The organism is Streptoverticillium reticulum, assembly GCF_047456005.1.
Lineage (GTDB): Bacteria > Actinomycetota > Actinomycetes > Streptomycetales > Streptomycetaceae > Streptomyces > Streptomyces reticulum.
The window spans coordinates 7,588,925-7,646,595 of sequence record NZ_CP179755.1 but is presented as its reverse complement, the minus strand read 5'-3'; the positions used below and the strand labels follow the sequence as shown (position 1 = coordinate 7,646,595).

The 57,671-nt window shown below is 71.2% G+C and carries 48 protein-coding genes and 2 pseudogenes (2 of these 50 running past the window's edge); 38 read left to right on the top strand and 12 right to left on the bottom strand.

Annotation, left to right across the window (positions count from 1 at the left end; all coding sequences use genetic code 11):
• Both ACMATS_RS34775 and ACMATS_RS34770 read right to left on the bottom strand, forming a co-directional pair.
• Positions 1-627: the 5' portion of a hypothetical protein gene (locus ACMATS_RS34775; RefSeq protein ID WP_414170226.1), read on the bottom strand. 168 nt of this gene lie to the left of the window's left edge; 627 of the gene's 795 nt are visible here — the first part of the coding sequence; its start codon is at positions 625-627; its stop codon lies beyond the left edge, outside the window.
• 211 nt (positions 628-838) lie between these two features.
• On the bottom strand, positions 839-991 hold the full coding sequence (locus tag ACMATS_RS34770) for a recombinase family protein (protein WP_414170225.1): 153 nt from the start codon (positions 989-991) through the stop codon (positions 839-841).
• Positions 992-1,411: 420 nt separating this feature from the next.
• Here ACMATS_RS34770 and ACMATS_RS34765 point away from each other — a divergent pair, with 420 nt between their 5' ends.
• Positions 1,412-1,831: a hypothetical protein gene (locus ACMATS_RS34765; RefSeq protein ID WP_414170224.1), complete on the top strand. Its 420-nt coding sequence runs from the start codon at positions 1,412-1,414 to the stop codon at positions 1,829-1,831.
• Positions 1,832-1,841: 10 nt separating this feature from the next.
• Positions 1,842-2,450, top strand: coding sequence for a hypothetical protein (locus ACMATS_RS34760; protein ID WP_414170223.1), 609 nt, complete (start codon positions 1,842-1,844; stop codon positions 2,448-2,450).
• A gap of 133 nt (positions 2,451-2,583) precedes the next feature.
• Here the strand turns inward: ACMATS_RS34760 and ACMATS_RS34755 are convergent, their stop codons facing one another.
• The gene (locus ACMATS_RS34755; RefSeq protein WP_414170222.1) at positions 2,584-3,060 is read right to left on the bottom strand and encodes a GNAT family N-acetyltransferase; all 477 of its coding nucleotides are present in this window, start codon (positions 3,058-3,060) and stop codon (positions 2,584-2,586) included.
• Between the two features lie 124 nt (positions 3,061-3,184).
• On the opposite strand from ACMATS_RS34755, the gene ACMATS_RS34750 reads away from it, so the two are divergent.
• Together ACMATS_RS34750 and ACMATS_RS34745 are read left to right on the top strand one after the other, a co-directional pair.
• Positions 3,185-3,970, top strand: a complete 786-nt coding sequence (locus ACMATS_RS34750; RefSeq protein ID WP_414170221.1) for an ArsR/SmtB family transcription factor — start codon at positions 3,185-3,187, stop codon at positions 3,968-3,970.
• A gap of 123 nt (positions 3,971-4,093) precedes the next feature.
• Positions 4,094-4,525 (top strand): transposase family protein, encoded by a 432-nt coding sequence (locus tag ACMATS_RS34745; RefSeq protein WP_414170220.1) that lies wholly within the window; start codon positions 4,094-4,096, stop codon positions 4,523-4,525.
• Between the two features lie 79 nt (positions 4,526-4,604).
• On the opposite strand, the gene ACMATS_RS34740 is transcribed toward ACMATS_RS34745, so the two are convergent.
• Both ACMATS_RS34740 and ACMATS_RS34735 read right to left on the bottom strand, forming a co-directional pair.
• Positions 4,605-5,366, bottom strand: coding sequence for a MerR family transcriptional regulator (locus tag ACMATS_RS34740; RefSeq protein ID WP_414170219.1), 762 nt, complete (start codon positions 5,364-5,366; stop codon positions 4,605-4,607).
• Between the two features lie 93 nt (positions 5,367-5,459).
• Positions 5,460-6,872: an MFS transporter gene (locus tag ACMATS_RS34735; RefSeq protein WP_414170218.1), complete on the bottom strand. Its 1,413-nt coding sequence runs from the start codon at positions 6,870-6,872 to the stop codon at positions 5,460-5,462.
• Between the two features lie 202 nt (positions 6,873-7,074).
• Between ACMATS_RS34735 and ACMATS_RS34730 the strand changes: the two genes are divergently transcribed.
• The 7 genes from ACMATS_RS34730 to ACMATS_RS34700 all read left to right on the top strand — a co-directional run bounded on the left by ACMATS_RS34730 (position 7,075) and on the right by ACMATS_RS34700 (position 16,174).
• Positions 7,075-7,956 carry a helix-turn-helix transcriptional regulator gene (locus tag ACMATS_RS34730; RefSeq protein WP_414170217.1) on the top strand — a complete coding sequence of 294 codons (882 nt, stop codon included), beginning with the start codon at positions 7,075-7,077 and terminating at the stop codon, positions 7,954-7,956.
• A gap of 251 nt (positions 7,957-8,207) precedes the next feature.
• Positions 8,208-9,749 (top strand): MFS transporter, encoded by a 1,542-nt coding sequence (locus ACMATS_RS34725; RefSeq protein ID WP_414170216.1) that lies wholly within the window; start codon positions 8,208-8,210, stop codon positions 9,747-9,749.
• 116 nt (positions 9,750-9,865) lie between these two features.
• Positions 9,866-11,122, top strand: a complete 1,257-nt coding sequence (locus ACMATS_RS34720) for a cytochrome P450 family protein (protein WP_414170215.1) — start codon at positions 9,866-9,868, stop codon at positions 11,120-11,122.
• 94 nt (positions 11,123-11,216) lie between these two features.
• Positions 11,217-12,413, top strand: a complete 1,197-nt coding sequence (locus ACMATS_RS34715; protein WP_414170214.1) for a cytochrome P450 — start codon at positions 11,217-11,219, stop codon at positions 12,411-12,413.
• A gap of 66 nt (positions 12,414-12,479) precedes the next feature.
• Positions 12,480-13,238 carry a maleylpyruvate isomerase family mycothiol-dependent enzyme gene (locus ACMATS_RS34710; protein WP_414170213.1) on the top strand — a complete coding sequence of 253 codons (759 nt, stop codon included), beginning with the start codon at positions 12,480-12,482 and terminating at the stop codon, positions 13,236-13,238.
• Positions 13,239-13,541: 303 nt separating this feature from the next.
• Complete coding sequence (locus ACMATS_RS34705; RefSeq protein WP_414170212.1) at positions 13,542-13,817, top strand: heavy-metal-associated domain-containing protein; 276 nt, start codon at positions 13,542-13,544, stop codon at positions 13,815-13,817.
• Between the two features lie 92 nt (positions 13,818-13,909).
• Entirely contained in the window at positions 13,910-16,174 is a 2,265-nt protein-coding gene (locus tag ACMATS_RS34700) for a heavy metal translocating P-type ATPase (RefSeq protein WP_414170211.1), read from the top strand.
• 34 nt (positions 16,175-16,208) lie between these two features.
• Here the strand turns inward: ACMATS_RS34700 and ACMATS_RS34695 are convergent, their stop codons facing one another.
• The 3 genes from ACMATS_RS34695 to ACMATS_RS34685 all read right to left on the bottom strand — a co-directional run bounded on the left by ACMATS_RS34695 (position 16,209) and on the right by ACMATS_RS34685 (position 20,112).
• Complete coding sequence (locus ACMATS_RS34695) at positions 16,209-16,463, bottom strand: hypothetical protein (protein ID WP_414170210.1); 255 nt, start codon at positions 16,461-16,463, stop codon at positions 16,209-16,211.
• Positions 16,464-16,609: 146 nt separating this feature from the next.
• Positions 16,610-17,794: a hypothetical protein gene (locus tag ACMATS_RS34690; RefSeq protein ID WP_414170209.1), complete on the bottom strand. Its 1,185-nt coding sequence runs from the start codon at positions 17,792-17,794 to the stop codon at positions 16,610-16,612.
• 14 nt (positions 17,795-17,808) lie between these two features.
• Positions 17,809-20,112 (bottom strand): CHAT domain-containing protein, encoded by a 2,304-nt coding sequence (locus ACMATS_RS34685; RefSeq protein WP_414170208.1) that lies wholly within the window; start codon positions 20,110-20,112, stop codon positions 17,809-17,811.
• A gap of 530 nt (positions 20,113-20,642) precedes the next feature.
• Between ACMATS_RS34685 and ACMATS_RS34680 the strand changes: the two genes are divergently transcribed.
• Positions 20,643-21,911, top strand: coding sequence for a hypothetical protein (locus ACMATS_RS34680; RefSeq protein ID WP_414170207.1), 1,269 nt, complete (start codon positions 20,643-20,645; stop codon positions 21,909-21,911).
• A 106-nt stretch (positions 21,912-22,017) separates the two neighbouring features.
• The gene (locus ACMATS_RS34675) at positions 22,018-22,812 is read left to right on the top strand and encodes a hypothetical protein (protein ID WP_414170206.1); all 795 of its coding nucleotides are present in this window, start codon (positions 22,018-22,020) and stop codon (positions 22,810-22,812) included.
• A gap of 346 nt (positions 22,813-23,158) precedes the next feature.
• Here ACMATS_RS34675 and ACMATS_RS34670 read toward each other — a convergent pair whose 3' ends face one another.
• Both ACMATS_RS34670 and ACMATS_RS34665 read right to left on the bottom strand, forming a co-directional pair.
• Positions 23,159-25,009, bottom strand: a complete 1,851-nt coding sequence (locus tag ACMATS_RS34670; RefSeq protein WP_414170205.1) for an FG-GAP-like repeat-containing protein — start codon at positions 25,007-25,009, stop codon at positions 23,159-23,161.
• Between the two features lie 67 nt (positions 25,010-25,076).
• Positions 25,077-25,796 (bottom strand): hypothetical protein, encoded by a 720-nt coding sequence (locus ACMATS_RS34665; protein WP_390775421.1) that lies wholly within the window; start codon positions 25,794-25,796, stop codon positions 25,077-25,079.
• 395 nt (positions 25,797-26,191) lie between these two features.
• Here ACMATS_RS34665 and ACMATS_RS34660 point away from each other — a divergent pair.
• Positions 26,192-27,248, top strand: a pseudogene (locus tag ACMATS_RS34660) (hypothetical protein).
• A 144-nt stretch (positions 27,249-27,392) separates the two neighbouring features.
• Entirely contained in the window at positions 27,393-27,530 is a 138-nt protein-coding gene (locus ACMATS_RS34655; protein WP_414170204.1) for a hypothetical protein, read from the top strand.
• A 125-nt stretch (positions 27,531-27,655) separates the two neighbouring features.
• Here the strand turns inward: ACMATS_RS34655 and ACMATS_RS34650 are convergent, their stop codons facing one another.
• On the bottom strand, positions 27,656-28,459 hold the full coding sequence (locus ACMATS_RS34650; RefSeq protein ID WP_414170203.1) for a hypothetical protein: 804 nt from the start codon (positions 28,457-28,459) through the stop codon (positions 27,656-27,658).
• Positions 28,460-29,076: 617 nt separating this feature from the next.
• On the opposite strand from ACMATS_RS34650, the gene ACMATS_RS34645 reads away from it, so the two are divergent.
• The 8 genes and pseudogenes from ACMATS_RS34645 to ACMATS_RS34610 all read left to right on the top strand — a co-directional run bounded on the left by ACMATS_RS34645 (position 29,077) and on the right by ACMATS_RS34610 (position 35,651).
• A complete protein-coding gene (locus tag ACMATS_RS34645) occupies positions 29,077-29,265 on the top strand; it encodes a ferredoxin (protein WP_414170202.1) in 189 nt (62 codons plus the stop codon).
• A gap of 157 nt (positions 29,266-29,422) precedes the next feature.
• Positions 29,423-30,226, top strand: a pseudogene (locus tag ACMATS_RS34640) (transposase); the annotation flags it as partial.
• 44 nt (positions 30,227-30,270) lie between these two features.
• Positions 30,271-30,966 (top strand): glutamate ligase domain-containing protein, encoded by a 696-nt coding sequence (locus tag ACMATS_RS34635; protein ID WP_414170201.1) that lies wholly within the window; start codon positions 30,271-30,273, stop codon positions 30,964-30,966.
• 261 nt (positions 30,967-31,227) lie between these two features.
• On the top strand, positions 31,228-32,358 hold the full coding sequence (locus tag ACMATS_RS34630; RefSeq protein WP_391154621.1) for a radical SAM protein: 1,131 nt from the start codon (positions 31,228-31,230) through the stop codon (positions 32,356-32,358).
• Complete coding sequence (locus ACMATS_RS34625) at positions 32,358-32,588, top strand: hypothetical protein (protein ID WP_390775433.1); 231 nt, start codon at positions 32,358-32,360, stop codon at positions 32,586-32,588. The genes ACMATS_RS34630 and ACMATS_RS34625 overlap by 1 nt, the downstream gene beginning before the upstream one ends.
• Before the next feature lie 52 nt (positions 32,589-32,640).
• Positions 32,641-32,766, top strand: a complete 126-nt coding sequence (locus ACMATS_RS34620; protein ID WP_390775434.1) for a hypothetical protein — start codon at positions 32,641-32,643, stop codon at positions 32,764-32,766.
• A gap of 491 nt (positions 32,767-33,257) precedes the next feature.
• Complete coding sequence (locus ACMATS_RS34615; RefSeq protein WP_414170200.1) at positions 33,258-33,710, top strand: peptidoglycan-binding domain-containing protein; 453 nt, start codon at positions 33,258-33,260, stop codon at positions 33,708-33,710.
• A 528-nt stretch (positions 33,711-34,238) separates the two neighbouring features.
• Complete coding sequence (locus ACMATS_RS34610) at positions 34,239-35,651, top strand: amidase (protein ID WP_390775436.1); 1,413 nt, start codon at positions 34,239-34,241, stop codon at positions 35,649-35,651.
• Between the two features lie 27 nt (positions 35,652-35,678).
• Here the strand turns inward: ACMATS_RS34610 and ACMATS_RS34605 are convergent, their stop codons facing one another.
• Complete coding sequence (locus ACMATS_RS34605) at positions 35,679-36,962, bottom strand: amidohydrolase family protein (RefSeq protein WP_414170199.1); 1,284 nt, start codon at positions 36,960-36,962, stop codon at positions 35,679-35,681.
• A gap of 195 nt (positions 36,963-37,157) precedes the next feature.
• Between ACMATS_RS34605 and ACMATS_RS34600 the strand changes: the two genes are divergently transcribed.
• The 15 genes from ACMATS_RS34600 to ACMATS_RS34530 all read left to right on the top strand — a co-directional run.
• A complete protein-coding gene (locus tag ACMATS_RS34600; protein WP_414170198.1) occupies positions 37,158-38,591 on the top strand; it encodes a DUF4157 domain-containing protein in 1,434 nt (477 codons plus the stop codon).
• A 455-nt stretch (positions 38,592-39,046) separates the two neighbouring features.
• On the top strand, positions 39,047-40,366 hold the full coding sequence (locus tag ACMATS_RS34595; RefSeq protein WP_414170197.1) for a hypothetical protein: 1,320 nt from the start codon (positions 39,047-39,049) through the stop codon (positions 40,364-40,366).
• 54 nt (positions 40,367-40,420) lie between these two features.
• Positions 40,421-41,989, top strand: coding sequence for a hypothetical protein (locus ACMATS_RS34590; protein WP_414170196.1), 1,569 nt, complete (start codon positions 40,421-40,423; stop codon positions 41,987-41,989).
• Positions 41,990-42,075: 86 nt separating this feature from the next.
• Positions 42,076-42,471 carry a hypothetical protein gene (locus ACMATS_RS34585; RefSeq protein ID WP_390775441.1) on the top strand — a complete coding sequence of 132 codons (396 nt, stop codon included), beginning with the start codon at positions 42,076-42,078 and terminating at the stop codon, positions 42,469-42,471.
• Positions 42,468-42,626, top strand: a complete 159-nt coding sequence (locus ACMATS_RS34580) for a DUF6760 family protein (RefSeq protein ID WP_414170195.1) — start codon at positions 42,468-42,470, stop codon at positions 42,624-42,626. The genes ACMATS_RS34585 and ACMATS_RS34580 overlap by 4 nt, the downstream gene beginning before the upstream one ends.
• Before the next feature lie 1,757 nt (positions 42,627-44,383).
• Positions 44,384-44,815 (top strand): phage tail protein, encoded by a 432-nt coding sequence (locus ACMATS_RS34575; RefSeq protein WP_390775443.1) that lies wholly within the window; start codon positions 44,384-44,386, stop codon positions 44,813-44,815.
• Positions 44,816-44,831: 16 nt separating this feature from the next.
• A complete protein-coding gene (locus tag ACMATS_RS34570) occupies positions 44,832-45,554 on the top strand; it encodes a LysM peptidoglycan-binding domain-containing protein (protein WP_390775444.1) in 723 nt (240 codons plus the stop codon).
• Positions 45,551-47,350 carry a VgrG-related protein gene (locus ACMATS_RS34565; protein ID WP_414170194.1) on the top strand — a complete coding sequence of 600 codons (1,800 nt, stop codon included), beginning with the start codon at positions 45,551-45,553 and terminating at the stop codon, positions 47,348-47,350. The genes ACMATS_RS34570 and ACMATS_RS34565 overlap by 4 nt, the downstream gene beginning before the upstream one ends.
• Positions 47,351-47,374: 24 nt before the next feature.
• Positions 47,375-47,794, top strand: a complete 420-nt coding sequence (locus ACMATS_RS34560; RefSeq protein ID WP_390775446.1) for a GPW/gp25 family protein — start codon at positions 47,375-47,377, stop codon at positions 47,792-47,794.
• Positions 47,787-49,904 carry a hypothetical protein gene (locus ACMATS_RS34555; protein WP_414170193.1) on the top strand — a complete coding sequence of 706 codons (2,118 nt, stop codon included), beginning with the start codon at positions 47,787-47,789 and terminating at the stop codon, positions 49,902-49,904. Before ACMATS_RS34560 ends, ACMATS_RS34555 begins: the two co-directional genes overlap by 8 nt.
• Positions 49,905-49,940: 36 nt before the next feature.
• Complete coding sequence (locus tag ACMATS_RS34550; protein ID WP_414170192.1) at positions 49,941-50,492, top strand: phage tail protein; 552 nt, start codon at positions 49,941-49,943, stop codon at positions 50,490-50,492.
• Positions 50,489-53,734 (top strand): hypothetical protein, encoded by a 3,246-nt coding sequence (locus ACMATS_RS34545; RefSeq protein ID WP_414170191.1) that lies wholly within the window; start codon positions 50,489-50,491, stop codon positions 53,732-53,734. The genes ACMATS_RS34550 and ACMATS_RS34545 overlap by 4 nt, the downstream gene beginning before the upstream one ends.
• The gene (locus tag ACMATS_RS34540) at positions 53,731-56,691 is read left to right on the top strand and encodes a beta-propeller fold lactonase family protein (protein WP_414170190.1); all 2,961 of its coding nucleotides are present in this window, start codon (positions 53,731-53,733) and stop codon (positions 56,689-56,691) included. The genes ACMATS_RS34545 and ACMATS_RS34540 overlap by 4 nt, the downstream gene beginning before the upstream one ends.
• Positions 56,688-57,317 (top strand): DUF4255 domain-containing protein, encoded by a 630-nt coding sequence (locus tag ACMATS_RS34535; RefSeq protein WP_414170189.1) that lies wholly within the window; start codon positions 56,688-56,690, stop codon positions 57,315-57,317. The genes ACMATS_RS34540 and ACMATS_RS34535 overlap by 4 nt, the downstream gene beginning before the upstream one ends.
• Positions 57,314-57,671, top strand: partial view of an AAA family ATPase gene (locus tag ACMATS_RS34530; RefSeq protein WP_414170188.1) — the 5' portion only. It continues 1,763 nt past the right edge of the window; 358 of the gene's 2,121 nt are visible here — the first part of the coding sequence; its start codon is at positions 57,314-57,316; its stop codon lies off the right edge, out of view. Before ACMATS_RS34535 ends, ACMATS_RS34530 begins: the two co-directional genes overlap by 4 nt.

The window sequence follows — 57,671 nt, the reverse complement described above, 5'->3', positions numbered from 1 at the left end:
GGACTCGCCGTCAGCGGTGAGGAACCTTCGCTCCGCGTCCCAGCGCTGCCGCCACTGGCCCTCGGTGAGCTGGGCCTTGTCGAGGTTGTGGCGCACCTTCGCCAGGCGTCGGCCACCCACGACGATGCTCGGCCGACCGGTCTCGATGCGGGTTTCCACGGCCGCGAGCCGGGCGGTGAGGACCTGCAAGCGGCGCTGCTTCTGCCAGCGTTCGGCCTGGCCGGGGTAGCCGCGTACCGTCCCTGCGCGCTGGCCGCACGGGGCGGCGAGCCGCTTGGTGATGGCGTGGATCGCCCGGCGCAGGCCGGCACGCTCATCGAACAGCACACGCACACTGAGCTGGTACTGGTCTTCGCTGGCGCGGGTCATCGTCCCCGCCCAGCGCGAGGACGAGAGGGCGGTGAGCTTCTTCTTCCGCCCGGCGCGCTGATTGTCCTTCGCCTTGACCTTGCCCAGGCTGACGCGCTCGGCCAGGTCGGCCCGCTGCTGGTGGCCAAGGTGGTCACCGACCAGCCGCAGGACCGCCGCTTCTTCAGCAGTGACACGCAGCCGGTCCCGGATGCGCGCGCCTGCCGGGGCAGCAACGGTGAAGGGGGCCACGATCGTCCGCAGTCGGCGCTTCCTCACGCAACGCTTTACCACGATGCATCCCCCCTCCACTGCGCGGCTAATCAACCACGAACATAGTGCAATTGGCCAGCAGTGGCCTGCAAATCACCCTCGTTGGCGGTGGACTTCACCGCCCGCGTCAAGGCGCGGGGCCTTCGCCGACCGGGCACCGTACAACCGGCTCGAGAACGAAGTGACGATCGCGAGCATGTCCCGTACCAGATCGCCGTCACCCCCCCTCCAGCTCCTCGAACCGCGCCAGGCGTTCCTCATGAGTGACCAGCAGCGTGCCCACACTGTCGGTCTGACACGCCCGCAGCGCCCTGCGCAGCCCCTTGCGCTGATCCGACAAGCCGGAAGCCGCATCGGTGAACTCACCCACCACGATCCGCCCCCAGCCGCTTCACGAAGCCGCACCACCTGCCGGTCCAAGTCGCCCTCGGCGCGCTGCCGGTGCGAGGAAACCCGCCCGTACAGCACCACCTCGCCTACCGACGGCAACATCTGCCGCCCCGCCGCCGCGCCAGCGCATCCAAATCCCCCACCTGGAAGACCCGGCGACCATCTGGCGGCCGCCGATCCTCCTACACGCCCTCAAGGGTGTAGCGGCGCGGCATCCGTGTAGCCCCCCGTCGCTTCGCCGCCTTACCTGCAGAGATCCAATCCTCAGTCCCATCACTCACGTGAGAGACCGTATGGCCCACCGTGGCCCACAACCGAATCAACAGTTGGATACCCGGATGCCCCGGGCGCCATCCACAGTGACGGCTCGTTGTCAGTGCCCGCTGGGAGGATCACCGGTATGACACCGACACCGATGCTTCTCACCGACATCGAGCAGGCCGTCCGCAGCAGTTGGAGTGCCGAGACGTGCACGCCCGAGTTCCGATCGCGCTGGAGCCCGGACAATCCGGCCCGGGACCAGTGCGGTGTGACCGCCATGGTGCTCCATGACCTGCTGGGCGGCGAGCTGATCCGCGGGGAGGTCCATGTCGACGGCAGGCGCGTGGACTACCACTGGTGGAACCGCCTCGGCACGGGCATCGAGATCGACCTCACCCGTGAGCAGTTCGGGCCGGAGGAGATCGTCACCGGAGGCGTCGTCGTTCCCCGGCCGCCCGTGACCGAGTGGCGCAGGCTGCGTGCGGAGTACGAGCTGCTCCATGATCGGGTCATGAACCGCATACGGCCGACGGCCACGTCATCGCGGCGCTGTCGGTAGCCTCCCTGCCATGGGGCTGGACATCACGGTGATGACTGCCGACTGTTCGTGGCTGGAAGAGGTTCCGCCACGGGAGCGGGTGCCGCGGCTGAGGAGTGCCTGGTACGCCGACGAGACGGGGCTGTGGGGCCACGATGCGCCGGCGGTCGAGAGCGGCTGGGTGTGGCCGCAGGGGCCCGACAGCGCCCTCTTCGCCGTGTACGAATTCCCGCACACCTGCGGCTCGTTCAAGGCGCACTTCTGGGCCGGGCAGCGGTGGGAAGCCGTCCGCGACCATGTCGATCCACCGATGCGGGCCGCATGGGACACCTTCCTGCGCGGACTCGTCTGGTGCGGGATGGACGGCGAAGCGCAGCACACCGATACGGGCTTCTTCGGCGAGGACGACTACGGCGTGCTGCTCGCACGATCACCGGACAGCGTCCGGGAACTGGCCGCAGTCTGGGACCGGGCACGGCCCTGTCTCGGCCGGATGGAAGGGCCGTTCGGTGAGCATGCCGCCGATCCCGACGGGTGGGTCGGCGACTTCGGCGGGTTCACGGGGCTGCTGGCGCAGTGGGGACAGGTCGTCACCGAAGCCGCCCGACGAGGGTGGGGTGTTGTGGGTCTGAGCGAGTAGCCCGCCGAGCGCGCAGCGCACCTGCGGCACCGAGGCGCCCCGTCAGGGGCGCGGGGAACTGCGCCGCGACTGATCGAGACGACGGCCGGAGGGTCTTGGTCCGGCATGACCGCCCTGGTGCGGCGCGGCGGGTTCAGGGGGCTGTCGGCGGGTCGAGGTCCTTTGTCATGAAGACCCTGCTGGTGCCCGGCGGGTCGCACGGGACTTCGCCCAGGCGTCGCCAGCCGTGTTTCGCGTAGAAGCCGGGAGCCTGGAAGCTGATCGTGTACAGCACAGCCATGCGGCAGCCACGTGCGCGGGCTTCGTTCTCGGCGCGGCGCAGGATCTCGCTGCCCAGACCGCCACCGCGCAGCTCGCGTGGCAGGAAGAACAGATCGAGGAAGAACAGCCCGAGTGAGGTGCGGCCGGTCAGACCGCCGATCACCTGGCGGGTCGGGGAGTCACGCACCAGGACGGCCAGCGGGCGGCGGTCGTCGATGGCTGTCGTGTCGATGTTGAACCGGTCCAGGGCGTCGGAGATGAGCGATACGTCGGTGGGCTTCGGGGCGTCGGTGGCCGTGAGGCCGATGCCGGGCCAGGGGTTCGGTGTCGTGCTGTCGGTGGCAGGCATGAGGTTCCCAGGGCGGTTGACGGAAGGGATGCGGGCGGAGAGCGCGGTGGCCTCGGCTGGTACGGGACGTTAGGGCGCGAACGCTTCGGCCGATCCCGAATCGAGATCGACGACAATCGGAGACATGGATCATCAGCGCGAGAGCCGGGACGTCGGTGTGGACCTGGCCGTCGTGGCCAGGCTGCTGGCCGACGGCACCAGGGCGGACTTCTGCCTGGCCCTGCTGGACGGCCGGGCCTGGACGGCCACAGAACTGGCCCGCCATGCCGGTGTCGCAGCCTCGTCCGCGACCGAGCATCTGAACGTGCTCGTACGCGGCGGACTCCTCGTCGAGGAACGGCACGGACGCCACCGTTACCTGCGGATGGCCGATCCGCGCGTGATGGCCCTGATCGAGAGCCTCGCCGCGCTCGCGCCGCACCACTCCCCCAGACCGCGTTCGCTGTCGGGCTCGGGGCGACAGCGGGCCCTGGCCCGCGCGCGCCTGTGCTATGACCACCTGGCCGGGGAACTGGGCCTGGCTGTCACCGACTCGATGGCCGACCGCGGCCTGCTGGAGTGGGGAAGCGATCCGTCGCTCACCGTCAAGGGGGCAACCTGGCTCAACGACCTGGGCATCGCACTGCCCGAGGCCTCCCGCAGACCGTTGGTACGCGCCTGCCTGGACTGGACCGAACGGCGCCCGCACCTGGGCGGGGCCGTCGGCGCCGCCATCTGCGGGCACGCCCTGGCCGCGGGGTGGCTGACCCGGATCGGCACCACCCGTGCCCTCGCCCTCACGGATCTGGGCAGACACGAACTGCGCGACCACATCGGACTGCCTGCGACCACCGAACTGCCGCCCTGGGACCAAGAAGCGGATCAGCGACCTTGGATGAACGGTCCCGGTGCTGATGGGGCCGTGACGTGAGAAGGCCTGCACGGGGTGGGTGAGCCGTGACGCTTACCTGGCCCGTGCGGCCAGCTCCCATCCCGCCTTGTCCGGGGTCTCTCACGCACATCCCGGCGAGTTACTCGAAGAGTTGTCGCCGCGTTGGCGGCCCGGCGCGAGTCGGCGCTTGACCGGCAGCGGGGTGGCAAGCGGCACCGGTCGAAGGGAGCCGGGCGCAAGCCGAAGCCGGAGTTTGTCGACCGGCTGCTGGTCACCCTCGTCCGCCTGCGGCTGGGCCTGCCGCACGCCGCACTGGCCGAGCTGTACCGGGTGGATCGCTCCACGGTCCCCGTCGCAGTCCGCCAGGTCGGGGCGGCCGGGTCGCAAGGCGGCCGCGTGCATGACCAGACCGCCTTGCGCACCGAGGGCATCGCTGAACAGTTCCAGCACTATCCGGCGGTGAAGGCTGAGGCCGACTCGGGATACCAGGGCCTGGCCACACCAACGCCGAGTACAAGCAGTGGCGGCCCCTGCAGCGGTGCACCGGACGTCGGGAGGCCTGCCCGGAAACCCACCTGGCCATCGCCGGGTTGACCTCCGACCGCTCCGCACGACGCCCGCCCCGGCGCCCGCCCCGGCGGCGGTCCGGTTCCGGCGGCGGCCCGGTTCCGGCTCAGCTCAGCGCGGCCGTTATGTATGCCTCGATCGCGTCCCGCTGGTAGGCGGCCAGGCCCGGCGCGATCGTCTCGTACGCCGCACGCCACGACGCGTTCTCCACGCAGGAACGCCCCATCGCCCGGAACTCCTCGACGGAGACGGCACGCAGGCCGGTCAGCGCCTGGTGCTGAGCCGCGACCTCGGCCCGCACCTCATCGGCATCGGCAGGCAGGCCGGCGGCCATGAGCTCGGCCAACCGGATCATCTGCGCGGTCCGCCGACGGTGTGCCGCTTCGATCTCCTCCTCGGTCATTGCGGCGACGCGCTGCCGGACCACCTCGGCGTGCTCGGGGAAGTCGCGCAGAGTCTCCTCGTACACGGCGGGCCGGACACCTTCGAAAAGGTTCTCCGGTCGGTTGATACTGGTCATGGGTCCACCGTCCTTTCCGGACTGTTCCAGTGCGGCGATCGTGCGGGAGACGGTGCGGGCCAGCGCGTCGAGGCGGTCCCGCTCGGCGAGCAGCCGGCTGCGGTGTCCGCGCAGGGCCTCCAGCTCGTCGACCTGTTCGGCCAGGATCCGGCCGATCTCGGGGAGCCCCACGCCGAGCTCCCGCAGGACGAGGATCTGCTGCAGCCGCAGCAACTGCCGCTCCTCGTAATAGCGGTGCCCGTTGGTGCCGATCCACGCCGGCGGCAGCAACCCGATATCGTCGTAGTGCCGCAGCGTCCGGGCCGTCACGCCCGACATCCGTGCGACCTCCGCGATAGGCCACCCCATCGCCGCCTCCTCGCTCCTCGCTCCTCGCGAACGATCCACCGGCCGGTTTCTCCGGCCCTGTTCAGGACGGTAGAGGCTGCCGCAGCGGCAACTTCAACCCCGGCCAGGCCGCCGCGGCAGCAGCACCGCCGCACCCAGCGCCGTGATCGCCAGCAGGCACGCGGCGAGCAGCATGCTCTCCCCCATGCCCCGCGCGAAGCCCCCGGCGAGGAGCGCGCCGAAGACGGCGATGCTGAGTGCTCCGCCCGTCTGGCGGCTGGTGTTGAGCAGAGCGGCTGCCGTGCCCGCCCGTTCGGCGGCGACGCTGTCGAGGATCAGGGAGGTCAGCGCCGGCATGGCGAGGGAGCCGCCGACGCCCAGCGGAATCATCAGCAGGGCGGTCGCCCACGCGGGCGTTCCGGTGTGGACGGCGAGCAGCCCGGTGCAGGCCAGCACACCGGTCAGCAGTCCGGTGACGACCACCGCCCGCGGGCCGTAGCGGGAAACCGCCCGCGGCGAGAGGTAGTTGAAATTGACGGTGACCGCCGCCATCGGCACGAACATCAGCCCGGCCGACAGCGCCGACTGCCCCCGCTGCTCCTGGAAGAAGAGGCTCAGGACGAACACCACGCCGTAGAAGGCGGCGTTGACGGAGAAACCTGCGACGACCGGCACGGTGACGCCGCGCTGCCGGAACAGCTCCAGCGGCAGCATCGGGGTGCGCCGCCGCGCCTCGACGGCCACGAACGCGGCCCCGGACGCCACCGCGACCCCGGTCGCGGCGAGCACGGCGCCGGTGAGCCCGTCGCGCCCGCCCTCGATCACGGCGAAGGTCAGGGCGGCCAGCGCCAGTACCGCCGTCAGCTGCCCCGGCAGGTCGAACGCGGCAGCGCGGCGCGGGGAGCGCGCCGCCCGCAGCAGGAACAGGAAACCGGCAAGCCCGGCAGGCGCATTGAGGCAGAACACGGCGCGCCAGCTCCACTCCGTGGTGAGCAGCCCGCCCAGGACGGGCCCCGCGGCGATGGCCACCGCGCCGCCGACCGTCCACAGGGCGATGCCGCGCGCCCGGGCGGCCGGATCGGGGAACGCCTGCCGGATCAGCGCCAGCGAAGCGGGCACCATCACCGCTGCCGCGCTCCCCTGCACCACGCGCGCCGCCGTCAGCGCCCCGAGCGTCGGTGCCGCCCCGCAGGCCAGCGAGGCGAGCGTGAAGACGCCGAGTCCCCAGCCGTAGGCGCGCCGCGCGCCGACCGCGTCCGAGAGGGCACCGGCGGAGAGCATCAGCGCCGCGAACATCAACGTGTAGCTGTCGACGACCCATTGGAGTCCGGACATCGAGCCGCCGAGCTGCCCCCGCATGGCGGGCAGCGCGACGTTGACGCCGGAGACGTCGACCGTGATCACGAAGAAGCCGAGAACGGCGGCGACGAGAGCGGCGGTGGCGGAGCCCGGCCGCCCCGGCCCGCCCCGGGTGCCCCCGTTCGCCCCGACTCCCGTACCCGCCCCGGTCCGAGCCGTCGCGCTCATCGTGCACTGTTCCTCACTGCGCTGCCCCTTCCCGTCCTGCCGGACGCATCGGTTACGTGGATACGTCGGATACAGAAGTCGGATACAGAAGGCAGTGTGCTCGGCGTGCGCGACCCCCGACAGACCGGACCGTGTGGGGGAGCACGGTGCCTGGCCCTGGTACGGCCTCCCTGCGCCCGTACTCCTTTGCGAGAATGGCCGGATGAGCGAAGGCACGGAACTGGGCCGCTTCCTCCGCGCCCGCCGCGGGCAGGTCCGCCCGCAGGACGTGGGCCTGCCCGCCGGCACCGGCATCCGCCGCACGCCGGGGCTGCGCCGGGAGGAGCTGGCGACGCTGGCCGGGGTCAGCGTGGACTACTACACGCGGCTGGAGCGCGGCCGGGAGACCCGGCCCTCGCCCGCCGTCGTCGCCGCGCTCGGCGAGGTGCTCCAGCTCTCCTCCGACGCACTGCGCCGGCTGCACGAACTGGTGGCGCTCGCCGCGGGCCGGGCGCCGACTCCGTGCCGAGGCCCGGCGCGTACGGTGCGGGAGTCGGTCCGCACCATGCTGGAGATGCTGCGCCCCTCACCGGCGTACGTCGTCAGCCGCACCAACGACCTGCTGGCCGCCAACCGGCCCGGCCTGCGCCTCTATCCGGGCATCACGGACTGGCCGCAGGAGCGCCGCAACATCACCCGCTACCTGTTCCTGCACCCCATGGGCCGCCGGCTCTACCGCGACTGGGAGAAGATGGCGGCGTACAGCGCGGCCCATCTGCGGGCGATGGCGGGCGCCGATCCGGACGCGCCGGAGCTGGCCCGGCTCGTCGGCGAACTCGTGGTGAAGAGCCCGGAGTTCGCCCGGCTGTGGGAGCGGTACGACGTCAAGGCACGCGGCGGGGGCCGGAAGCACTTCCAGCACCCGGAGGTCGGCTCGATGTGCCTCGGCTTCGAGGTGATGACGATCTCCCGCACGGGCGGCCAGCGCCTCGTCACCTATCAGGCGCCGCCCGGCACCCCGGACCACGACGCGATGCTGCTGCTCGACATGGCCAGCCCCCGGGAGGCGGAGCTCCCGGAGGGGGCCGAGCGCGGCACCCCGTAGGGGGCGCGAGGCTGTTACTCCCCCAGGAGCAGCCGGCCTGCGGCACCTTCCCCCGTTGGCAGATCAACTGCGGGCCGGCGGAAGCTGGTCGCGCAGTTCCCCGCGCCCCTACGGGGCACCCTCGCGTCGGCCACCGGCCGCCCCTGGCAAGGGGGCGTGATCGGACAGACCGGCCGGCCCCGATGGCCGACTTCCCGCCAACCGCCGCCGATCCCGTCTCTCCTCCCGGGCTCCTGGGCATGATCATTTCCATGTCCGACTCCCGAACCGACGACCTGGCCCTGTCCGCCCCCGGCAGCCCCTCCGCTGCGCCCGGACCACCGCCCTACCGGTGGCGTTGGGTCGCGCTGTGGGTGCTCCTCGCCGGGGAGACGATGGACATGCTCGACTCCCTGGTGGCCTCGATCGCGGCGCCGTCGATCCGTGCCGAGCTGGGCGGCGGAGCCGGTGTCACCCAGTGGCTGGGGGCCGCCTATGCGCTCGCCATGGCGGTCGGGCTGATCACGGGCGGACGGCTGGGGGACGTCGTGGGGCGCCGACGGGCGTTCCTGGTCGGTGCGGCGGGGTTCACCGGCGCCTCGCTGCTGTGCGCGGCGGCCATGTCGCCGGGATTCCTGATCGCGGCGCGGGGGCTGCAGGGGCTGTTCGGGGCGGTGATGATCCCGCAGGGGCTCGGCCTCATCAAGGAGATGTTCCGCGGCAGGGAGCTCGGCAGGGCCATGGGGATGTACGGGCCGGTGATGGGGCTGTCCTACGTGGGCGGCCCGGTGCTGGCCGGCTGGCTGGTCAGCGCCGGCTGGTTCGGGACCGGCTGGCGCATGGTCTTCCTGGTCAACCTGCCGCTCGGGCTGCTCGCGTTCGCCGGCGGGTGGCGGTTCCTGCCCGCGTCGGGCCCGAGGTCCGCGGCCGGGCTGGACCTGGTGGGTGCCGTGCTGGCCTCGGCCGCCGCGCTGCCGGTCGTCTTCCCGCTGGTGCAGGGACGCGAACAGGGCTGGCCGGTGTGGGCGTTCGTGTCGATGGCGGCCGGAGTGGCCCTGTTCGGGGTCTTCGGCCGGTACGAGCAGCGCGTGGCACGCGCCGGCGGCGAACCGTTGGTGGTCCCGGGGCTGTTCCGCAAGAGGGCCTTCTCGGGCGGACTGGTGACCGGTGCCGCACTGTTCGCCGCGGTGGCGGGCTTCTCGCTCGCGCTCAGCCTCTACTTCCAGTCGGGGCTGGGGGCTTCGCCGCTGAAGGCGGGCCTGGCCGTGCTGCCGTGGTCCGCCGGTACCGTCGTCGGCTTCGCGGTGGTGCAGGTGCTGGACGGGCGGGGGGTGCTGAGCAGGTTCGGGCGCCCGCTGGTGCAGACCGGCGTCGTGGTGATGGCACTCGGCACCGGCCTGTTCGCCCTCGCACTGCGGTCGGCCGGCACACGGGTCACGGTGTGGCAGGGCGCCCCGGCGCTGGTGGTCGTCGGGGCGGGCATGGGGCTGGTGATGGGCCCGTTCTTCCAGACGGTGCTGGCCGCCGTGGAGCCGCACGAGACGGGTTCGGCCGCCGGGACGCTCACCGCGGTGCAGCAGTTCGGCAGTGCACTGGGCAGCGCGGTGCTGGGCACGGTCTTCTTCTCCGGGCTCGGCGAACGGGCCACGGCTGCCGGACCCGGCTACACCGGAGCCATGGAGATCACTCTGGGCGCGGAGGCCGGGCTGCTCGCGATCACGCTCCTGGCAACCTTCCTGCTCCCGCACCCGCACCCCGGTAAACAGGACCGAACCGGGGCGGACCGACTGGCCGGGAATGATGTTGGTGGTTGACAGACGGAGGGGAAACATCCAATCTCGTCAGCCGAACGACCGTCCATAGTCTGACTATTGGCGATAAGTCCTGAAAAGGACTCTTCTCGCTTCCCGGAACGGAGCAAACCGACAGCATGAACAGTCCCGAGGAATCCGAGGAACTCGTCCCGGTCCCGGCCGTCGAACCCGGCACCGCCGGCCCGCCGTGCGGCTACGCCCGGTTACGCGCCGAACAGCCGGTGGTCAAGGCCCAGTTACCCAACGGGGAGACCGGCTGGCTGATCAGCCGCTACGAGGACGCGCGGGCCGCCTTCGCCGACCCCCGCCTCATCCGGCCGCTGCTCTCCGCCTGGCCGCCCCGCGAGGGCCCCGACGCTCCCCCGCCGTGCCTGCCGACGTTCCTGGAGATGACCGGCGAACACCACGAGCGGGTACGGCGCACCGTGCTGCCGCTCTTCGGCCGGCGCCGCCTGGAGTTCATGGCACCCCGGATCCGGGCCATGGCCGGGGAACTGATCGACGCCATGGTGGAGTCCGCCGGGTCCTCCGAGACCTCCGAGTCCTCAAAGTCCTCCGACGGCGGCACGGCCGATCTGATCGCCGCCTACGCCGAACCGCTGCCGCTGCGCGTGCTGTGCGAGACGACCGGATTGCCGCACGAGGACCGCGAGATCTACCTGCCGCACACCCTCACCCTGCTCGGCGCCGCCGGGCTGTCGATGGACGAGGTACTGGCGGCCCTGTACGCGCTGCAGGACTACGGCGAGGAGCTCATCGCCCGCAAGGAGAAGGAGGGCGAGGGCGAGGACTACATCCACCTCCTGCTGGCGGAGAGCCGCCGCCCGGGCAGCGAGCTGACCCGGGACGACGTGGTCAGCTTCGTCGTCACCATGCTGATGGCCGGCTACAAGACCAACATCCAGCACACCGGCAACGCGCTGTTCACCCTGCTCACCCACCCCGCCCAGTTGCGCGAACTGCGCGACGCGCCCCAGCGGATGGGAACCGCGGTGGAGGAACTGCTGCGCTATGTCCCGCTGATGAACGCCATCAACATCCTGGTCGCCCAGGAGGACTTCACTCTGCACGGGCAGCACATCCGGGCCGGTGACGCGGTCATCCCGGTGCCCGCCTCCGCCAACCGCGACCCCGCCGCGTTCACCGACCCCGACCGGCTGGACCTGACCCGGACCCCCAACGCGCACATCGCCTTCGGCCACGGTCCGCACGCCTGCACCGGCGGGAACCTGACCAGGATGCAACTCGCCATCACCCTCGGGGTGTTGCTGGAGCGGTTGCCGGACATCGAGCTGGCCGTGCCGGCGGAGTCGATCCCCTGGGACGAGTCCACACCCCTGCGGGCCCCCGCCCGGCTGCCGGTGCGCTGGTGACGCACCTCCTCGACCACCCCCGACCGGAATCGCGACAGGAACCGCGACCGGAGACACAGCCGGACACACGACCGGACGAGAAAGGCCCGACACCGTGACCGCACCGCACGAGGACCTGCCGCACTACCCCTTCAGCACCCAGGGCGACCGCCTCGCCCCCGAACTCGGCGAGCTGCAGCGCCGCTGTCCCGTGGCCAGGGTCGGCACCAACTCCGGCGGCGAGGCCTGGCTCGTCACCGGCTACGAGCTGGCCCAGCACGTGCTGCGCGAGCGGAAGTTCGCCCGGTCCGTCCTGGGCGACCCCGACGGGCCCACCCAGGACGCCCCGATCCTGGCACCCGAGCTGCTCGACGCCATGAACCACCTCCAACAGGCCGGGCTGCGGGACGAAGTCCTCCAGGCGCTCGGCCGCAACCAGCCCGAGCTCCCCGCCGACTGGGTCGCCGAGGTCACCCGTGAGGGCCTGGACGCCATGGTCCGGCAGGGCGGCCCGGGCGACCTCCAGCACCACTTCGCGGAATGGGTCGCCGCCCAGTGCATGTGCCGGCTGCTCGGACTGCCCTTCGAGGACCACGAGTGGCTCGCGGTGCGGGCCGACCTCGACCTGACCATGGTGACCCCCACCGACGAGGAACTCGCCCGCAACTGGGAGGAGATCCGCGTCTACATGCAGGCGTACATGGCCGCCCGCGAACCCGGCCGGCCGCGCGGCCTCGTCGACCGTCTCGCCGACCTCAACGACAGCGGAAAGGGACTGACCGACAAGCAGCTGTCGAACATCGTCTCCGTCCTGTTCGTCAGCGGTTACGAGGACTTCGCCAGCTTCCTCGGCGTCGCGGCGCTCAACCTCCTCCAGCGCCCCGACGTGATGGACGCCGTGCGCGCCCGGCCGGAGACCCTGCCGCAGTGCGTGGAGGAACTGCTGCGCCACAGCGTCGTCCTGGGCAACGCCATCCCCCGCTTCGTCACCGAGGACGCCAAGATCGGCACCACGGCCGTGCGGCAGGGCGACCTCGTCCTGCTCCAGCTGGACGCGACCAACTACGACCCCGCCGCCTTCCCCGACCCCGAGGACTTCGACCCCACCCGCTCCCCCAACCCCCATCTCCGCTTCGGCTACGGCCGCCACCACTGCCCCGGCGCCCACCTGGTCCGCCGCCAGTCCGAGACTGCCTTCCGCGTCCTCCTCGACCGGCTCCCGGGCCTCCGCCTGGCGGTGCCGTTGGAGGAGGTGCCCTGGCACCCCAACCGGATGGCGATCATGCTTGCGGAACTTCCCGTGACCTGGTGACAAGATGCGTGGTGGGATGCCCGGCCGGCCGGTGCCGGGCCCTGCGACGACCAGGAGAGCGGAAGAATGACCACCCCTGCCACCCACCGGGACGCCATCGCGGCGGAGAGCGCCAGATTCGTGGACCTGGTCCGGGACGCCGACCGCGCGACGGCGGTGCCCGGCTGCCCGGGCTGGACGCTGACCGACCTCATCCGGCACACGGGCAGCGTGCAGCGCTGGTTCTCCGTCCTGCTGCGCCGACTGGTCCAGGAACCGCCGCGCAGCCGCGAGGTGGACCTGCGGCTGCCGGCGGACGAGGACGGCTACCCCGACTGGCTGGCGGACAGCGCGGCCGAGGCCGCGAGCGCCTTCGCCGTCACCGACCCGGATGCCCCGATGTGGGCGTGGGGCGCCGACCAGCACGCCCGGTTCTGGATCCGCCGCATGCTGTTCGAAACCCTGGTGCACCGTGCCGACGCGGAACTCGCCCTCGGCCTCCGGCCCGTGATCGACCGCGAGCTGGCGGCCGACGGCGTGGACGAGTTCCTGGTCAACCTGCCCTTCGCCGGCTTCTTCGCCCCCAAGGTGGCCGAGCTGGTCGGCGGCGGCGAAACGATTCGTTTCCGGTGCACCGACACCCGCGGCGAGTGGCTGATCCGCCTGCGGCCGGACGGCTTCGAGGTCGAGCAGGGATCGGCGGAGTCCGCCGACGCCACGGTGGAAGGTCGCGCGGCCGATCTGCTGCTGCTCGTGTACGGCCGCCTCGATCGCGGTGCGGATGCCTTCGCGGTACGGGGTGACGGGGCCCTGCTGGAGCGCTGGTTCACCAACTCGGCGTTCTGAGGTACCGGTACCCCGTAAGGGGCGCGGGGAACTGCGCGATCAGCCACGACGCACCCGCAGCCGACGTCCCGGGGCTGCGCCCCGGCCCCCTGGGGTGGTGCGTCGGCTGCGGGCCGTCCGTGGCTGATCGCGCCCACGCGGCGGAGCCGCATATGTCAACGGCCCCGCGCCCCTTACGGGGCGCTGCATGATCCACCAGACAGGCCGCCTCCCAGCCACCGCACCACCACCCTTCCGGAATACCCCAGGGGGGTATATCGTTGATGCAGTCGCACACGCTCGGCAACCCCGAAGGGCACAACGATGACCCCCCAGACGACCTCCAGCACCTGCGGCACCTCCACGGCTCCCGGCGCCCAGGACGGCACCGTCACGACCGTCTACCAGGTGACCGGCATGACCTGCGGCCACTGCGAGGGCGCCGTCTCCCAGGAGATCTCCGCCATATCCGGCGTGACCTCCGCGACGGCCGTGGCCGCCACCGGCCGGGTCACCGTCGTCTCCGCCGGCCCGCTGGACGACGCGGCCGTCCGCGCCGCGGTGGACGAGGCGGGCTACGAGCTCGCCGACCGCATCTGAGGCCGACCCCTCCCCCCTCCTTCCTCGCCGGTCGTGCCGCTCCACTGATATGGACGCCGCACGGCCCGGCCCTCCTCCCGGGAGAATCCCGCATGACCAGCATCGCCCCCGAGAAAACAGTGGCACCCGCTCTGCCCTCCGCCGAGGTCGAGCTCTCCATAGGCGGCATGACCTGCGCCTCGTGCGCAGCCCGCATCGAGAAGAAGCTCAACCGCATGGACGGCGTCGCGGCGACGGTCAACTTCGCCACGGAGAAGGCAAAGGTCGCCTACGCTCCCGGGGTCGAGATCGCCGATCTCATCGCCACTGTCGAGAAGACCGGCTACACGGCCCAGGAACCCCCCGGGCCGGCGGCCACCCCGGCCGAGGCGGTTCAGGACGACGCCGACGGGGAAGCCGGTGCACTGCGGCAGCGTCTGCTGGTCTCGCTGTTCCTCTCCGTGCCGGTCGTGCTGATGGCCATGGTCCCGGCCCTCCAGTTCGACAACTGGCAGTGGCTCTCCCTCACCCTGGCCGCCCCGGTCGTCGTCTGGGGCGCCCTCCCCTTCCACCGGGCCGCCTGGACCAACGCCCGGCACGGTGCCGCCACCATGGACACCCTGGTCTCGATCGGCACGCTCGCCGCGTTCGGCTGGTCGCTGTGGGCCCTGTTCCTCGGGGACGCGGGCATGCCGGGCATGCGGCACGGCTTCGACTTCGCCGTCTCCCGCACGGACGGCGCCTCCTCGATCTACCTGGAGGCCGCGGCCGGGGTCACCACGTTCATCCTCGCCGGCCGCTACCTGGAGGCGAAGTCCAAGCGCAAGGCCGGTGCCGCCCTGCGCGCCCTGCTCGAACTGGGCGCCAAGGACGTGGCCGTCCTGCGCGACGGACGCGAAGTACGCATCCCCACGGCCGAGTTGGCGGTCGGAGACCGGTTTGTCATCCGCCCCGGCGAGAAGATCGCCACCGACGGCACCGTCGTGGAGGGCACCTCGGCCGTCGACGCCTCGATGCTGACCGGCGAGTCCGTACCCGTCGACGTCACCGTGGGCGACACCGTCACCGGCGCGACCGTCAACGCCTCCGGGCGCCTGGTCGTCGAGGCCGCCCGGATCGGCGCCGACACCCAACTGGCCCGTATGGCCAGGCTGGTGGAGGACGCGCAGAACGGCAAGGCCGCGGTCCAGCGCCTGGCCGACCGCATCTCGGCGATCTTCGTCCCGGTCGTCCTGCTCATCGCCCTCGGCACCCTGCTCACGTGGCTCGCGGTCACCGGCGACGCCACCGCGGCCTTCACCGCCGCCGTGGCCGTGCTGATCATCGCGTGCCCCTGCGCGCTGGGCCTGGCCACCCCCACCGCCCTGATGGTCGGCACCGGACGCGGCGCCCAGCTGGGCATCCTCATCAAGGGCCCCGAAGTCCTGGAGTCCACCCGCCGCGTCGACACCGTCGTCCTCGACAAGACCGGCACCGTCACCACCGGCCGGATGGCGCTGCACGAGGTCGTCACGGCCTCCGGCACCGGCGAGGGCGAACTGCTGCGCCTGGCCGGAGCGTTGGAGCACGCCTCCGAGCACCCCATCGCCCGCGCCATCGCCGACGGCGCTGCGCAGCGCACCGGCACGCTGCCCGTGCCGGACAGCTTCGAGAACGTCGCCGGACTCGGCGTCCAGGGAGTCGTGGACGGGCACGCGGTGCTGGTGGGACGCGAAAAGCTGCTGAGCGACTGGACGATCGAGCTGCCGGCCGAACTCGCAGCCGCCAAGGCCACCGCCGAGGCCGAGGGCCGCACCGCCGTGGCCGTCGCCTGGGACGGCGAGGCACGCGGCGTCCTCACGGTCGCCGACGCGGTCAAGGACACCAGCGCCCGGGCCATCACCGAGCTGCGCCGCCTCGGGCTGACCCCGGTACTGCTGACCGGCGACAACAAGACGGTCGCCGAGGCCGTCGCCCGCGAGGTCGGCATCGACGAGGTCGTCGCGGAAGTCCTCCCCCAGGACAAGGTCGACGTCGTCAAGCGCCTCCAGGCCGAAGGCCGTACGGTCGCCATGGTCGGCGACGGCGTCAACGACGCCGCCGCCCTCGCCACCGCCGACCTCGGCCTCGCCATGGGCACCGGCACCGACGCGGCCATCGAGGCCGGCGACCTCACCCTCGTCCGCGGCGACCTCCTCGTGGCCGCCGACGCCATCCGCCTCTCCCGCAGGACCCTCGGCACCATCAAGGGCAACCTCTTCTGGGCCTTCGGCTACAACGTCGCCGCCCTCCCGCTCGCGGCGGCCGGCATGCTCAACCCTATGATCGCCGGGGCGGCGATGGCCTTCTCCTCCGTCTTCGTCGTCACCAACAGCCTCCGGCTGCGCAACTTCAGGTAGCCGGCTCGGCCTTCGGCTGAGCGGTTCCTGCCGCTCAGCCGAACAGCACCAGCAGTACACACGCCGTGCCGACGGCGACGACCCCGACCACGAACCCCCAGATCACCTTCCGCTGCCAGGGGGCCACATACCCACCACGCAGCGCGCTCCCCATCCGTCCGTACTGCTCGGCCCGCCCCATGGGGGTCAACGGTTCCGTCTGCCCCTGCGGCATCCCCTGCGTCCAGTCGGGCCCGGCCTGGGGGTACCGGCGACGCCAATGCTCGTCCTCGCGCCACGGCAACGTCATGACGATGCTCCTTTCCTCGCCGCGAATTCGCTTTCCCGGCTGCTAACCCGGGCGGGGCGGGATACACCGGAACGCATCGCGCGGCTTCCGCTGATCGCCGAGACATCATTCGACGTCGTTCTGCCTGCCGTTGTCAGCCCGGTCGGTCAAACCGTGAACGCCTCGCGCACCGCTTCCGCGACCTCCGGCAGCCGCCAGTACACCGAATGCGTCCACAGCCCGGCACCGGCCGCGTGGGGCAGAGGGACATCGACCGGTGAGGTTCCGTCGGCGAGGCGGAAGACGCGGGATGCCGTGAAGGCGAGCGGGTCGAGCGGCTGCCAGAGGTTGGTCCAGCGGGCGAGCGATCGAGGCAGGGCGACCGACTGCTCGTCGGCGTAGGGCGAGAGCTGCCCGCCCCTCGGGTCGCACAGGTGGAAGTAGGCGGGCTGGGAGCCGAAGGTGATGAGGGACGACGTCCACAACGGTGACCCGGCCGTGGCCATGTCGACGGCGATCACGCCACCGAGGCTGTGCGCCACCACGCGCACCGGGCGCTCCGGTCCGCGGCCCAGCTCCGGGTCCACCGCGCCGATCCGCTCGCGGACGCGTGCGTGGATCGCCTCCCGGTGCCGCTGATAGACCAGCACGTCACCGAGGAAGCGGGTGGCGCCCGGGCCGTAGTGGCGGCGCAGTTGGTGGTTGACGCGGCCGGCCACGGCCTCCACGGCGGCTCCCGCGACGCGGTCCAGGTCCCGCAGCCTGCGGCGGAGCAGTGCCCGCAGCCGTCCCTCACCGTCGTCCGGGCCGCGCAGGCCGTCCCAGGAGTCGTCGGACGCCTCCTCCCGGACGGCCGCGGCGAGTGCGGTGCCCGCCGCGCGCAGGAGGCCCGGGTCGTCGACCCGGCTCAACCACCTGGTTTCGGGCCAGAGTCCGGTCAGCTCGGCCAGGATGTCGTCGGCGTCCGGGCCTCGGCCGCCCCGCAGCCCGTCGTCCTTTTCCTCCTCCGGTTCCTCCTCCAGTTCCTCCGCCAGCCCGGTGCGGAGCGCGTCCTCGAGTGCGGGCGGCGGCTCTTTCGCGTCCCGCAGGGCGGGGGTGCCGAGGAGGGACTCCAGCACGGCGGCGGTCTCCGGTTCCGCCGGCGCCTCCGCGTCATCCCGCAGCCCGGAGTCCGCCGCGGGTCGTCGCAGCGGCAGGGCGAGGTCCACGTAACGGTCGTCGGCTCCGAGGTCGCCCCAGTACACGGGAACGAGCCCGAGGCCGGTGGCGGTCCGCAACTGTGCGACCGTACGGGCGAAGCCCTCCTCGTCGCGGTTGCCGACACCGTGGATGACGAAGACCGGATCTTCCATGTCGCTCCTGATTCCTAGGAGTTGTGGACGCGGGCCGCGGGCGAGCCGTAGACCGCGTAGGCCAGCCAGGTCGGATCGCCGCCCGCGTGGTCCCGGACGGCCCGGCGGGCCATCAGCGACGCCTCGCCCAGCGTTGCCCGCAAGTGGACCAGGCTGCCGTAGAAGAAGTCCGCGAAGGCGAGCGCGGAGTCCGAACGGACCGGCCACAGCGATCCGACGAACGCGCCCGCACCCGCCCGCAGGAACTGCGGTGCCCACCCCAGGCTGCTGGAGAACCAGTCGATCTGCCCCGCGCTGCGGCAGGCGTTGAAGAACACCAGCGGGTGCGTGCGGCGCAGGGCACCGGACTGCGTCGCGTAGGCGAGGTCGATGGGGTCGAGGGTGCCGTCGCTCATCTTCACGGACGACCCGGCGCCGGTGAAGGCGTTGTGACAGGCGAAGTGCAGAAGTCCCGGCAGCCCGTCGTCGATCAGGTCGGCCAGGGCCGCCCGTTCGGCCAGCACCCCGCCGTCCACGACCAGGCCGCCCAGCGCCCGCCGTATCTTCTCCACCTCGCGTGCGGCATCGGCCGGCGAGCCCGGCGGTACGACGTAGGTGGCCCGCGGCAGTTGCAGCTCCCTGACCCGCTCCTGCCCGAACACGCGGCGCACCACCGGCATCCACTCGGCGAGGAAGCCGTCGCCCTCGTCGGGTCCGTCGAGCGGGTAGAGCAACTCCCAGGGGACGAGGTCGTGTTCCCCGAGGACGGTGAACGAGGAGACCCGCCCGGCCTCGGCCCAGAACTGCCGCCGCACGGCGTCCGGAACGGCCGCCGACCAGAGCTGCACCCCCAGGTTGCGCAGCCGCCTGCGGGCCGCCTCGCCTTCCTCGGGGCCGGCCTTGCCCGCCGCCGTCGCCATCTTCCGCAGCTCGTCGTAGATCCGCTCGGTCGGGCCTCGCGAATCTCCGCCGAGCAGGCGGAAGGACTCGGGGGCGTAGCACCGTTCGCTGAGCAACTGGAAACTGTACGAACCGTCCGTCGCCTTGAGCACCTGGAGCGTCACTTCGCCCGGGTCGAACGCCACCGTCGGCAGGGCGACCTCGCGCGCCGGTCCGTCCCGCGTCGGTGTCCCGTCCTCCACGGAGATCTGCGTACGCGCCTCCCCCAGGAACGTACCGCCGTGGAACGCCCTCACCGTGACGGTGTGCAGGCCGGTGCGCGTGGTGCGCAGCCCGAACCGAAGGACATCGGAGTCGCGTCCCGGCGGAACCAGCAGCTCCTGCTGGAGGTCCCCGAGCGCGAGGAGCGCCGGGGCGTGCACGGTGATCAGCAGCCGGGCACCGTCCGGCGGCAGGGCGAAGGGCCGCAGGGGGACGCCAGGGCTGGCGCCGGGGATGGCGGCGAGGTCGCAGGTGACCTGTACGTGCAGGGGAACGTCCCGCCCGGGGGACGCCTGTTCGGCGAGCTCCACGGTGAGACGGCGGGGGTCGTGGGGGGCCGGGGCGGGCTCGGGTTGCGGGCGGCTGCTTACCGTGCGCGAGGAACGCGAGGAAGCCGTGGACCTGGTGACGGCGCGACGCTCCTGGCCTGGGCGCCTCTCCGAGCATCCAAAAACCGGACCATAGTCGGCCGCCGGGACGCCCTCGTCCCCGTACGGTCTCAGCCGCAGAGTGGGTTCCGCCTCCTCCAGGACGTCTGGTGCATCCAACACGCCTGCATCATCCGGCTGCTGGGGCGCCGGGGGCTGCTCCGGTGCCCCGTGGAAGTGGAAAGAGCCCTCCGGCATGCGCACCCCTGGCGCAGGCCGCCAGAGGTACGCGCCATCCGGGGGCCGGGCCAGTTCTCCCGCGATGAACGGCAGCACGCCCAGCCGCAGCAGGGCTGCAATCCAGGCTTCGCGCGTGGCCGCCACCTCACCGGACGGGTCCCCGTCCGCGGACGCGGCACCGCGGCGCCGTACCTGCGCAAAGCGCCCCAGCCCCAGCCGCAGCCCCAGCAAGCCGACGGCCAGCGACAGGCCCGCCCACACCTCCCAACGGGCCTCCACCAGCACCACGGCGACGATGCCCGCGATGGCCAGTAGGGCCGCCTCGATCACCGCGAGGCGCAACCGCCCCGCAGCGCGCCGCGAAACAGCGGGTCGCGCGGCCGCAGCGTCGGCGGCCTCGCGATAGTGCCGGTACTCGGCACCGGCACGGGCGGCGATCGCATCCTGCGCGGCCAGGGCGCTCACGCGCACCGCCTCTGCGTTCGGCGTCGGCACGATCCGCAGCGCCTCGTCCAGCACCCTCTCGAACGCTGCCCGGTCCTCGGGCAACAGTTGTGTCGTTCCGTCCACGGTGGATCCCCCGTGTCATCGGTACCAGCCTCCGCAGCGTACGCGCACAACACGACGGAGCGGGCGTGCCCGCGAAGACTGCGCCGAGCACGTCGTCGAGCAGTTGTACAGCCTGCCGATGGTCATCGAATCCGCGGCGACCATGACCGTGCCCACACTGCTCCATCGCGCCTGCACCCCACCCCGAACTGTGCTCTCCGGTCTTGCAGTTGTCGAACATCCAAAACGTGCTTCGTACCGGAATGGCCGGATCCTCCGTTCCACTCTGGTCCCACTAGTAGCAGGCTGTCACGCGCCCATCAGGCCAACCAAGGGGGGAGAAGCCTGTGAAGCGACAGCACAGAGGCGGCAGTTGGAGAGTGGCAGTTCTTCCTGCCGCAGCCGTGATCGCGTCCGTTCCACTGATCGCGGCTTCACCGTCAGCCGACGCTGCACCGCACCAGGGGGGCAAAGCCAAGCCCACGGCCGGAGCACATACTCGGCACCTGACGGCGGATCCACGTCTGATCGCGCTCCAGGAGCAGCAGCACGTGCTCGACAAAGTCGCCGGGGACATCACCGAAGGTCTCTCCGAGTACGACCGGGCCACGATCCCCGGCTTCACCGAGGTCGAGATCGACCCCGGGCACAATCATCTGCGACTCCATTGGAAGGGGACGCCTCCAGAGCGGGTGCAGCGCATCTTTGCCCACCTGCCCAGCAGCGTGACGGCCGAGGTGGTGCCGGCCCGGTATTCCAAGTCCGAGCTGCATGAGGCCCGCAACAAGCTTCTTCAGGGCGGGAAGCCGATGGCCCTGCGGCCGTCGTCGTCAACCGGCTCGCTGCGCATCACGAGCATCGCGGGTGCCAACGACGGCAGCGGTCTGGAGATCACCTATGACGAGGACCGTGGTGTCGGTCAGCGGGATCGCGTGGACCCGCTGGCCCGCTCTGAGCGCCTGAACAGGTCGAGCGACGTCAAGGCCCTCACCGACCGGCTCACCGGCATCAACACCACTGCGACATACAAGCCGTTGAGCGAGGACCCGCAATCCAGCAGCGACAAGGCACAACCGCGATTCGGGCCGGCGGCGGACAAGGGGATACGCAAGCACGACTCGCCCCCGTGGTACGGCGGTTCCGCCCTGAGGAACCCCTCCGGCGGCATCTGCTCCAGCGGGTTCGCTGTCAAGGACCGGTACGGGAGCTTCATGCTCACCGCAGCAAAGCACTGCGACGGCAAAGACGGGTACTGGCGCACCTGGGAGGGTGGTGACGATGTCGGCGTGAGCGACCGGCTGCAGAGCAACGCCTCCGTGGACACCGTTGGCATCGCCTTGCACGATCCGGCCGGCCCGTTCCTGTACGACGGGGCGGCGAACAGGACCGACGGTTACGCCAAGCCCGTCTCCGGGTCCGGGCACAACTTCGTCGGAGACTATGTGTGCACCGACGGCGCGAACGGCGGCGTGCACTGCAACGTCGTACTGAAGTACGTCGACATGGGCGTCACGGGAGCCGACGGCGGATATCGCCCCATCACCGACCTGGGATACGCAGAGGAATGGCCTTCGCACGGAGTGGCCGCGGTCAACGGGGACAGCGGAGGGCCCGTCTTCGTCGGCGCGAACAACTGGACCACCGACGAGGCACGCGGAACGATCACCGCCCTCGACAAGCCGGTGACCTGTCCAGCAGATCTGAACGAGGACACCGTCCTCGACGGGCATCAGAGGAAGCCTTGGTGCCTTGGGGGCGTGTACTACGTGCCCATCTCGCAGACGCTGCATGAGCTGAAGTGGACGCTCATCACCAATTAGCACATCAGCGCGCTTGGGCCAGCGCCTGCACCACGGTGCCGGCCCAAGCCCTCCCTCAACTCGCCGAAATCTGCCAGGCGCAGGCCTCGCAGCGTCACCGTCGACCGTGGAGCAGATCGTGTATCCGCAGCAGCTCAAGCGCGTCACCCGCGCTCTGTGGATCGGCGGCGCACTGACCGTCGCCTTCATCGCCGTGACCGCGTGGTGGCTCAGTGAACGACACCGCCGGGAACTCCGTTACGACGGGGCGGTATCCGGCGACGTACTGGTCAGCAGTGACGGCCGTACGCTCACCACACCGGCCAGATGGACCCCCTGCCACGAGGTACGCCCCCAATTGCAGGCCCGGGAATCCGCGAACACGGTCATGCTGGTGTTGAAAGGCGGGGAAGCCGACCTCCGGCACCAGTGCAAGAGTACGGACGAACAGGTCTCAACCACGCTCGCGGCACCCCTGGGCGCCCGGCGGCTCGTCGACACAAGCACCGGCGCCACCATCACACCAATCGACAGCTCCCAGCTCGCCGACCCCCGATACCTCCCCGCAGGCTACAAACAAACCGAAGAAATAGACGACGAGCCCGACACACCACCCGGTGAACGCTGCCTCGCCTCACCGTACTTCAGAGCGGAGAGTCCCGCCTGGACGCGGTTCTACCGCAAAGGCCGGACCCGCCTTTCGTTGGCCATCGCGCAGGTCGCCAAGGGAACGCCGGATGACGCTCATGGCGCCGCTGCAACAATCGGCGGGCACCCGGCCCACCTGCAAGAGCGCTCATCCAACCGCTGCCTGAAATGGTCCAACGGCACGTACACATTCGCCGTGTTCACCCAGGACACACAGCTCACCACGGACCAGCTCCTGCAGATCGCCCAACAGCTCGGCACCCCCGTGCGGTGAGCTATCGGGTAAGCGCCTTGCACGGGATATGACATGGCAGAGTCGGGCCACGTTGAAGTGGCCCCGATCCGCAGCGAGACTCCGGCCGTGTCCGGTGCGGCACCTGGACCGGAGACCTCCGCCTGTCCAGCCAGTGACCGGCACTGCACGACGCTGCAACTTGGCGGCCTGCCCTGAGAGTTGACTCCTGAACGAAGGGGCGTTCACAAGCGTGGCTGACCGGGGCTGTGGGACTCCGGCTGGAGATCGTTTCCCGGACCACGATCCGTCGTTGAAGCGGACGGCTTGGTCCCCGGACGGTGTTCCCGGCCTGCCGTCGGGCAGGGCCGCGGACGCCGATGGCGGGTTACCGGGTCCTGAAGCGGCGGAAGAGGTTTCGGGCCACGTACACGCCCGGGCCACCGAAGCCGACGATGTCGACGCGTCCGTCACCGGTGATGTCGGCGAGGAAGCGGGGATGGCGGTCGACCCGCCAGGCGCCGGCGTCCTCGTTGTACCCGAACCCGCGGCACACCAGCTGGGCCTGCTTGTACTGGCCGTCGCCGCGGTTGTGCGACACCCAGACCCCCTCGTCTCCGAAGCGGATGATGTCCGGTTTGCCGTCGCCGGTGACGTCGGCGAGGAGCCGAAGGTGCTTGCTGCTTGTCCACCCCTGGGCGAGCCCGAAGTCGTTCAGGACGAGTTTCGAGGGCTCGAACGTGCCGTCGCCGCGCCCACGTGAGACGACGACGCCCTGCGGGCCGAAGCCGACGATGTCCACTGCTCCACCATCGGTGGTCGGGGCCAGGAACCGGGGGTGCTCCTCGATCGAGCTCCATCCCTGGTCGGCCCCGAAGTCGTCGAGAATATACAGAGGGTCGGCGAACTTTCCTTCCTCGTCCTGGAGTGAGACCCAGACGCCGTCGTCGTGGCAGCCAACGATATCGGCACGTCCGTCACCGGTGGTGTCGACAAGGAAGCGAGGGTGCTTGTCGACAAGCCACCCACCCGCCTTCTCGTTGTGGCCGAATGCCCGGAGGACCGGTTCGTCGGTAAGCGGTGCGAACTTGCCTTCTTCGTCCTGGAGTGAGACCCAGACGCCGTCGTCGTGGCAGCCGACGATATCGGCACGTCCGTCACCGGTGGTGTCGACAAGGAAGCGAGGGTGCTTGTCGACAAGCCACCCGCCCGCCTGCTGGCCGTGTCCGAACGCCTTGAGGACCAACTTGCCGCCCGCGGGCGTGAACGTCCCGGCCTCATCTTGAGAAGTCACCCGGACACCGTCGGCGGCAAGCACGACGACGTCGGGCCTGCCGTCGCCCGTCGTGTCCACGAGTGTCCACAGGTCCGCGGGGCTCGGGGAGGGCGGGCCTTGGTGCAGGGCGCGTTCGTCGGCGAATGTGCCGTCGCCGTTGCTGGGCGACGTCACGGCGCCCTTCGCGGGTTTGAGTCCTACTATGTCCGCCCGCTTTGTTCCCGTGGTGGCGGTGAGGAACCGGTCTCCGAGCCCGGCCCACCAGCCCGGCTGCCCGCTGGGAGGGCGGTTGACCCCGTCGCTCTTCCACCCGCCGGCGTCCTGGTCGCTCCCGAACCGCTGAACGACCAGCAGCATGTCACTGAAGGAGGGCGTCGCCTCGGGTGCCGGCCGCAGCGCCGTCGAGCGGACCAGCGGCCAGGACTGGCGGCCGTTCCAGTGGCTCAGTGGTGCCCAGCGCAGCACGGGGTCACTGGTGCGCTCGGGCTCGGCCGGGACGAACCGCCAGCGCTGGCTCTCTGCGCTGTCGTCGTACTCGCGCAGGACGACCCGCCTGTCGTCCTGGCCTGGGTCGGCCAGGTCGAGAACGGTGCCGTCGGTCGCGCTCTCGATGAAGTAGAGGCCCGCTTCGCCCTCGACGGGGACGACGTGCCACTGCTGGCTCTTCTTGCCGTCGGTGGCGTCCGCCTGGCGGACGCCGCGGTCCGTGGCGGCGGGATTGTCGAGCACCTTGCCGTTGACCGCATTGCCGTTGCGGATCACGTATGCCTGGTCGTCTTGCGCTTGTCCGCCTTGCGCGGCCTGCACGGGGGTGAGCCGCCACTGCTCCGGACTCGGGCCGCCGTCGGGGAAGTCGCGGACGACGAGCGCTCCGTCCGCGCTCGGCGCGGCCTTGGCGCCGAGGGTCTTCCCCGTGGCGGCGTTGACGATCTCCAGCTTCAGTTCTTGCGTGGGCACGGGCATCGTGGTGCCTCTTCCAGGCGGTTGGGGCGCGGGCTCGGGACGGGTGTGGAGCGGCGGTTGCCGCGGGTCACGTGAAGACGTGGTGGTACGGGACGCTCCACTCGTTGGGCAGCCGCGGGTAGAACGTGTTGATGACCGTCCCGGTGAAGTCCCCGCCCCAGTTGTAGGTGATACGCACCTCGCTGTCGGCCGTCACCGCGAAGTCCTTGAACCCGAGGATGGCGTCGGGGTGGGTGATCGGCACGAAGGTGATCCCGCCCCACGGCGTGACCGTGACGACCCAGAGCTGGGTGTCCTCGACCGCACCGTTCTTCCCGCGCCACTTGTCGCCCATCTTGTCGGGGAGGCCGACCTGGACGGTGTCGCACGTGCTCTTGGGGGCGTCCTGGTGGACGGTGATGCGCCTGCGCTGCGGCTTGGGCGCGCCGTCGTCGCCGCGCCCGGCATCGGCTGCGCCTGCTCCGGCGGGTTTGGGCGACACCTGGCCCGCGGCGCTCTCGATGAAGTACAGCGGCCGCTGCCCGAAGAAGCCGGCGGGGGTGATGTGCCAGAGGTGGCCCTGCGCGTCCTTGGTGGCCGGGTCGAGCGCGGTGGCCAGCTTGACCCCCTTGTCGTGGCTGTCCTCCTTCAGCTCGGCAGGCCGCAGGTAGCCGCCGTTGAAGGCGTGGACGAGCATGACCGGCCGGTTCTCGACCAGCGCCGCCACGATCGCGTTGTCATAACTGTTCACCGCCACCGGGCCGCCGACCACCAAATTCGCCATTGCCGTGCGCTCTTGGGTGTACATAGCGGAAACCCCCTGTTCCGAAAGACCGGATTCTCAATACAGTGGCCTGTCGCGCGACATTGCCGAAAACCCGACCACGTTCGGCCGAAAGAGCCTCGAAAACGAATGGATGACTGGCGCGAACACCCCGCCCCACATCATCGGTTGGGGCTATCGCATCCTCAGGTTCGGCAATTCCTGGAAGCGTCGACCGAGCGATCGACAGCACCTCAAGTTACCTCCATTTAAGGGGAGTTGGGACAACCACCGAGCCCTTATCACTCGATTGAGCGATGACATGGAGGCCCCTTTCCCGGAGGCGGAGCCCGTATTATCTTCGCATTTCGGGAACATGCGCAGATTCTTGATCCACATTTCACCGAATGCAATTCGGCCGGATTAGTCGAGGGCGGGGAATGTCTTCCAACGCGTACAACCTGGGACGGGCCAAGCGCCAGCCGCTGACGAAGAAGAACCTGCGGGAACTGAACATCCATCAGAATTGGAAGTCCATCCTGGACCATCCCAATCTGGTCTACGTCGACGACTACGGCGTGCAGCACAAGCCCGTCGGGTTCTCCGTGAACAAGTCGAGCTTCGGCACGTTCACGGGGACCGCGTTCCAACTGGGCTGGATCGCCTACATGAACCTCGGGGAACCGCTGATCGAGGAGCGGTGCAACATCGGCCAGCCCCCGCCCGACACGTTCTCCTGCCGCTGCTACGTCAACCGCAGCCAGACATCCGAGATGACCTTCACCGACTCGGTCGATTTCACCGTGTCGAACGGGATCACGTGGTCGCTCCAGGGACAGGCCCAGCTCACCTTCGGTGGCAACGTCAGCGCGCAGCTCCAACTGATGCCGCAGAACCAGCTCAAGATGGACCTCCAGCAGCAGCTTCAGATGCAGTGCCAGAACGAGGTGGCGAACAAGAACGCGAACACGGTCACCAACAAGAACAGCAAGGACAACGTCGGGGTGGACAACGCCAACGCCACCGAGACGAACGTGAGGAACGCGGCGACGAACTCGGTGACGAACTCGGCGGCGTTCACGACCCAGGGCACCGCCACCGGCAGCGCAATGCTCAACGCCTCGTTGATGCTGGGCATCTCGGCCTCCGTCGGCGGCTCCCTGACCACCAGCTGGGCCTCCAGGTCGCAGATCTCCGGCAAGGTCCCGTCGGGCTCCCGCGTGGAGACCTTCTGCACGCAGCGGCGCTGCTGCAAGCAGTACTCCTACGAGATCCCGGTGTCCTTCTCCGGGTTGTTCGCGGTGATGTACGCCGTGCCGGTGGCGGTCCTGTCTCCCCCCGCAGTCCGGGGACCACCCCGGTCTCGACAAGGTGGTCGCCCGGCCCATCGGCGACATCGACCTGGCCGGCGGCGGTTTCCTGATGACGGGGCTGGCCGAGGTCGTCTCCGCCCTGGATGTCCACCACACGATGTTCGACGCTGAGCTTGATCTTTAAGTTGTGCTGTCTCGGGAGGCTGGTGCTGTGTCAGCGGCGGGTGGTGGCGCGGCGGCGGTGCGCACGTCCTCGCCGAGGAAGTCCGCGCAGTGGGGGATCCGCTGATCTGTGAGGCTTGGTGATGGTTGGCAGAATCGTTCAGAGGTGCGTCAACCCCGGCCCCCGCGCTGCGAGCCTCACCCCGTCGAACGGCCCGATGCCGTCGCCAAGCCCAAACCGACCCGCATCCGGGCCCGGCACCAGCCGCCCACCATCCATCTCGCCCTCACCGCCCTGTGCTGACACTTCCCCGCCCCACAGCAGTGACGGACCGGTCGAGGCCGCGACGTCGGCTTGAAAAGGCTCCGGGTGTTCTTTCTCGATACGTGGTCGGTGTGCTGCGCCGCGCAGGCGCAGCACACCGGTTCTCACGACGGGGAGTTGACGAAGTAGAGGTCGACCTCGCCGTTCGAGCTGCTGTTGCTGATGACCCTGCTCAGGATCGGTTTGGAGGAGTCTCCGGCCCACCCGATGGTGGCCGGTGTGGAGTATCCGGGTTGGTCGGCGAGAGTGATGTTCGTCATCCTCTCGTAGCTCGCGTTCGGGTTCTTCGTCGCATCCCCGCCGACGTAGGACTCGTAACACTCGATGACGCCGTCGGCAGAGCCGGTCCGATTCACCGTGACGTCCTGGTCCGGGTACCCGGCGAAGCTCTCCTTGTAGGTGTAGTTGCTGCCGTTCTGGGAGACGTATTGGATCGTGCCGGTGAGTTGGTCACCGGGAGAGACGCTCTTGTAGGTGCCGTGCGCGTACTGGCCGCCGACGTAGTACCAGTTCGCGATCCGGTAGGCCGCGGTGCCGTTGCCCCACTGGAGGACTGGCTGCAATGCACCGCCGGCCAGTCCGTTCCAGATGAAGTAGGTACCCGTACTGGTCGAGTCGCTCGGGGCCGGTGGCACCGTCCAGGTGGTGGTGAACGACTGGATGTGCTGCTGATTCCAGTCCGTGGGGCAGTTGCCGCCGAGGTCGACGGCCGGCGGGGTGTTCGCGATGCCGGCGTCTGCGCGCAGTTTCGCGGCGCGACGGTAGGGATCGGCCGACGCCGGGTCGGTGGCTGCCGGGCCGAGTCTGTCGAGGACGGCGTTGGTGCGTAGGTCGATCTTTTCCACCTGCCCGTTGATGACCTTGAGGGTCTGGTACTTGTCGACCTGTACGACCTTGGACTGCGGCACAAGTCCGTAGGGAGTGAGGACCGTCTTGGGCGGGGTGTCCGCCGAAGCGGGCGCTGTCAGTGTCGCCGCCCCGAGTGCTGCAATCGCAGCAAACGCGGTAATCCGGAGGGTACCGAGCTGATTTGGCCTGTGCATGGTTTCTCCCGTCCAGAGCGTGGTGACGAGCGACCACACGACCCGATATGAGATGTCAGCTCATTTGGTGAGTCGGTGGTAGCAGATGAGGGTTGCGCCGATGCCTGCGATGGCGAGGAAGCGCATTGCCGCGTTGGGGGGGCCAGGGGCAGACCCTGGATATGGCGTTCTTGGTTCCTGCGGTGGCATCAGCGCTCGTGGTGAAGGCGGTCGGCAGACTGTTGCTCGTAGCTGCTACAGCAGCGGCGAATCTCCGTAGGAGCATTTGCATCTCCTCGCAGTGACGCCCGGGCCCGCGCATCGGCCGCCTGGGCGATATCCCCAGGACATCGCAGACCGCAAGAAATGCACCCTGTCGTGCGGTGAATTCACCCGAATGGAAGCGATCCGCCGCCGCGTCAGCCGCCGCCTGATCCCCCCTCGGGCTCACCCACCGCAACAGCACCTCGTCCCGCCCCAGCCAGTCACCACGGACCGCCTCGATGAGGATCGTTGTTGACCACGACCAGTGCAAGGCCAACGGTATTTGCGTGGGCATCGCGCCCGACGTGTTCGAGCTGGACGACGAAGACGTCCTACACCTCACTGTTGCCCAGGTGCCTGAGGGTCGGCTGGCAGACGTGGAGACCGCGGTGGCGCAGTGCCCGACGGCGGCTCTCAGGCTCGAGTAGGGGTTCCCAGGCCAGCGTCGGTGGCGAGTGGCCTTTCGCCTTCGAACGACCTGTAGAACTAGGTGGCTCGCTAGGGCATTCGCCGGACGCGAGGGCGGCCTTCGTCTGACCATGTGCTCCGACCAAGGATGCACCGATCAAGACGAAGGCCGTGAGGGTGGGTCTGCTCCCTGACGCTGTTCCGGAAGAAGCGTTCGCCGTGGCGTCACGCTTCCGGGAGGACCTATTCGACTGCCTGACCGCGCGTGGGGACGAGCTGTTCGAGCTCGTGGATGCACTGCTGTGCGCGGACGGTCCGGTGACCTCGCCGGTGGACCTGACGCTGGTGGCCGAGCACCGGCGCGGGCACGGCGCGATGTACGACGCGTTGAACTGCGGGAAGATCGATGTGCCCCGGCTGCGGCAGGTGCTGGCTGGTCTGCCGATGCCGTGGGCCGCCGACGGACGCGTGGTGCTCGCGGTGGACATCAACCACTGGCTCCGCCCAGACGCCCCGACCAGCGCCGACCGACTGTTCTGCCACGTCTACGGGCGCAACGGCCGCTCCTCGGACCAGTTCGTGCCCGGCTGGCCGTACTCGTTCGTCGCCGCCCTCGAATCGGGCCGGACGTCCTGGTGCCAGCTCCTGGACGCCGTCCGTCTCGGACCCGAGGACGACGTCGCCGAGGTCACCGCTGCCCAGCTCCGCCGTGTGGTCACCGACCTGATCGAGATGGGCCGCTGGCACTTCGGCGACCCCGACATCCTCATCGTCTTCGATGCCGGCTACGACGCCCCGCGCATGGCCCACCTCCTCGACGGCCTCCCGGTCGAAGTGCTGGGACGGATGCGCTCCGACCGCGTCATGCGACGGCCGACGCCCTCGCTCAAGGAGTACGCCCTGTCCTATCCCCAGGGCGGGCGACCGCCGAAGCACGGCAAGGAGTTCCGTTTCGCCAAGCCGGAGACCTGGGGCGGGCCCTGCCCGCACACGGCGTCGCCGTCCTCAACGGCGACGACCCCCGGGTGATCGCGATGCGCCATGAAACCGACGCCCGGATCCTCACCTTCGGCACCGGCCCGGACTGCGACGTGCGCGCCCACGGCATCAGGACCGACGAGCACGGCCGACCCTCGTTCTCGCTGCGCTACGGGCCCAAGACCGTGCGGATCCAGCTCGCCGTGCACGGCCGGCACAACGTCACCAACGCACTCGCCGCCGCGGCAACCGCCTTCGCCGTCGGGGTCCCCTCCGGCAGGATCGCAGCCGCACTGCAGCAGGCGACACTCACCTCGGGCGGGCGGATGGACGTGCACCACCACGGCCAGCTGACCGTCATCAACGACTCCTTCAACGCCAGCCCCGAATCCATGGAGGCCGCCTTCGAAGCCCTGCAGGACATCGCCGGCGGACGCCGCATGATCGCCGTACTCGGCGAGATGGCCGAACTCGGCGACGAGGCCGGCGCCTGGCACGACCGCATCGGCCGCAAGGTCGCCAAGACTGGCATCCTCCGACTGATCACGGTCGGCGGCACGCACGCAGACACACTCGGCGACGCCGCACGCGCCCTCTCCAGCGAGGTGGCCGTCGCACGCGCCAGCAACGCACGCGAGGCCCTGAGCCTGGCCGAGGACCTGGTGCGCGAAGGCGACGTGATCCTGGTCAAGGGCGCCAGCGCCCTGGGACTGGAAGTAGTGGCCCAGGGACTGCTCAACTGAAGCCGGCCGGTGACCCTCGCCGGGGGGCGTCGATGCGGGTGATCACCCGGAAGAGAACACGAATCCCGCCCAGAACCCCCTGGAGCCGCAAGCTTGTTGGGCCGCGTCCCTCCCGGTGGACGGCCAGGACCGCGGCTACCCCGGCCGGGGCCGGGGCACATGACTGGAACGACCGCGCGTGAACAGCTGAACAGGGCCCGTAGCAGTGCGCATCTCGCTACGGTCCAAGGACCCGGATGATCACCACTGGAGGCCGAGCCCATGGCTGGCATGATCGACAGCACGTACCGCATGGTCGTGATGCAGCCGACGAACTACTGCAACGCGAACTGCTCGTACTGCTACCTGCCGAACCGGCGGGACACCGCGCACATGCAGCCCGCCGTCGCGCAGGCCATCGCGCGGGACATCGAGGAACAGGGCGAGCCGGTCACCGTGCTGTGGCACTCCGGCGAGCCCACCTCGGTCGGCACCCGCGTGATGCGCCAGCTCCTGGACCCGTTCGAGAACGGTCGCGGCCAGGGCTTGGTGCGGCACCACATCCAGACCAACGCCACGCTCATCGGCGACGGCTGGTGCCGGCTCTTCGACGAGTACGCCTTCGAGATCGGCGTCAGCCTGGACGGTCCGGCCTGGCTGTGCACGGAGCGGGTGAACTGGGCAGGGCGCCCGATTCACGCCCAAGCCGTCGAGGGCATACGCCGGCTGATGGACGCCGGGCTGAACCCGTACGCGATCTGCGTCGTTCCCCCCTCCAGCACCGGCCGCGGCGTGGAGCTGCTGACGTACTTCGACGACCTCGGTCTCGAGGCGGTCGCCTTCAACCTCGAAGCGTCCCTCGGGATCAGCACCACCCGGTCCGTGCCGGCGGACGAGGCGGCGCGCCGGTTCTGGACCGACGTCCTGACCTGGTGCCGGGCGCATCCCGACCGGATCCGGGTCCGCGAGCTGCTGCAGGCCGCCGCGTTCGTGCAGCGGACCATGGACAAGCCGCGCGAGCCGATGCCGACGGTCGGCCGGGACGGGACGGTGGTGCTCGCCTCCCCCGAGCTCGCCGGTCTGCGCGCGCCGGTCTACAACGACTTCCGGGCCGGGAACGTCCTGGAGGAACCCCTGACGGCCATCATCGGCCGTCAGCACGAGCTCGGATACATCGCCGAGTTCGAGAAGGGCCTGGAAGCCTGCCGCGCCACGTGCGGCTTCTGGGAGTTCTGCCACGGCGGGTTCGCGGCCATGCGCTACGCCGAGCACGGACGGATGGACACCACCCGTACCCAGTGGTGCACCGCCGCCCGGATCGAACTCGCCCGTGCCCTCGCCGACCAGCTCGACGGGGACACCACCAGCCGTACCGCGCAAGCCTTCATCCCCCTCATGGAAAGGACGAGTTGATGCACGACGACGACCTGCTGCCCCCCGCCTACGAGGACACCTCACGCGTCAGGACCGCCAGGGAAGCGACGGTGGCCACGCTGGACGAGCTCATCAGCCGGTACCCGACGAGCGAGAACAAGAACCGGAACCAGCGCACCGACTCGTTCACGTCGTGGAACCAGAATTTCACGCAGACCGGCGGCGGCGTACAGCCCGCTCACAGCAGGCGCCACCGAGCCTCGTGGTGAACCAGCACGCCGAACCCGCAGGACCCATGGGGCCGGGTAACGGCCTGACCCCATGGGCGCGGCGCAGTTCCGGGACCCGGTGCTCGCCTGGGCCCGGAACCTGATGCCGCTCGTGCAGAGCCGCCGCCAAGCCGTGGCGTACGCCAGGTCGCTGCGCCAGCAGGTGCCGGCCGCCTGAGACCGCCGCACGGGGCTGGTGCGCCGACCGGAGAGGCGAGTTGGGCCTCTTCGAGTTCCCAGCCCCGGACGCGGCGGTGGCCGGAGCCACCCACCAGCACCCCTCCGCGAAGTGGCGCTCCGCTGCCGACCTTAGGCCACACGACCGGAACCCCTGCCCTCGCCCGGCCGCGAGGTCGGCGACGTCACCAATCCTCCGCCGCCTCGCGGAACTGGTCGTTTCCGCGAGCGCGAAACGCGACACCATGCGCCACAAGTGGTCACGCGCGTCCCGGGCTCGCGGCATCGCGTCCGTCACCTCACCAGCGGTTCGGTCCCCGAGTACCTGCGACGGCCCCGAGTCCGGGCCCGGTTATCAGCCAGAGTCTCCGTAGGCCGGATCGACGCGCAACCTTCTGCACCACGCTCGCCCTGCCTCCAGCAGTGCTGTTAGATCCCGCCTGCATGTGGTCAACCCCCGGTAACCGCTCACTCGGAAGAAGGGGAACGTTCATGCTGAGACACGCAAAGGCCGCAGCCGGCCTCACGGCCGCCGGACTGATCCTCGGTCTGACCGGCACCCTCGCCGGCGCCACCGCGGCCACCGCCGCACCCGCCCAGCAGGGGACTTCCCGGACCGTCACCATTCAGGCCGTCAACAACCTCGGCCTCAACACCTCCGAAGCCAAGAGCGTCCAGTGCTACGTCCGCGACTCCGGATACGACCCCGGCACGATTGACGGCCAGCTCGGCTCCAACAGCTGGAGGGCCTGGCAGAATCTCCTCAACGCCGAGGGCTTCAACGCCGGAACCGCCGACGGCATCCTCGGCCCCAACACCATCAGCGGCCTCCAGCGCTTCCTCGTCTCCTTCGGCCTCGACACCGGCGGCATCGACGGCATCGCCGGGCCCAAGACCAGGGCCGCCTGGGCGTCGTTCGCCAACGTCCGCGGAAGCTGGTGCTGATCCGCCCGGTGGGGCGTGCGGCAGTGGTCTGCACCGGGTAGGCGTTGTTCGAGGCCGACCGGATACGGCCAGGACAGGCAACCCCGTTAAACGCGCGGTCCATTACGAAGGTCGGCGCAGCATCGCAGCCTGCCTGGCCTGCAGAGCCCTGCCGCCAACGGCGTATCAGGAGGGCGAGTCAAGAGCCGCACTGTTCATCCGCGGCAAGCCGGCACGCCAGCACGCCAGCACGCCAACGTATGTAAGGTGCGTCAGCATGCCGCTGGTGTCTTCCGTCGTCCTACGCCCTGCGAGCATCCCCCCGGGAAGCTGGGACTACCGACGAAGCTTCGCCGGCGCCTCCGTCGGGGACAGCGTGTCCATCCTCCGTATGTTCGGCGACCGCTTCGGGCAGCTCAGTCTTCCTGCGGGCCGCTACGATCTCCGCCTCCTCATGCGGAGTGAGGAATGGGCCGCCTGCGAGGAAGCGCCGCCCCACACGCGACGTGGGGCTGCAGAGCGCCGGACCGGCGAGAGACAAGAGGCGTCATGTCGCACCACGAACTGGTCTTCAGGACCGCCCGTGAACTCGTCCTGCTGATGGTGACCCGCCAGGCCTCCGCACGAGAGGTTCTGGAAGCCCACCTCGAGCAGATCGAGCGGGTGAATCCGGCCGTCAACGCCGTCGTGACCCTCGCGCCGGAACACGCGCGGAAGGCGGCGGCGCGAGCGGACGCGGCCATCGTCCGCGGGGTGAGGCTGGGTCCGTTGCACGGACTGCCCGTGCTGCACAAGGACCTCGCCGCGACCGCGGGCATCCGCACCACCCAGGGCTCCGTGATCTTCAAGGACGATGTGCCCGCCTCCAACCACCTGGTGGTGCAACGGCTGGTCGATGCCGGGGCGGTGACCATGGGCAAGACCAACACCCCGGAGTTCGGCACCGGTTCGCAGACCTGCAACCAGGTGTTCGGGGCCACCCGGAACCCGTACGACACCAACACCACGTGCGGCGGTTCCAGTGGCGGTGCGGCCGTGGCGCTGGCCTGCCGGATGACGCCGATCGCCGACGGCTCCGACATGGCCGGCTCGCTGCGCAATCCGGCATCGTTCTGCAACGTCGTCGGGCTCCGGCCGTCCATCGGCCGGGTGCCGGCGTGGCCGTCGCCGCACACCCACTTCACGCTCGCGACGTACGGCGCGATGGCGCGGACGGTCGGCGACGTCGCGTTGCAGATGCAGGTCATCGCCCGCCCGGACGACCGCGCCGTGCTCAACGCGCCCGTCGTCGACTTCACCCACCCGCTGGAAGGCGGTGTGGCCGGCACCCGGGTCGCCTGGTCCACCACGCTCGGCGGGCTGCCCGTCGACGCGCGGATCACCGAGACCCTCGCACCCGCCGTAAGCGTCCTCGAAGGTCTCGGCTGTCATGTCGAGGAGCGCGAGCCGGACTTCAGCGGCGCCGACGAATCCTTCTCGATCCTCCGCGCCGCCTATTACCGGCAGGCGTTCAAGCAATTGCACGAAGAGTGGCCACGGGACATCGGCGAGCAGACGACCTGGGAGATCGAGCGCGGGCTCGCTCTCACCATCGACGACCTGGGACGCGCGGAACTGCTGCGCTCGCAGGTGTACGACCGGATGTACGCGTTCTTCACCGCATACCGCTTTCTCATCGCCCCGGTCACCCAACTCCCGCCGTTCGACGTGCACGAGCACTGGCCCAAGGCCGTTGCCGGAGTGCCACAGACCTTCTACCGGGAGTGGATGCGCATCTGTTCACGCGTCACCCTCGCTGGCCTTCCGGCGATTTCGGTGCCCTTCGGCTTCACCGCGGAAGGGCACCCCACCGGGCTGCAGATCATCGGCCGCCAGGGCGATGATCTCGGGGTGCTGCGGATGGCCGCCGCGGTGGAGACGGCCACCGGTACCTGGCAGCAGCATCCGCACATCGCACAGTGACAGCACGAGGCAAAAACGTCAGACGGTTCAGTCCAGTTGGTTCTTGTGGATGCGGCCGCCCTTCATGATGAGGGCGAGGTTCTTCCCCGGATCCGCCAACAGGCCCAGATCCTGCGTCGGATCCCCGCTGACCAGCAGCAGATCCGCCCACGCACCCGGCTCGATCACCCCCAGCCGCGCCCCCTTGTACGGGTCCCGTCCACCGCACAGCCGGAACAACTCCGCGTTGCCGGACGTCGCCATCCGCAGCGCCTCCACCGGACTGAACCCGAAGTGGCTCGACAGGCGGACGAACATCTCGCTCTGCCGATGAGCCTCGCTCGGGCTGAGGAAGAGGTCGGTCCCGAAGGCGAGCTTCACCCCGTACGTGCGGGCCCACGCATAAGTCCGCTTCGCGCCCTCGCAGACCTGGCGGTTCTTCTCCGTCCTCTCGGGGTCGGGGTAGTGGTGGTCGCTCTCCAGCCATGGCTGGGTGCTCAGCCACACCCCTTTTCTCGCGAGCATCGCCATGGTCTGCTCGCTCGCGAGGTGCCCGTGCTCGATCGACCTGATCCCGGCCTCGACCGCACGCCGGATGCCCGCGGAGTTGTAGACGTGCGCGGCCACGTACGTGCCCCAGTCGGCCGCCGCCTCGACCGCCGCCCGCAGCTCGTCGAGCGTGAACTGCTGGACGTCCAGGGGGTCGTACTTGGAGCACACCCCGCCGCCCGCATACACCTTGATCTGGCTCGCACCCCTCTTGAGCTGCTCGCGCACAGCGGCCAGAACACGGTCGCGCCCGTCGGCCGTCCGCACGCATCCCGTCGCCTCGATCCGCGATTCCGGGCCGCCGAACTCCCTCGCCGCGTCGTGGATTTCGGAGAAGTCCCCGTGCCCGGACGTCTGGGAGACCATCCCCTCGCTCGCGTAGATCCTCGGCCCCGGGAAGCGGCCCGCGTCGAGGGTCCGCCGGAGGGCGGTCACGGGCCCGCCCATGTCCCGGACGGTGGTGAAGCCGCGCAGGAGCATGTGCCCTGCCTCGGTCAGCGCGTTGTAGTGGGCCGTCCCCGCGGGGCCGTGGAGGATCTCCTCGTCCGTGCTCCCCGCCATGAACAGGTGCACGTGCGCATCACTGAGGCCGGGCATCAGCACGCGCCCGCCGCCGTCGACGACCCTGGCCTCCGGCGCGGGAGACTCCCCCTCGGCGGCGATCCTCCCGTCGGCAACGTACACCGCGCGCCTGTCGCTCAGTTCGTCGTGCACGCCGTCGAAGACCCGCACGTCGGTGATCAGGACGGGGGGCGGGGCAGGGTGCGACTCGCTCGACGTCATCTCGCCGTCCTCTCGGAAACACTCGGAAATACCGCCGCCGGACACGGGAGTCCACTCTCCGGCCCGCCACGACAGCCCCACAGCTCCGTTTTCGGCCACACGCCCGTTGGGCGGCCCCTTCCCTCGGCGGAGTACGGCGTTGTACGCATGGGCTGTCCGTTCGCCGGCAGGAAAGCCGGCAGGGAAGGGGACCCCATGCGTACGCACGTTCCGGGCCGGAGGCCCGTGGCCGCGAGGACGTCCGGCGGTGCACAGTCCGCGACGCCCGCCCCCGCACCGTCGCCGGTCCGGCCCGGCGGCCCGGCGGTGGCCGTCCTTCTGGATCTGCAGCGCAGGGCGGGGAACGCCGCCGCGGCCCGGATGCTGGGACGGGGGACGCGGAGGTCCGGTGCCCTCGACGTCCTGCGCGGCCCCGGCCGGCCGCTTCCGGTGCCGCTCAAGGAAGAGATGGAGGCCCGGTTCGGTGCCGACTTCTCCGACGTGCGGCTGCACACGGGTACGGCCGCCCGGTGCTCCGCTGCCGGGCTCGGGGCGCGCGCGTACACCGCCGGAAACCACGTCGTCGTCGGCGAGGGCGTCCTCGACCGGCACACCCTGGCCCATGAGTTGGTCCATGTGCTGCAGCAACGGTCCGGGCCGGTGACCGGCACGGACCGGGGCGACGGCACGAGGGTCAGCGCCCCCGGGGACCGCTTCGAGCGTGCGGCGGAGGACGGCGCCCGTCGCGCCCTGTCCGGGCGTCCCCAGCCGGGGGCGGCAGCCGCACCGGCTCCGACGGGGGATGCGCAGCAGACCCCGACGATCCAGCGGATGAGGTTCTACCGCGGGACGTCCGATGCCGACGCCGACGCCCTGGTGGCGCGGAGGGGCAGTGGAGGGCCTTCGGTGCATGAGGGGCGTCTGCAGCCCACGGGGAGCGGCGAGTTCGGCAAGGGTGTCTACTTCTGGGAGGAGGACCGCGACGCCGCCCTCGTGACGGCTCTCCGGTACCAGGCGCCGGATCGGGCCTGGGCGGTCGTCGAGTACGACGTCCCCGACGAGCTCGTCAGCCGGACGGCGAAGGAGGACCGTGCGGCGGGGAAGGACTGGCTGAGCTTCCCGCACGATGCGGAGACCCGGCCTTCGAAGGACGCATTCGTGGCGATGCAGACCGAAGTACCGCGGCCGTACGAGGAGTTCACCGCCGAGGACCTCGCACAGGGGCGCCACCCGCATCCCCTCGTCCGGCATCCGGTGGAGGGCGGGGCCTGGGCGACGAAGAAGGACGGCACCGTGGTCACGTCCGCCCCCATGAACGTCAAGCAGTTCTACGACATCAACAGCGACCCGAAGAAGCACGGCGAGAAGTTCGGCCTGGCCGACCAGCCCGCCGACAACATCGAGTGGACGAACCACCCCGTCGTCACGGGGATGTCCGCCGCCGACTACTCCCCCGGCGCGCCTCGGCAGGCACGCTTCCTGGGCTCCGGGATCGACATGCTCAATCACGGCCGGAACATCACGATCACCAAGGTCCTGCACGGGGTTCAGGTCAAGAACCGTGCCGACGTCGCCTGGGTCCGGGGACTCGAGATGAAGCACCGCGCGACCGCGGAACGTGATGCCAGGGCCAAGAAACTCCTTTCCTGATACGGCCGTTCGATTTTCCGGGCACATTCCGATGGCATTTCCCGCCAACGGGACGCGCCATCCACGCCGGAAAAACGGTTCCTGAAGGAATTCCGGCCACCGTGCCGCGCCGGGGCGACCGGGCTCGCGCACTCTTGACAAGTGCGAGCCGGTCGGCGTCACGGAAGAACGCAAGCGGAATTCCCGAGGCCGTATGGTCGTATTCGCAGCCGAAACGCCGCAGTAGGCACAAGACCACGGATCTCCTGTCCGGAAGCAGCAGGAGCACACCCCGGGTGGCCGGTTCGCCCGGGTGCGCGGGTAGTGCTGACGGCATAGTCTCGACCACCCGAACGCGCCCCCGCGCGAGCTGCCGGGTTCCACCACCTTTGCCATCGTGCACTCCTGCTGCCCTACTGGCGTGCGCGCCGGGCGCGTTGAGAGGTATCGACCACAGGACCGGAGGGGATACCGCCGTGCCGGACAACATTCAGGAATACACCCTTGTCGGGAACTACCGGCCTCACTCACTGGCCCAGGGAAACAAGAACTATCTCTGGGTCACCACCAGCGACAAGGCCGTCATCCGTGTCCATCCCGGCGCCGGCAACCAACAGCTCGTCGTGAACCATTCGGCGATTCCCCAGCTCAGCGCCGGAATCATCAAGGACCCCAACGGGCTCCAGCGGGTGTGGTTCGCAGCGCCGGCTCCGCCGCGGCAGCAGGACCCGATCGTGATCATGGAGACCACGGCCGGCAACCCCGTGACGTTCTACCCGCTGGAGGACGACGCCAAGGCCGAGAGCATCAAGCTCCAGACGACCAACACGGGCACCGTCGAGGCACCCAACTACGAGTACAGTCTGCTGTTCGCCGAACCCGAGCACAGCTACGTCGGCATCCTCACCCCCGCCATCGGGGGTCACATCGACCGCATGCCGGTCAGCCAGAGCACCTGGCTGTGGGACGTGGCCGTCAGCACGACCTCGGACGGAAAGACGCACACCTACTGGGCCACGGGCCAGACCAGGGCCAGCAACCCGGTCAGGACCGAGAACGGCCTCTACCGCCGTCGCCCCGGGGACACGCAATGGGAGCGGATCCCGGTGCTCCCGGCCACCCAGAAGCCCTTCTACGTCATCGCGGACACGACCGCGGTGTGGCTGACCGCGACCAACCCGAACCAGGTCATCCGCTTCGATCTCAACTCGGGCACCACGCGCACAGTCAATCTGGGCACGGCCGTTCCACAGCAGTTGACGTTCGGCACGCTGGGCGACCTGTGGGTGGCCTCCAGCGCAGGGCTGCACGAGTTCGACAAGAATCTGACGGGACCCGGCTCCGTGGTGGGCCTGCCCAACGGCGGCGGAGCCAAGGGCATTTGCATCGCGGCCGACGGGAAGCTCTGGTACACCAACCCGGACCGCAAGTCCATCGGCAGCTACGACGTGCCCCCGCCCCCTTACGGGGCCGCCTCGCTCATGGGCCGGACCCAGGTCGTGTACCAGGGGGAGTCGGAGGTCCACGTCAAGGACCAGGTCGTCCATCCCCTCGTCGTCGACTACGTGGCCAACGGACGGCCCGTGCCGGGAGTCCCCCTCACCTGCCGGATCGACGCGGAGGGGGCGGCCTTCGAGGACGGCACCCGCGAACGCGTGATCATCACGGACCAGCGGGGCCGGGCCGCCCTGCCTCCCGTGATCGCAGGCGACATCCAGGAGGACGCGGTCATCAGCGTCGGCCTCGGCGACACCGAGCCGCACGCCGCCACGACGCTCAACATCACGCCGGCCTAGCGGCGCGCCCGCACCACCCGGTCCGTTTCCCGCTCCGCAGGAAGGAGAAGCAGCATGCCGACCGCAGTGCCGCCGCCCGTCCCCCACTCCGACTCGGACGAGTTCCCCATCAGCGCGATCGCCGTCGACGTGGCCTGGCTCAGCAACGACGAGAACGTATGGTTCGTCACCGCCCAGGGCGTCATGGGTTATTTCGAACCCCGCAACCCCTGGGGCAGCACCGTCATCACCCCCGGCCCGGGCATCACCGGCAACGCCAACTCCCTTGTCGCCTGGCCCGGCCACGGAACGTGGACGTTCCTCGCCGCGGAGAACGGCTCGTCGTTCGTCAAGTGTGCCGACAGCCAGTACCAGGTCTATCCCCTGAGCGGAACGACGGACTGCCGGGCCCTGGCCCTCGGCAAGAACCGTGAAGGCCGTACCCGCATCGTCGCCCCGCTCACCTCGGGCCAGCTGGCCTTCATCGAGTCCGGTGGCAGCATCTCGAACTCCACGTTCTACAGTGACGACCTGTACGGCGTCGCCATCGCCCCGCTGCAGCAAGGCCGTTACTGGCTGACCTCCCCCCGCGGCAAGGCGCTGCTCGACTACGACGTCAGCACCGGAACCTTCGGCGCTCCCATCGGCCTCGGATTCGAGCCACGGGATGTCGCGATCAGTCCGGCGGGCGATGTCGTCTGGATCGCCACCACCGGCAACGTCATCCTCAAGTACACCGTGCCGGGCGGCACGCTCACCCGCATCGACACCCCGTCCCCCGCCAACCACATGCTGGCGACGGCCGACGGCACGCTGTGGTTCGTGAGCACCACCGGCAACGCGGTCGGCTATGTACTGCCCGACACCAACAGGGCAGCCACCATCCCCACCGGCCAGGGTTCCCGCCCGTCGGGTCTCACCGTGTCCGGCGACAGCCGGCTGTGGGTCGCACTGTCCGGGCAGAGGAGTCTGCGGCGCGTCTCCCGGCACCGGCTCGCAGTGGTGTCCGGAGACGGGCAGAAGACCACCGTCGGAAAGCCCTTCCGCAAGCCGTTCGAGGTCAAGGCGACGCTGCTGGACAACACTCCGGTGGGCGGGCAGAAGATCGAGTTCTCCGTCGCGGAGGGCTCGGGCGTCTTCGAGAACGGCGAGCACACCGAGACCAAACACACTGGGACAGAGGGCGACCGGCTCGGCATCGCGACGAGCTCCCGGCTCACGCCGCTCAAGGAAGGCCCCTGCCCCGTCACCGCCCGCTGGACGGAGACGGACGCCGTCGCCTCCTTCACCCGGCTGACCGTCGGCCCGCGGCCGGGCACGGCGGACCGCGTGCGCTACGTCTCGGGCGCGGGCCAGTCCGTACCCGCGGGGAAGTCCTTCGAGCACCCGATGAAGGTGATCGCGGAGGACGCACAAGGCAATCCCGTCGAAGGCGCCGAGGTCACCTTCAAGGTCCGCGGCGAGAACGGCGAGTACATGGCCACCTTCCCCGGCGGCACGGACACCGCCCAGGTGACCAGCGGCAGCGACGGCACCGCCGAGTCCCCCGTCCTGACGGCCGGCGACAGTCCGGGCGGGTTCGCGGTCGAGGTGTGGGCGGACGAGACGTTCATGAGCCTGCTCCTCCGGCAGAACATCCACTGACGGTCCTCATCCCCCGGCCGCCGCCCGCACGCTGCGGCGGCCGGGGGCGAGGCCGCCCGGACCCCGAGGGAGGAATCCGCCCCACCATGCCCGAGAACGGACCGGCGCTGCAGACCACATACGACTTCGAACTCCCCAACGGCTACGTGGACGGCTCCGGAACCGTCCACCGCCACGGCTCCATGCGGCTCGCCACCGCCCGCGACGAGTTGTCGCCCCTGATCGACCAACGCGTCCGGGAGAACCCCGCCTACCTCGGCGTCGTCCTCCTCAGCCTCGTCATCACCCGGCTGGGCACCCTGACCGACATCCACGCCGGCGTCGTGGAACAGCTCTTCGCCCAGGACCTCGCCCACCTCCAGGACTTCTACCGGCGCATCAACGGCCTGGACTCCGGGCACGGCGCCGTCGCCTGCCCCTCCTGCGGGACCAGCTTCGCGCTGCCCTCGACGGCACCCGGCGGCCGCCTGGGGGAAGCATGACGCACCCGCCGCGCCGGCTCCGCGAGGAATCCGCCTGCATCGCCTACCACTTCCACTGGGCGTACGGGGACATCCTCGGCCTCCCGCACGAGGAACGGCGCGCATGGGTGCGCGAGATCGCCAGGCTCAACAGCGCGGCGGGGGCAGGCCGGTGAGCCTCGTGGGCGCGCTGAGGAGGGCGGGACTGCGGCGTCACCGTCCCGCGGCCTCTCCTGTACCGCCGGCCCGGGCGGATTGGCGTGACGTGGCGCCCGTCGGGCTGCTGCACCCGCCGCTGCTGTCCACGAGCAGGCACGTCGACTTCCGGGACGGCCTCGCGGCCTGGCGGCCGGCCCCGCTCGTCACGGCCGGCTCGCGGCTGCTGCCGCGGGGAGTGCCGCTCGCCCTGGGGGCGGGAGTCCTCCGGGGCTCCCTCGTCCCGGAGTTGCCGGTGAGCGCGGTGCGCGAAGGGGTGTACGAGGCGGTGCCGGCCGGCTTCCGGCCGGGTGACCCAGCGGCCGGGCCACCCCGGAGTCGAGAGCTCGCTGCGCACGTGCAGGGGGAGCACGGGCCCCACGGCCCTCGGCCACCCGGTGCGCCGGGTGACCGCGAAGAGCCTCTGACGCCCGGGTTCGTCGGGACGATGCTTCGCCGCGTGAGCGAGGCCTTCGCCCCAACACCCCACGACAGGCCGGACGTTCCCCGTCGGCCGTCGGCCGACAGCCCCGCACAGGCTGCGCCGCCGCACCGGCCACTCAGCGGCCACGACTGGACCGGCGCCGCACCCGGGACGACCGACAGCCCCATCCGTCCTCAACGTCCACCGTGCCCCGCCGACCCCCCGCCCTCCTCAACCCACCACGGCCCAGACCGCGTTGAGGCCCCTCGTTCCCCAAGGGGCCTCCGGCCGCACGACACGGACCTGCTCCGCGGCAGCCGCAGGCTCCCCTCCCCCGGCACCACACCGCCACGGGCAACGCAGAGCCGTCCCCCAAGGGAGCCTGCACCCGACGCGGACCGGTCCTTCGCCTTTCCCGGGCTCCCCCTCCCCGGCACCACACCGCCACGGGCAACGGAGCGCCGACCCGCAGAAAGCACGCCTCGCGAAACGGCCCGGTCCGTCCCGGGCACGGTCATCCGTCGACGCCCCGACAACGGCGAGCGGCCCACCGGGGCCCCGAGCCGGCACGAGACCCCCGCCCCAGGGCCGAGCCCGGCCACCACCCCCGCACACCAGCCGAACCCGAACGTCCCTCCGGCCACCGCCCCCGCACCACCGTCGACACCCGCACCGCACCCGCGGCAAGCACCCCCGCACCACCTCCGCACCGGCGAGCGGCCCACCGGACCCCCGGCCCCGCGCGGAAACCCCGTCCCCGGGCCGGGCCCGGATATCGCCCCCGCACCCCAGCCGAACGCGAACGTCCCCCCGACCGCTGCCCCCGCACCTCCACCGCCACCCGCACCCCGCCCGCGACAACCGCCCCCGCACCGCCTCCGCGTCGGCGAGCCGATCGCCCAAGTACCCGCAACCGCCCGGCCCTTCGCGATCCCACCGCCCGCCGTCGGACGGACCGGGCCACCGCCCACCATCAGGCATACCGGGCCACCGCCCACCCCCGGCCGCACCGCACCACCACCCGCCCCGCCCCAGGCCCCTGCGAAAGCGGCCCCGGCGCCCCCGGCACCCCCAACCGCCTCCCCCGCGGCGCCGCCCGGGCCCCCGGCCGCCCCGGACATCTCCGCCCTCGCCCGGGAAGTCGCCCGCAGCCACGCCCGGCTCCTGGCCGAAGCCGTGCTCCCGGCCCTCGGGCCGCCCCGGCAGGGGGCACCGCTGCCGTGGCCGCCGCAGCCCCAGCCGCCGCCGGACGGCGGCGGATGGGGATCGTCCGTACCGCGATGAGGCTCCCGACCACCCACGGAGTGCCCGCCCATGGCCGACCAGCCGTTCGCCGTCAGTTCCCATTTCCAGCTCTCCATCGGCACCCACGCCCTCGGTTCCTTCACCTCGTGCGACGGGCTCGGCTGTGCCATGGAGGTCGAGGAGCGGGTCGAGGGCGGCACGAACGGGCACGTGTGGCAGCTGCCGACGCGGCTGCGCTACACCAACGTCGTGCTCGGCAGGCCGCTGTCGCAGGACACCGTGCTCGTCTGGGCCTGGATGCAACAGCAGATGATCGAGCCGTTTCGGCTTCCCGGGCAGCTCGTGGCGCTGGGACCGGACCGGCGGCCGCTGGTGCGGTGGCTGCTGGACGGGGTGCTTCCGGTGCGCTGGAGCGGGCCGACGTTCGACGTCGACCAGTCGCAACCGGCCCGCGAGACCTTGGAGATCGCCCACAACGGGTTCCTCGGGATCACCGTCTGACGTCGGAGAGGACCGCATGGCGTTCGAGTTCCCGGGCGGCGCACCGGTGCGTGCCGCCCTCGTGATCCACGACCCGCCGACCGGGGCGAGCAGCACACCGGGGCCCGAACGCGACCGGGTCCGGCTGCAGTTCAACCCGGAACGGATCCAGGTCGGCAAGCAGGCCCGCTGGGACCGCAGCCGGTCGCCGTCCAACGGGCAGGCGGCGCGGGCCCAGTTCGTGGGCGCGCAGCCGCGCACCATGACGCTGGAGGTCTTCCTCGACGCCCACGGCACCCGGGAGGGTGTCCAGGAGCGGGTCGAGAAGCTGCTCGGCTGTTGTGCCCCGACCGCGCGCAGCACCACGGCGAAGCCCGCCTCGGCGCCCTGGGTGCGGCTGGAGTGGGGGCATGCCCGCACGACCGCCTTCATGGCCCTGGTCACTCAGGTCGACGCGTCCTACACCCGGTTCGGTCATGACGGGACGCCCCTGCGTGCGGTGTGCACGGTCTCGCTGGAGGAGGCCGGCGGGTCGGTTCCCCGGCAGAACCCGACGTCGGGCGGGGACGGCCCGGTGGACACCCATCTCGTGGTGGCGGGCGACAGCCTGGCCGGGGTGGCCTGGCAGGCGTACGGCGATCCGGGGCGGTGGCGGGAGATCGCCCGGGCGAACGGCATCGACGACCCGGCCCGGCTCGCGCTGGGCACCGTGCTCGTCCTGCCGGTGCTCCAGGAGCAGGCCGCGGGAGGTGCAGGATGACGGAGCGGCTGTACGCGGCGGAGCCGGTCCTCGCCTTCGGGTCCCCCCTGCGGGAGGAGTGGGCCGACCAACTCGTCACGGCCTCCGTGGACACGGCGTTGGGTTGGCCGGCCCGCGCCTCCCTGCGGTTCCGGGATCCCACCCACCGGCTGGCGGCCGCCGCCGGGATCGCCGTGGGGGTCCCGCTGACCGTGTCGGTGGCCGCGGCGCGCCGCCGGACCCGGCTGGAGATCTTCGACGGCGAGGTCACCGCGCTGGAGACCGAGGTGGACGCGGACGGGAGCTTCACGACCGTACGGGCCATGGACCGGGGGCACCGGCTGATGCGCGGGCGGCGGGTGACCGCCTACGTCGACGCCACCGTGGCCGAGGTCGCCGGGCAGGCCGCGGGCCGCCACGGCCTGAAGGCCGGCCGGATCGACGCGGAGCGCACCCGCTTCCCGCACCTGGCCCAGCCCAACCTGACGGACTGGGAGTTGCTGAACCACCTTGCCGACCAGCGCGGGCTGCGTCTGTCGGTCGAGGGCGGCACCGTTCACATGAGGCGCCCGGCGGCGGCGGAGAAGGCGCCCGCGCCCGGTACGGGGGCGGACCGCAGCCCGTTCGTCCTGGAGTACGGGGAGAACCTGCTGGCGCTGCGCGCCTCGGTGTCGTCCGAGGGCCAGGTCGCCGGGGTGGAGGTGCGCGGCTGGGACCCGGCGGGCAAGGCCCCGTTGTCGGCGCGGGCCAAGGCGGGTGAGAGTGCGCGGCTGCGGCTGGGCGTGACGCCCGCGCAGCTCGGCACGGCGTTCCCCGGCCCGGCGCCGGACCTGCTCGTCGGCGGCCGGGGCTGTGACACCGCCCCGCAGGCCGACGCGGTGGCCGACGCGTTGGCGGAGGAGGCGGCTGCCGCGATGGCGGCGCTTTCGGCCGAGGCCGTGGGCACTCCCGAGCTCGCGGCGGGGCTGCCGGTGACCCTGGCCGGCGTGGGCGAGCCCTTCGCCGGCAAGTACACGGTCACCGCCTGCCGTCATGTCTTCGACGGCGACCACGGCTTCCGGACCCGGGTGCAGGTGGGCCCGCTGCCCCCGCCCGTCGTGCCGTATCCGCCGCCGCTGTGCGCGCTGGGCGTCGCGGTAGGCACGGTCACCGACATCAAGGAACCGGGCCAGGGCGAGCGCGGTGCCGTACGGCTGCGCCTGCCGTGGCTGTCGCAGGACTACGTGACCGACTGGGTCCGGACCGTGCAGTGGGGAGGCACCGGCGGTGGCGGGGTGTTCGCCCCTGAAGCCGGGGACGAGGTGCTCGTCGGCTTCGAGCACGGGCGCCTGGACCGGCCGTACGTCCTGGGCGGCCTCTACAACGGCATCGACGCCCCCACGGACCACGGACTGCCACTGGTCGACTCCGGCACCGGCCGCCTCAACCGGCGCTCGCTGGCGTCGCGTTCGGGGGACCGGCTGGAGCTGCTCAGCGCCGCCGACGGCCCCCAGGGCGTCCGGCTCCGGACGGGCGACGGGAAGCTCACCGCCCACCTCGACCGCAAGGACAGCACCCTCGTCCTCACCGCGGGCGAGGGCAGGACGACGCTGCGGGTCACGCTGGACGCCCGCGGCGACGGCACCCTCACGGTCGACGCGGGCCCGGGCGGCAGCCTGGTCCTCACGGCGGGCACGGTCTCCGTCACGGCCGACGACGGCAGCGGTGGCGGCGACCTCACGCTCAAGGGCGCCACCGTCACCGTCCAAAGCACCGGGGAACTCAAGCTCGAAGGAGCACACACCACCATCACCGGCAACACCGTCGACATCAACTGACCCCGTACGGGCGGGAGGACGAGCGTGGACATCATCGGAGCGGGGTGGGCGTTCCCCGCCGTCATCACCGGCACCGGGCGCGTCGGCCTGGCGAGCGGCAGCCAGGACGTGGAACAGGCCCTGCGCATCATCCTGTCCACCGCACCCGGCGAGCGGCCGATGCGGCCGGAGTTCGGCTGCGGCATCCACCACCTGGTCTTCGACCCGCTCGACGCGACGACCGTCGCCCGCGCCGACACGGAGGTGCGCCGGGCGCTCGACCGCTGGGAACCACGGATCGAGGTGGACGACCTGCTGTTCAGCACGGATGCAACGGACGCTGCGGACACAGCGGACACGGGCGTGCTCTACATCGACATCCGCTACCGGCTGCGCGCCACCAACGAACCCCGCAACCTCGTCTTCCCCTTCTACACCCTGCCCGGAGACTCCCCCCGTGAGTGACCTCCCCGTACCCGACCTGGACGACCTGCGGTTCCAGCCCCTGGTGGACGCCGCCAAACGCGCCCTGCCGCAGCGCGTCCCCGAGTGGACCGACCACAACGTCTCCGACCCCGGCATCACCCTCATCGAGGCCTGCGCCGAGCGGACCGACCAACTGCTCTACCGCATCGACCGCATGACCGCCCGGCAGCGCTCCGCCCTGCTGCGCCTCATGGGCATCACGCCCCTTCCCGCATCGCCCGCCCGGATCGTGGTCGCCTTCACCCGGACCGACGGTTCCACCGGGCGGCGCGAGATCCCGGCGCACACCGAGGTGCGGACCGAGGGCGAGGCACCGGTCGTGCTGGCGACCACCGAGGCACTCGTGCTCGCGGAAGGGCAGTCGAGCGGGACGGTGGAGGCCGTGGAGCGGCCCGTCGCCGTCGCCGAGGTGCTGGGCGTCGCCGACGGTCTTCCCGCCGGCCGCTTCCCCACCGCACACCGCCCCTGGGGGCCCAACACCCCCGTCGCGGAACCGCCGTTCGGCCCGCCGCTCGTCCTCCGGGTCGGGGACACCGTGTGGCCGGCGGTGCACACCTTCGCCGAGGCGGGACCCGACAGCCTCGTGTACTGGTGGGACGACGCCTCGTGCGAGGCGGTCTTCGGGCCGCTCGTCCCCGTCGACGGCGGGCCCGGGCAGCAGCACGGGAAGGTGCCGCCGAAGGGTGCGCGGATCAGTGCACAGTACGCCGTCCATCGCGGGCGCCAGGGCGCCGTCCAGGCCGGCACGCCCTTGACGGTGGCCGCACAGACCGGGCTGGACGCCGCCGTGGACCGCGTCGTCACGCCGCCCGAGGACGCGGAGGACTGGCAGCAGGCGCTCGACCGCGCGGGCCTGGACCTGGCGCCGCTGCGCCGCGCGGTCACCGCCGCCGACCACGAGCAGCTGATCGGGGAACACGTGCCGGGACTGGCCCGTGTCCGCGTCACCGCGCTCACCCGTCCCACCGACTCACGCGTACCGTCCGCCCTGCAGGCACCGCCCCGGCCGCCCGGCATCCTCGCCTGCCTCGTCGCCGCCCGGGCTCCGCAACGCGCCGTGCACTACTACGACAACGGCGGGATCATCACCGCGCTCTCCCTGCCCCTGCACCACCCGGACGGGAACGTTGACGGCAGTGACGACGTACCGCAACCCGTGCAGGCCGCGGGGCGCCTCGACGCCGTGGTCCGCACCGGCGAGGACGAACCCCGGCTGTGGTTCTACAGGGGGAAGTGTCTGTGGGACGACGGGGCCGAACGCACGATTGCGGAGGAATTCCCCTCCCTGCCCCCGGAGTTCACGTCGGACCTCGACGCGGTCGCCCTGCTCGCCGACCCCCGCACCGACGACGCGTACGAACTGTTCTTCTTCAAGGGCGAGACCTTCTACCACCGCGCCTGCACCTACATCGACGCCGACCGGGCGTTCGTCCCGCGGGAAGGCAGTCGCGGCGTGACCTCCCTCGTCTCGGAGGCGTTTCCCGGTCTCTCCCCCCAGTGCCAGCAATCCCCGGACGCCGTCGCCGCGTTCGGCGGCGTGTTCTTCTTCCTGAAGGGCGCCCGGACCGAACCCGCGCTGTGGCGCCGCGAGGACGACCCGCTCCACGTCCTCCTGGTCCCCCGCTGCACCGGGGACCCCGGAGAGCGGCCGCCCGACGGTGCCTTCGCCATTCCTCACGACACGCTGACCGCGGTGAAGAGTGTCGTCACCGCCTCCCGCCTGCTCGGTGAACGCCTGCTCGTCGGCAAGCCCCGCTACCACCCGTTCCGCATCGCAGCGACCGTGCGTCCCTGGAGCAGCACGACAGCGGACGTCGACCGGGCGAAGGGGGCGGCCGAACGGGCCTTGCGGCGCTTCTTCCACCCCACGGCCGGCGGGCCGGACGGGCGGGGGTGGCCGTGGGGCAGGCGGGTGCATACCGGCGACGTCTTCACCGTGCTGGAGACGGTCCGCGAGCACCGGGGCACGACCGCCGTGGCCCTGTACGAGGGGGTGGGCGGCGGGGCCGTGCCGTCCGTCGAGGTCTCGGACGGCGGTCTGGTCCTCCTGGGCGACGTGGACATCGAGGTGGACACCACCGACAGCTGACACCGGCCGTATCCGTACCGCACGAGAGGACCGCGCATGCCGCCCTTCCCCGCACGCCCGCTCCCCCTGCCCGCCGTCTACGGCCGCGACATGGTGGCGCAGGCTTTCGCGGCCGCGATCGGCGAGACCCTGGCGCCCGTCGAGGAGCGCGTCGACGGCCTCGATGCGGTGCTCGACCCCTGGCGCGCGCCACCCGCCTTCCTGGACTGGCTGATCGCGATCACCGACGCCCGGGTCGAACCGGGCTGGGACGAGATCCGACGGCGCAAGGCGATCGACCTCGCGCCCCGGCTGGCCGCATACCGCGGAACGCCGTACGGACTGCGATTGGAAGCCCGGGAGATCCTCGGCTGGACGGACGACATGCTCGTCATCGACGACCCGGGCCTCGTCTTCACCGACGACGACCTCCCGCCCGGCGCCGGGCGCATGCTCACCGTCACCCTGACCGCTCCCCCCGACACGGACCAGCGGGCGCTGGAGAGCCGCCTGACGCGGCTGGTGGCGGCGCACTGCCCGGCCCACCTGCCGTTCAAGGTCGTCGTCACCCTCGCCCAGGCTTCCGACGGAAGGTCACCGCAGGGATGAGTCCGCAGACACCCGAGTACGACGGGCGCACCCGCGACGAGGTGGTCGCCACCGCCGTCGCCGCCGTGCACCGGCAGGTGCGGACCTGGACCGGCCGGGACCTGACGGACCCCGGGCGGGGCCTGATCGAGACGTGCGCCGACATGGTCACGGCCCTGCGCGACCGGCTCAACCAGGCCCCCGATCAACGCCGGTTGCAGGTGCTGCGCCTCCTGGGCGTCCGGCCGTACCGGCCCGCGCCCGCGCAGACCCAGGCCGTCTTCCGGCTCTCGGCGCCCTCGCCCGAACCGGTGGTCGTGCCCGTCGGCCAGGAGGTGGCCACACGGCCCCCGGGGGACGAAGAGCCGGTCGTCTTCAGCACGTTGACGGATGCGGTGCTCAACCCGTGCGTCCAGTTCGCGGCCGGCGACTTCGCGGAGGCGCGGGTGACGGACGGCACCCTGGAGGGGAGGCTGACCGACTTCGCGTCCGGGGAGGTCGTGGAACCGGGTACGTCCGCCGCGGGCGGGCCGGCCTTCCGGCTCGACCTGCCGTATCTCGGCGACTTCCCCGTCAGCGAGGACGTGCCGGCGGACCCGGGGACGGCGGACCCGTACGCCCTGCTCGTCCTCTCGGTACCGGTGCCCGGCACCCGCGTGACGCTGGACGTCCTGCTGGGACCGGCACTGCAGACGGGCACCGGAATCGAGCGGGGCCACTGGGAGGCCTGGCAGGGGACGCACTGGAGCAGTTGCCGGGTCGTCAGCGACACCGTGACCGCCCCGGGCAGTCCGGGCAAGGTCACGCTCGACGTGCCGCCGGCGCACGCGCCGGCCCAACTGCTGCTCCAACGCCCGGACGGCCAGGGCGGCTTCTTCGTCCAGCGGCTGCGGGACGTCGGACTGATCCGCTACCGGACGGATGCCGGCCAGAACCGTGTGGGGCAGGCCGTGCTCCAGCCGGTCCTCGCCGTCCCCGTCCCGGTCGTCCAGGCGCGGCTGGTGCGCGACGAGACGCTGGGGACGGCGACCGGCGCCCCCGGCGAACGTCTCCGCTTCGCCCATCCGCCGATGCCCCGCAGCACGGACCCGCTCGTCGTGGACGCCGTCCTCGACGGCCGCACGGCCCAGTGGACGTACGTCGCCTCCCTCGCCGGGTCGGGTCCCGACGACCGGCACTTCACCCTGGACCCCCGCACCGGGGAGGCCGTCTTCGCCCCCGCCGTCGCCGGCGCCCTCGGGCTGCGCCGGCACGGGGCGCCGCTGCCGGCGGGCGCGGTCGTCCGCATCCGCCGCTACCTGACCGGCGGCGGCGCCCGCGGCAACGTGCCCGCCCGTACCCTCACCGTGCTCCGCACCCCGCTGCCGTACGTCTCCGCGGTGACCAACCCGGCTCCCGCCGTGGGCGGTACGGAGGGCGAGAGCGCCCTCGCCTGTGCGGAGCGCCGGCCGCTGGGGGCGCCGGTGCCCGAACGGGCCGTCGTCCCGGCCGACTACGAGCAGCTCGCGCTGGCCGCGTCGGCGGGCATGGCCCGCATCCACCACGTCCGCGACGTGCCGCACCAAGCGCTCGACCCGGCCCGCAACTACCTGCCCTGGGGTCCGGCGAAGACCGATGTGGGCTTCACGCTGGCCGCGGACGTGCCGAAGGCCGCCGAGGGGACCGAGGTCACGACGGAGGACGGGAAGACCGTCTTCACCACCACGCGGGACGCCGAACGCCTGCCGCCCGACGCCGCCGGTGCGGCACCGCTCCGGCTCACCGACGGCGTCACGTCGGCCGTCGGCATGTTCACCGCGGGCGACTACGCGGCGGGCGGCACATTTTCCGGACCGTTCAAGGAAGGCGGCAGGCTGGTCCTCGCCCTGGTGGAGATCAAGAGCACCCACGATCCGCGCCACGTGATGCTCTGGGTGACGGCCGGCGGCCAACGGACGGCGCAGGACCGCCTCGTGGTCTCGGTGTTCGCGCCGCGGAAGGGGACGCCGTGGTGGGACACCTCCGCCCCGCTCGCGTACGCCTCGGCGCCCGCGCAGACGATCACGGTGAAGGGCGGCGCGAGCGTCTCCGCCCACCCCGTTCCTCTCGCCTCGTCGGCGCGCTGGCAGGCCGCCGTCGAGGACGGCGCGTTCGCCACGACGGCCCAGGACGCCGTCGCCCGGCTGGGGACGGGGTTCCCGGCGGGGCCCGCCGCGTGCTGGATCGCCGTCCAGATCCTCGACCCCGAGGGCACGGACGGCACGACGTACACGGTCTACGCCGACTCCGGCAGCACCGAGGCCGTCCCCGCCCTCCAGTACGAGCAACACGACCGGGGAAAGGGGCCGTTCACGTCCACGGGAGAGCCGGGCCAGGTCTTCCCCCTGCTCCACGCCCCGGTGTACGGATCACTGCCCACGGTCCACGTCGGCCCGGACGCCTGGGAAACCGTCACCTCCTTCGAGCAGTCCGGCGAGCACGCCCCGCACGTGGTCATCAACGCCAGCACCGGCCAGGTCCACTTCGGCCCCAAGGTGACGGGCGGCCCCTCGGGCACCCGGCAGTACGGCGAGATCCCGCCCAAGGACGCGGCCATCACGGCGCAGGGCACGTACCGGACCACCTTCGGCGCCGCGGCGAACGACATCGCCCCGGGCGGGATCTGCCGGATGAAGACACCGGACCCGCGCATCGTCGGTGTGCGCAACACCTCCCCGTCGCACGACGGCAAGAACGGCTACACCGACACCAGCGGCGGCAGCACCCGGGCCGGGGTGACGCTGATGGTGGTGCCGTTCGTCACCACGGACGAACGGGGCTGGTTCCCCTACCACATGCTCACGCCCACCGCGGACGCCTGCGACACGCTGCGCCGCGCTCTGCGGGCCTGCCAGCCCGAGGGCGTCCCGGTGTGGCTGGTGAAGCCCGTCTACCACGGCATCCGCTTCGACGCCCGCATCGTGCCCGCGGACTACCGCACCGCCGACGAACGCGCCGAGCTGCGCGCCGCCGCGGAACGCGCCCTCTACCGGTACTTCAGCCCTGTCGGCGGCGGGCCCGACGGCACCGGCTGGCCGCTGGGGCGTCCGGTGTACGCGGGCGAGGCGTTCCGCGTCCTGGAAGGCGTGCCCGGGGTGGGCCGGGTCGCCACGGCCGAGATGGTCCCGGTCGATCCGGAGACCGGCGCGGCTCCCCCGGATCCCGTCCCCCGGATCGACTGCGGGCCGGGCGAGACCGTCTACTCCGTCGAACACCGCATCACCGTTGCGGAGGTGCCCTCGTGAACGAGCCCGACAACGACCACGGCAGCGCGGCGGCCCGGCTGGTGGCCGCGGCCTGGGGGGCGGACGACCTCGTCGTGGCCGACCTCACCGCGCCGGAGCAGCCCGAGGCCCACGTCACACCGGTGGAGGGCAACCCCCGTGCTGTCGCCGTCAGTTCGGACGGTACCCGGGCGTACACCGCGGACCACGACGCCGGGACGCTGTCGGTCGTGGACCTGAGCACATCCGTCGCCACCGTGCTGCGGTCCGTTCCGGCCGGGAAGAACCCGTGCGCCGTGGTGGCCGGACTGGCCGGCGACCGGGTCTGTGTGGCCGACTGGGCGGGCAACCAGGTGGCGGTCCTCGACAAGGAGGGGATCTCGCCGGCCCTCTTCGTCCCCGTCGGTGCCGGACCCTGCGCGCTGGCGGCGGCCCCGGGCGGGCAGGCGCGGTATGTCTGTGTCGTCAACGAGACGGACGCCACGGTGTCGGTGGGCGACATGAATGCGGCGGGCTCGCCATCGGTGACGGCGACGGTCCGGGTGCCCGGGGCCACCCGGGCCATCGCGGTGGCGGGGGGAGGACGGTTCGCCTACGTCGCGAGCCGGGGCGAGGACACAGGCGACGGGCGGGTGACGGTGCTGGACCTCGACGCGGAAGGCGCGTTGGTGGGCGAGCCGGTGTCCGTGGGGGCCGAGCCGCGTGCCCTGGCGCTCAGTGCCGACGGGCGCCTCCTCTGTGTGGCCGCGTACGGCTCGGCGTCGGTGTCCGTCGCCTCCGTGGACCCGGTCACCGGGCGGATCGGGGCACCGACGCCCGTTCCCGTGGAACCGCACCCGGTCGCCGTGGCCTTCACCCCGGACGGCAGCCGGATCCTCGCCGTGAGCCAGACCTCGGGCCGCCTCACCGCCATCCGCACGGACACCCTCGCCCCCACGACCCTCGACGAGCCGGTGGGGGCGGTCCCTTCAGACGTGACGCTCGGCCCGGACGGCCGTCTCGCGTACGTCGTCGACCAGGCCGCCGGCACGCTCGTCACCGTGCGCACGGCCCCTCATCGGACAGGGGAGGTCGGCACCGGCACGGGGTCGCGGCCGGTCAACGTCGCCGTGTCGTCGGACGGTTCGTGGGCCTATGCCGCCGACGAGGCCTCGGACAAGGTGGCGGTGCTCGATCTTGGCCGTCTCACGCCGGGCACGCCCGTCTCCCTCGACGACGGACACAAGCCGTGGGACGTCGCCATCGCGCGCGACAGCACCTTCGCGTGCGCGACCAGTCCGAACACGGCCACTCTCCTCTTCCTCACCGTCGGCGGCACGGTGACGGTGACCGACGCCGTCGCGCTGGCGCCGGGCGCCGATCCGCGCGGCGTCGCCATCACCCCGGACGGCGGCTACGCGGTGACCGCGGACTCCGGCACGGCGACGGTCTCCCTCGTCGACCCCAAGGGCGGCAGGTACACGATCGAGGCGGACGTCGTGGGCTGCCAACAGCCCACCGGAGCCGCGATGTCCAAGGACGGCACGACCCTCTACGTGGCCGACTTCGCCCGCACCCAGCCGGGGCAGCGAGGCGGCCAGATCGCCGTGCTGACCCGCACCGGGTCGGGCGCCTGGGAGCGGCAAGCAGTCGTCGACGCGGCTACCGGCAACCTCTCGGGCCCCCACGAACTGGGCGTCTCGGCCGACGGGTTGCGCCTCTGCGTCGCCAACTACCAGAACAGGAACGTCTCCGTCCTCCAACGCGCCAGGACGAGCGACGCCTGGGGCTTCCACATGACGGTGACCAAGTCGCCGCAGATGCAGTATCCCTACGGGCTCGCCCTGACGCCCGACGGCAACACCCTCTACGTCTCCAATGCCGCTGAAAACAACGCCACGGTGGAGGTCTTCGACATCTCGGGGACCCAGGCGACGCACCAGCGGACGATCAAGGTCGAGAGCGGCAACCAGACCCCTCCCGGGCTCGCGCTCTCCCCGGACGGCCAGTACCTGTACGCGGCGGTGTCGAAGGCCTGGATCGGCGACGACGCACCGCTGGGCACGGTGTACGGGATCCAGCTGTCCGGGGGCGGTGACGCCATGACGGTCGTCGCGACCGCCCCTGCCGCGTACACCGACCGGCCCAACGGGCTCGCCTGCCGGGACGATCAGACCCTGTACGTGGTCAACCAGGGACGCAAAGCCGATCCCGCGTGCCTCGCCGTGATCACCCTCGACGCATCACGCCTTGCGGTGCAGAAGACCAAACAACAGGCCCTCGACAAGGACGACGTGCCGTACTCGATCGCCGTTGCCGAGGACGGCACATGCTGCGTCGCCAACTCCGGAAGAGGAACGGTCACCGTCTTCACCTCCAAGGTGACCCCCGTCAAGGTGGGCGAACCGGCCACTTCCCGGCCCTGGGACGTCGACGTCACCGACGACGGCGTCTACGCCTGTGTTTCCGATCGCGAAGCCTCAACCGTCCACCGCGTACGCCTCGCCGACCACACGGTGATCCCTGTCCCCGTGGGCAGGGACCCCATGGGCGTGGCCTGCGCCCCGGGCGGCGCTCGCGCCTATGCGGCGAACCACGGCGACGACAGCATCGCCGTGATCAATCTGAACGGAACGGGGGGCAGGCCCGAACTGATCGCCACATGGCGGCACGCCCTCATCGTCAAACCCGAGTCCGTGTCGGTCTCGGCCGACGGCACCTGGCTCTTCGTGACCATCGAGAACAGCGGAGCCGTCCTGATGCTCGACACCACGACCGGAACCCCCCGCTTCACCGTCCCGGCCGGCCAGGCGCTCGCCGCAAGCGCACCGGATCCACGCCCCGCAACGCCCCTGGTGTACCTCGCCGACGCGACGGGCGCCGTCGTGGCCGTCGTGAACACCACGGCGCTCGGCCGCGTCGGCGCCACCCCGGCAGCGGTCGATGTGCGGCAGGCCGTCGTCGTCCCGGCCGCCGCCCGGACGGAGGTGGCCCGATGATCCGACTGGTCGACGACGCACTGGAGTCCCGCGTACGGCAGGTCATGACCGGCCTGCCGCCCCAATTCACGGTCACCTTCCAGCCCCCGGGCCGCGACGCCGGGCTCGGCGAGACCACCGGCTCCGAGGCGGTCGGCCTCTACCTCTACGACATCCGCGAGGACCTGGACCGGCGCCAGACCGGCACCGTCTACCAGTACGCGGGACCCCCCGCCGGCGGCCCCGAACCGCCCTTGCGGAAGCGGGCCCAGTTCGACCCGCCCCGCTACGCCCGGCTCTCCTACCTCGTCGCGGCCTGGGCACCGGACGCCCGCAAAGCACACGACATGCTGGGCGACCTCCTCATCGGCTTCGCCCGCAGCCCGCAGCTCCCTGTACGACTTCCCCCGGAGCTGCAGGAGATGGACCTCTCGGCGCTGCTGGACGTGGGACACCCCCCGAGCGAGGACCGCGCCCTGACCGAGCTGTGGAGTGCGGTCGGGCACACTCTCGTGCCCACCCTCAACGTGACGGTGACGATCCCCCTGTTGTCGTTCGTCCCGCAGTCGTACACCCACTGGGTGACCGAGGACCCGGTCGTCAACGAGCACATCGTCGACGAGCCGGTGGAGGAGGACCAGCAGTGACCGCTCCGGCCACGGGGACCACCCGGGCGTCCGCGCCCACGGCCGCGGACTGGCTCCTGGCCCGGCTGGCCGTCGTCGAGGTCAGGGTGCGCCGGGCCATCGCCCTGCGCACCGGCGAGGACCCCGAGGACCCGCCGGATCTCCGGGAGTTCGCCTGCGACCCGTTCCAGGGGCTGTACGTCTCCGACGAGATGGCCCCGCACCTCCTGGACGCGCCGGCCGGCCCGTTGCCGCCCGCCGCCTCCGAGGACGCCCTGGCCGCAGTCGTCCGCGCCCGCGAGGACACGGCCACGGCCGCGGGGGCCGTACCGCCCCTGCGGCGCCTCGCCGAGGAGTTCGGCCTGGACGAACGCG

What these genes read in the sequence shown, in the direction of transcription:
- ACMATS_RS34765 (WP_414170224.1), top strand. Translation starts at nt 1,412, where the DNA reads ATGACACCGACACCGATGCTTCTCACCGACATCGAGCAGGCCGTCCGC.
- ACMATS_RS34760 (WP_414170223.1), top strand. Translation starts at nt 1,842, where the DNA reads ATGGGGCTGGACATCACGGTGATGACTGCCGACTGTTCGTGGCTGGAA.
- ACMATS_RS34755 (WP_414170222.1), bottom strand. Translation starts at nt 3,060, where the DNA reads ATGCCTGCCACCGACAGCACGACACCGAACCCCTGGCCCGGCATCGGC.
- ACMATS_RS34750 (WP_414170221.1), top strand. Translation starts at nt 3,185, where the DNA reads ATGGATCATCAGCGCGAGAGCCGGGACGTCGGTGTGGACCTGGCCGTC.
- ACMATS_RS34740 (WP_414170219.1), bottom strand. Translation starts at nt 5,366, where the DNA reads ATGGGGTGGCCTATCGCGGAGGTCGCACGGATGTCGGGCGTGACGGCC.
- ACMATS_RS34735 (WP_414170218.1), bottom strand. Translation starts at nt 6,872, where the DNA reads ATGAGCGCGACGGCTCGGACCGGGGCGGGTACGGGAGTCGGGGCGAAC.
- ACMATS_RS34730 (WP_414170217.1), top strand. Translation starts at nt 7,075, where the DNA reads ATGAGCGAAGGCACGGAACTGGGCCGCTTCCTCCGCGCCCGCCGCGGG.
- ACMATS_RS34725 (WP_414170216.1), top strand. Translation starts at nt 8,208, where the DNA reads ATGTCCGACTCCCGAACCGACGACCTGGCCCTGTCCGCCCCCGGCAGC.
- ACMATS_RS34720 (WP_414170215.1), top strand. Translation starts at nt 9,866, where the DNA reads ATGAACAGTCCCGAGGAATCCGAGGAACTCGTCCCGGTCCCGGCCGTC.
- ACMATS_RS34710 (WP_414170213.1), top strand. Translation starts at nt 12,480, where the DNA reads ATGACCACCCCTGCCACCCACCGGGACGCCATCGCGGCGGAGAGCGCC.
- ACMATS_RS34705 (WP_414170212.1), top strand. Translation starts at nt 13,542, where the DNA reads ATGACCCCCCAGACGACCTCCAGCACCTGCGGCACCTCCACGGCTCCC.
- ACMATS_RS34700 (WP_414170211.1), top strand. Translation starts at nt 13,910, where the DNA reads ATGACCAGCATCGCCCCCGAGAAAACAGTGGCACCCGCTCTGCCCTCC.
- ACMATS_RS34695 (WP_414170210.1), bottom strand. Translation starts at nt 16,463, where the DNA reads ATGACGTTGCCGTGGCGCGAGGACGAGCATTGGCGTCGCCGGTACCCC.
- ACMATS_RS34690 (WP_414170209.1), bottom strand. Translation starts at nt 17,794, where the DNA reads ATGGAAGATCCGGTCTTCGTCATCCACGGTGTCGGCAACCGCGACGAG.
- ACMATS_RS34670 (WP_414170205.1), bottom strand. Translation starts at nt 25,009, where the DNA reads ATGCCCGTGCCCACGCAAGAACTGAAGCTGGAGATCGTCAACGCCGCC.
- ACMATS_RS34665 (WP_390775421.1), bottom strand. Translation starts at nt 25,796, where the DNA reads ATGTACACCCAAGAGCGCACGGCAATGGCGAATTTGGTGGTCGGCGGC.
- ACMATS_RS34645 (WP_414170202.1), top strand. Translation starts at nt 29,077, where the DNA reads ATGAGGATCGTTGTTGACCACGACCAGTGCAAGGCCAACGGTATTTGC.
- ACMATS_RS34630 (WP_391154621.1), top strand. Translation starts at nt 31,228, where the DNA reads ATGGCTGGCATGATCGACAGCACGTACCGCATGGTCGTGATGCAGCCG.
- ACMATS_RS34625 (WP_390775433.1), top strand. Translation starts at nt 32,358, where the DNA reads ATGCACGACGACGACCTGCTGCCCCCCGCCTACGAGGACACCTCACGC.
- ACMATS_RS34620 (WP_390775434.1), top strand. Translation starts at nt 32,641, where the DNA reads ATGGGCGCGGCGCAGTTCCGGGACCCGGTGCTCGCCTGGGCCCGGAAC.
- ACMATS_RS34615 (WP_414170200.1), top strand. Translation starts at nt 33,258, where the DNA reads ATGCTGAGACACGCAAAGGCCGCAGCCGGCCTCACGGCCGCCGGACTG.
- ACMATS_RS34610 (WP_390775436.1), top strand. Translation starts at nt 34,239, where the DNA reads ATGTCGCACCACGAACTGGTCTTCAGGACCGCCCGTGAACTCGTCCTG.
- ACMATS_RS34605 (WP_414170199.1), bottom strand. Translation starts at nt 36,962, where the DNA reads ATGACGTCGAGCGAGTCGCACCCTGCCCCGCCCCCCGTCCTGATCACC.
- ACMATS_RS34600 (WP_414170198.1), top strand. Translation starts at nt 37,158, where the DNA reads ATGCGTACGCACGTTCCGGGCCGGAGGCCCGTGGCCGCGAGGACGTCC.
- ACMATS_RS34590 (WP_414170196.1), top strand. Translation starts at nt 40,421, where the DNA reads ATGCCGACCGCAGTGCCGCCGCCCGTCCCCCACTCCGACTCGGACGAG.
- ACMATS_RS34585 (WP_390775441.1), top strand. Translation starts at nt 42,076, where the DNA reads ATGCCCGAGAACGGACCGGCGCTGCAGACCACATACGACTTCGAACTC.
- ACMATS_RS34580 (WP_414170195.1), top strand. Translation starts at nt 42,468, where the DNA reads ATGACGCACCCGCCGCGCCGGCTCCGCGAGGAATCCGCCTGCATCGCC.
- ACMATS_RS34575 (WP_390775443.1), top strand. Translation starts at nt 44,384, where the DNA reads ATGGCCGACCAGCCGTTCGCCGTCAGTTCCCATTTCCAGCTCTCCATC.
- ACMATS_RS34570 (WP_390775444.1), top strand. Translation starts at nt 44,832, where the DNA reads ATGGCGTTCGAGTTCCCGGGCGGCGCACCGGTGCGTGCCGCCCTCGTG.
- ACMATS_RS34565 (WP_414170194.1), top strand. Translation starts at nt 45,551, where the DNA reads ATGACGGAGCGGCTGTACGCGGCGGAGCCGGTCCTCGCCTTCGGGTCC.
- ACMATS_RS34550 (WP_414170192.1), top strand. Translation starts at nt 49,941, where the DNA reads ATGCCGCCCTTCCCCGCACGCCCGCTCCCCCTGCCCGCCGTCTACGGC.
- ACMATS_RS34545 (WP_414170191.1), top strand. Translation starts at nt 50,489, where the DNA reads ATGAGTCCGCAGACACCCGAGTACGACGGGCGCACCCGCGACGAGGTG.
- ACMATS_RS34535 (WP_414170189.1), top strand. Translation starts at nt 56,688, where the DNA reads ATGATCCGACTGGTCGACGACGCACTGGAGTCCCGCGTACGGCAGGTC.